Source organism: Bradyrhizobium sp. SRS-191 (assembly GCF_024586915.1).
Taxonomy (GTDB): Bacteria; Pseudomonadota; Alphaproteobacteria; order Rhizobiales; family Xanthobacteraceae; genus Bradyrhizobium.
The window spans coordinates 55,927-113,597 of the sequence record NZ_JANBVS010000013.1; the positions used below are offsets into that span (position 1 = coordinate 55,927).

Sequence of the window (57,671 nt, forward strand, 5' to 3'; positions counted from 1 at the left end):
GACACGCTGGCTCTCTTCCAGCAGCACCCGCTGCTCGCCGGCATTCTCGACAATGCCAGCCCCGGCCGCCGGCAGGACGGCGTCTACATTTCCGAGCACGCGGACGAGTTAGTCAGCGTCGAGGACGATTTCGGCGGCCGCGCCAGCCCGGCCGATTACATCGAGAGCTTTGAGGCCTTCGTGAAGGCCAACATGAATGCCGCACCGGCCTTGATCGCTGCGACCCAGAAGCCGCGCGAGCTGACCCGCAAGGAGCTGAAGGCGCTGGCGGTGCTGCTCGACGCCAACGGCTTCTCCGAGGCGAGCCTGCGCCAGGCCTATGGCCGCGTGCGCAACGCCGACATCGCCGCCCACATCATCGGCTTCGTTCGTCAGGCTGCCCTTGGCGATCCCCTGGTGCCCTACGAGACCCGGGTCGAGAACGGCGTCAAGCGCATTCTCGCCAGCCGGCCCTGGACGGCGACGCAAAGGCGCTGGCTGGAGCGAATCGGCCGGGCGCTGAAGGCACAGCCGGTCGGCGATCCCGACATCCTCGCCGATCCCCTGTTTGCACAGGCGGGCGGCTTCGAGGTCATTGATCAGGCCTTCGATCACGGGCTAGGTGACATCCTGAAGGACCTCAATAGCGCGATCTGGGACCACCTCGTCGCCTAACCGGGAACGCACATGAATCCAGCGACTGATCTCGTCAACAAGCTGTGGCGTCTGTGCGCCATGCTGCGCAAGGACGGCGTGACGTACCAGCAATACGTCACCGAGCTGACGTACCTCCTGTTCCTGAAGATGGCCTCGGAGCAGAAGGACGAGAGCCGCATCCCGGAAAAATATCGCTGGGGCGCGCTGAAGTCGGCACCGGAGACCGAGGTGCTGCAGCGCTACCGCCAGGCGCTGATCGACCTCGGTGACGGCACCAAGATCGCCGACCGCTCAGTGGTCGCGATTTTTCAGAACGCGGCGACCATCGTGCGCGAGCCGGTCAACCTGCGCCGGCTGATCGACGCTATCGACGGCCTGCACTGGTTCAGCGCGGAGCGCGACGCCTTTGGAGACACCTATGAAGGCCTGCTGCAGAAGATGGCTGAGGAAACCAAGCGCGGCGCCGGGCAGTATTTCACCCCGCGCGTGCTGATCGAGGTCATGGTCCAGCTGATGCAGCCGAAGCCTGGCGAGGTGATCCAGGACCCCGCGGCAGGCACCGGCGGCTTCCTGATCGCGGCGGACCACTTCATGCGAGCGAAGACCGATGATTATTTCGAGCTGGCGCCGAAGCAGCAGACCTTCCAGCTCCAGTCGGCGCTGCGCGGCATCGAGAACGTGCAGGATACGTTCCGCCTACTGCTGATGAACCTGCATCTGCACAAGATTGATCCGGACCATTTCGATCTTGCCGATACGCTGTCACCGAGCGGTATGAATCCGACATTCAAGAACGCAGACTTGATCCTGACTAATCCGCCGTTCGGCCCGGCGGGTGGGCCGCCGACCCGTGACGATCTTACCATCACCGATCGCGTCTCGTCCTACCAGCTCCCCTTCGTCGAGCATTGCATTCGCGCGCTCAAACTTGGCGGCCGCGCCGCGATTGTCGTGCCGGACAACGTGCTGTTCGACGACGGCAAGGGCCGTCAGCTCCGACAGCGGCTGATGAACTGGTGCGATCTGCACACCATCCTGCGGTTGCCAACCGGAATCTTCTATGCCCAGGGTGTAAAAACCAATGTATTGTTTTTCACGCGAAGCAAGGAGGAAGCGCCAGCGCAGGATGCGACGGAAGCTGTCTGGATCTACGATATGCGCTCTGGTGCACCGGCCTACGGCAAGACCAACCCGCTAAAGCTGTCCGACTTCGACAACTTCGTAGCCGCATTCGGCGACGATCCGCACGGCCGTGCTGCGCGTACGGACCTGGGTGAGCAGGGCCGTTTCCGCCGCTTCGCCCGTGCTGAGATCGCTACGCGTGGAGACAATCTCGATATCAATTGGCTGAAGAGTGAAAGCGAAGCCGAGGAAGGACTCGAAGTGCCGGAGGAGATCGCCGCTGCGATCGAGGCGCATCTCTCTATAGCCCTAGAGGAGACTAGGGCGCTGGTGGATGAACTAAGTGAAGAGGTAGCAGCCGATGCAATCGAGGGGGCTGCGAAGTGATTCTTCCATCCGGCTGGTGTGAAGCCACAATCCACGACGTAGCAAACTATGTTTCCCGCGGAAAATCTCCGAAATATGCGGATAGGAGTTCTTTGCCGGTCATCAACCAGCGCTCCGTTCGTTGGCAAGGTATCGACGAGCGCTACCTGAAGTTTATTGATCCTAGCACCGCACATGAGTGGAGCGAGGAACGCTATCTAGTCGACGGCGACATACTATGGAATTCGACGGGAACCGGAACCATCGGCCGAGCCGCATTATTCAGATCGCTCCCATATTTCCCGCGCATCGTTTCTGACAGTCATGTCACCGTCGTGCGCGCCAATAGCGCAATTGAGCCGAAATACCTTTTTGAATTCATTAGAAGCCCCGCAGTCCAAAACAGGATTGAGGATATGCAGAGCGGATCTACCAATCAAGTCGAGCTAAGCCGCAAGGCAGTGCTCGCGACAGCTCTGCCGCTGCCACCGCTCGCCGAACAGCGCCGCATCGTTGCCAAGCTGGATGCTCTGTTCGCACGCTTGGCCCGCGCGCGAGCCGAGCTGGATCGGGTACCAATGCTTGGAAGGCTCTTAAGAGGTCAAGCGTTGGCAGCATGCTTTGGAAATCTAGATTGGGACAAAAGGGAGCTTGGGACTCTGCTTCACGGTATCGAAGCGGGAAAGAATATGCGTTGCGCGGAGCGTCCGCCGACCCAGGGCGAACGCGGCGTGGTAAAGGTCAGCGCCGTAACTTGGGGGCAGTTCGATCCGACGGAATCCAAGACGTTGCCGTCCGACTACAGTCCTCCCGAAAAGGCTCGCATCCGCTCCGGTGATCTATTGATCTCTCGGGCCAACACTCTGGAACTCGTCGGCGCGGCAGTCCTGGTAGAAGAAGAGCCGAGAGGCCTCTACCTCAGTGATAAGATTCTCCGCCTCGTCGTCGATCAAGATGCGAAGAAGTGGGTTCTATGGTTTCTCAGATCTGCGGCAGGACGATATCAAATCGAGAGCCTTGCCACCGGAAATCAGCTTTCGATGCGAAACATCAGTCAAGATGCTCTCCGTCGCATCAAGCTTCCGTTTCCGGAAAAGGACGTTCGGCAGAGATTGATTTGCCGGCTGGAAGCCGGATTCGCCCGCGTTGCCCGCGTCGAGGCAGAAGCGGCACGTGCACGTACGCTGCTGGACCGACTGGAGTCGGCGATCCTGACAAAGGCGTTCAAGGGCGAGTTGGTGCCACAGGACCCAAATGACGAACCGGCGAGCGTGCTGCTGTCGCGAATCAAGGCCGGTCGTGCAGAAGAGCCGCAGTCCCCACCTAAGCGCGGCCGCACTGCAGCCGCACCAAGAGTCCCGCGGGAGAGGGCCGTTATGACGAAAAGCCGCCAGGACGACGACGTTAAGAACCAACCCTATCTAGCCGACAAAATCCGTGCGGCCGGAGGTTCCTCCACTGTCGAGCAGTTATTCAAGTTGGCTGATCTCTCGTTGCCCGATTTTTATAAGCAGCTCGCGTGGGAAGTTGATCATGGGCATATCATCGATCATGACAACCAAGAGCTGAAGGCGGCCTGATGCGGCTCGATCGCGTCTACATTGACGGCTTCAAGAACCTTATGGAAGTCGAGGTGGACTTTGACGAAACTCGGCTGACGACGGTCATCATTGGCCAGAACGGGGCGGGTAAGTCGAACCTGATCGAAGCGATCATTGACGTGTTCAGGTTCGTCGATCTCAATCGAGGCCCACCTAGGTATCTCTACGAGATCGATTACCGGATCGGAAACCACAAGGTTCGCCTAAGCAATCGTACGGGGCAGGCGAATATTGATGTTGACGGAAGAGTCTTAGCTCGCTCGGCGTTTGAGCGCGAAAAAGCGGAAGTATTTCCGGATCTGATATTTGGATATTACTCTGGCGGCAGTCGCCGTCTTGAGAAGCTTTTCGACAGCCATCAACGTCGGTACTACGATGCAATAAAGACCAACGATGATTCGGAGGAGTGTCAGCGCGCTCTCATAGAGCGTCGGCTATTTTATTGCCGACCCATTCATGGCATCTTTTCATTATTCTCCTTCTTCGCTTTTCGAGACGGGAGAGTCCTTCGGCTGTTGCAGGACAAGCTGGGAATTACTGGTTTCCACTCGGCGCTAGCGCATTTCAAGGAGCCGTGGTTCGCAAAAGGAGGCCAGCCGAACAAATTGCGAGCTGCAACCGATCTGTGGGACGCCAAGGGGCCGGCAGGAAAATGTGCTCGTGATTTCCGCGACCAAGCTTTCTATCCGATGCGCCTGATCGGAAACGCGATCGATGATTATCGCGACAAGCAGCAGAGCGAAGCGCAGCTGGCGTGCTTTGTCAAAGATAACCGAGCGTTGGAGCGCTTGAAGTCCAGCTACGAAGATGATCAGGAACTGTTTGCCGCGCTTGAGGCAGTGGACATTTCAGATCTATTCCGCGATCTGCATCTCTGGGTTCGCCGAGCAAACGATGATTCCGGGGACGTGAGCTTTGCTGATCTTTCAGACGGCGAGCGACAGCTGTTGATGGTTCTCGGGCTGATCCGTGTGTCCCGCGGAAAGCGAGCGCTATTTCTGCTGGACGAACCTGATACGCATCTCAATCCTCTCTGGCAGCATAGCTATCTGGATCTGATCCGCGAATGGACCGGGCAGGCTTCCGACGCCAGCAACTGTCATATCGTCATGAGTTCTCATAATCCGCTGACCATCGCGGCGCTGGACCGTCGCGAAGTACGGGTGATGTTTACGGACGAGCATGGAAAGGTGAGCGTCACGGCGCCCTACACTGATCCGAAGGGGATGGGGTTCACGGCGACGCTAACGGAGATCTTTGGCCTGCCGTCGAGCCTCGACCCCGATACACAGCGGCAGGTCGACGAGCGCAATACTCTCGCGCGCCTTGATCAACGCAGCGAAGCACAAGAGAAGCACCTCATCGAGATCAATGACAGGCTGGCGCGCCTTGGCTTCATGTTCGAAGATCGCGAGCCGCTGTACCAGGATTTTCTCCGCGCCTGGCAAGATGTGAAATATGCAGATCGTCCGCCAATGTCTCCAGAGCAGATCGAAAGGCGCCACAAGGCAATGAAGGCGTTGGTGAAAGAGCTTCTGACAAAGCGGGAGGGCGCTGCGTGATCTATGTCAAGCGGAGCGCAGGATTGATTCCGCCCGAGTTGCTAGCTAAGGCCATCGCAGCCCAGCAGCAGCTCGAGCAACTGCCGGCGGGAGAGCGTGCAGATTACATTCGAGCCAATTCTCACATTTGGAGAGCCTTTAAGGGTTTTCTCTCCGAGATGTCGCACGGGAAGTGCTGGTATTCGGAGAGCCCAGAAGCGCAATCCCACTTAGATGTCGATCACTTTCGCCCAAAATTGGAGGCGCGCCGAGCCGAAAATATCTGTGACCGACCAGGCTATGATTGGCTGGCGTTCTCGTGGGACAATTTTCGCCTGTCGGCCCAGCTCTGTAATCGGCCTGTCCGCAATGAAGAAACGGATGCGACTGACGGAAAGGGTAGCTGGTTTCCCCTCGTTGATGGCAGTCCAAAAGCCAGTTGGGACGATCGCTGCGTTGATCAAGAGCGGCCAATGTTGCTCGATCCAACAAATCTTGATGACGTGCAATTGATCGAAGTGCAGGCCGACGGCCGTATGGGGCCCAGTAAATTCTGTCTGGGTACCGATAAGAAGCGCGTGCAGGTGTCGATTGTCCGGCTCGGGCTGGATCTCCCGAGGCTTAAGGAGGCGCGCCTCCGAGTCATGAGGCAAGTCGGCGAGTTATGCGAAGCTTTGGCGGAAATGATCGAGGTTGGCAGTGATGATGGAGAGTTTGCCGACAAAGCACCTACGAAGAAGTTAGAGAGGGCCATACGTGCTAAAACTCATCCTCATGAACCTTACGCGGCTGCAGCTCGTGCGCAACTGCGAGCTATGGCCCTTGGAGAGTTGTGTACTACGCCTGAGGAGGTCTGATATCGTGGAACGGACGGGTTCCAGCGCTCGAGGTTATTCGCGACGGGCAGGCAGTGGCGGTGGGGTTGATAAATCGATAGAAAGCCGGTACGCCATCAACCTCTGAGTAGCCGTCGAAACCGGTCATAGCGGCGTTTCAATGCGTCAGGACGCGGGGCATATTTGGAGTCTACTGGGGTGCACAGGCGCCGGCCACCCAGCTTTCGATATTCCTCTGCGAGCTTCGGCGAGACTTCGATCGTGAGCCGTGTCGGGTGAATCGCCCAGAGACCCAGATCGAACAATGTATGCCAGTCCGCCCGTAGCAGAAGACCGTTGGCGATCTCGTAACGGCCTCGATTTCTCATGCCGACGATGTGGGCTGCTTCGAGGACGTTAGTCTCGGCGCAGCCGGTGACGGCACATTGTCCGCTATAAGCTGCCATCAGGTCTCGTCGAAATGGCGTTTGACCTCTACGCTCGATGATCGAGCGGTTGATGCGTTTGGTCTCCGCCGGCGCAGTGAAGCCGGCCGGAACCTTTTCGACCTCGACGTCATCAAGCAGCTTGTAGGCGCTAGACGGCGCTGGTCGGGTACGGCTGATCACCTTCATCACCTGAAGGACTTTCACCGTTTCTGGCCGAAGTTCGAAAACGGTCCAGCGGGTTCGCCGAAAGTCTTCGACGACATCAAGATTGACCAGGAGGCCGGAATAGAATGGCTTTCTGCCGGGTCGTTGAAACTCGGATTTGATCCGGCGGGGCATCCGACTCCAGACCTTCTTTTTCGCAAGCAGGCCGATCCGCAGCCAAACGGACCCGCCGGGCCCATTGCCAATTATCGTCGGTAGGATCTTGACCGGGATATTTGGGTGGCGCCAGATCAAAACCAAGGCTCGTCTCTCGGCTTCCGTTAGTTCCTCAAGCCCAGCTTTTAGACATCTGAAAAGCTCTTCATCAAAATCTTCGGTCATGTCTGCGCGCTTCAGCGATAGGAATCAACGGGCGAGGTCGTGTCCATCCAATTCGAAGTCATCGTCGGGTGAGCGATTGCGTTCAATCCTCGGGTGTAAGAAAGTAAATCGGCGAGAGCGGCAGGCGTTGCCGCGACTTCTGATCAAGCTTGTCGTAAGCCTCGATCCAAAGCTTCACCAAACGCTCGTCGTCGATCAGCGTGATCTTTCGGCTCGTTTGCTTGCGAGCTGCATCTTCTGCATCTCGCGTGAAACCTCCCACGGAAACGTAGAGGCCGACATCGCCGCTATCGACGACCGCGAGAAACGAATTCAAGGTCTGCAGGTCGATTCTCTGAGAACCACCCTTAACCTGAACCTTGATCCGCGGTGTCTGCGTTCCCAGTGGGTCAGTGTGCGCGATAATGTCGATCCCGCCGTCCTTGCCCGGTGGAGAGACCCACGCAATGTGATATCCGAGCGCCTTCAGAAGGCCGGCAACTAGATCCTGCAAGTCATAGGGCGGCAGCGCGCGCAAGTGGGCCTCGATTTCGCTCCAGGCCTGCTCATCAGCTTTCTCATAGGTGATGCTGGCATCGACAGTCGCAGACTCTGCTGGCGTGAGCTCTTCCAGGCTCTTGGCTTGGGGCGCGGTCGGTGCGCTGGCCTTCCACTCACGATACAATTGAAGGGCCTTGCGATAGAAGGCCTCTGGATCAGGAAAGTCCTTGAACGCCTTCTTTCCCGCTTCCGTAACAGACCAGATGCCTCGGTTCTTTACGAGCCAGCCGGCCTTGACGCAATCGATCGTGGCAAAGCGGACGATTTTCTCAAACCGGGGCGTTCCGGTGGTCTCATACAATCCGGCCTCATATGGGGTCAGATTGACGGATGCTGCGAGCTGCTTGAGGGCGGCTCCGGCTTGGAGGCCTTCGGGATGAGCCTGAAGTATTTCGAACAATTTGCGCAGATGCGACCCAGTGCGTGGGATTGTAATCTCAGGCATTTCTCTTCCCTTTAGCACAGCACGCGCGATGGCATTCAATAGCGACCGATTCTGCTCTTCTGGCAAGTGGCTCATGGAGCGCTGCTGCAGTGCGACACGGCACTCCCGGCGCCTTGCGTCCGAAATAGCTCGGGCAGACAGACGCCCCTGTGCGTCGTTTTGCGGAAGGTCTATTCGCCTGTTCTGGTTGAGCCAGGTGCTTCGCTTGCGGTAACGGTCGAAGCGTGGAGAGCTCCCCGCGGTGCGACGATGTTCACCGCTGTAAAGGTCGGAGCTTGCTAGATAGCCAGCATCTCTTGGTTGTAGAACGGGCGTCATAAGCCTTTTTGTAATTGACGATTACGAGGATTTCTGTTCCGATTTCCATGGGCTGGGAGGCAAAATTGTTAATTGAAGTACCCGGTTGGGAGGAGCCGGTTAGGGCTCTCGAATTTGGAACCACGCTCGGAGGTGTGGAAGAAGCACCATTCTACAAGCTCGACTTTGCAAGGGTTGGCTTTGCGACACCTGGATGGATGCTAATTATAGGAAATGCGCTTCGCCAGTTTAGGCAGGCGCGCCCGAATGCGAAGCGACAAGCCATAAATTTTAAGCACTTGGGCTACGCAGCACACGTTGGCTTCTTCCAGTATTTTGGCATGGAGTACGGTCAAGCGCCTGCCCAAGCTCCTGGCAGCAACACTTATGTACCGATTACGGAGGTTAGCGTAGCTGAACTGCGAAACGCAGCCGCTGAGAAATCTCTCCAAGTCGGAGAGCTAATCGAAGAGGATGCGCAGCGGTTAGCGCGCCTTTTGACCCAGCTCGATAATGGCGATACCGTCGAGACATTAACCTATTCGATCCGCGAGATCGTCAGAAATGTTGTCGAACACAGCGGTTCACAATCCTATTCGATAGCAGCGCAGTACTGGCCGGGGAAGAATTCCGCAGAGCTTGCGGTTTCTGATAGCGGCTGTGGGATCCTAGAATCTTTGAAGGAAAATCCGAAGCTCCAGGTCGGCAGCGATTTGGATGCTCTGAAGCTGTCGCTCCTGCCTGGCATTTCCTCGAAAGCGTGGCGTCGACGAAATTCAGCTGACGCGTGGGCTAATAGCGGCTACGGACTGTTTATGACGCAGCGCCTGTGCTCACTTGGTGGCGAGTTTGCATTGCTGAGCGGTTCAGCTGGTATGCGGATCGTCGGGACGGAAACCTCGACAGTCAAGTGTAAGATGGCGGGCACCACTGTGATTTTGAGGATCGACGCGGGCAAAGTCTCAAATCTTTCGAAGCGACTTGCCGAATTTCGTGACGATGGTGCCAGGCTTGCTAAGCTTGTCGGAGGCGCCAGCACGTTGGGGCCGTCTCTCGCTTCTCAAGTTCTAAAGCCAACGACAAAGCCGGGTCATTGACTATGAAGTCTCGATTTGAGGAAGTGATATCAGCCGGATTAGTTAGCGTCGTTGAGGCGATCCATATTGCGCCCCGAGCCGAACGCTTACTGCCGATCCCGCCCGAGTTTTCCGGAGGCGTAATCGGACAATGGCTGGATAAGCAAGTCGCAAAGAACGGCTCTCTTTGGCGTCACCAAAGCTTGGCGCTGGAATCGATTGGTGATGGCTTAAACGTCGTTGTGTCAACTGGAACAGCTTCGGGAAAGTCGCTTATTTTCCAGGCAGCAATTGCAAAGGAGCTGACTGAGGGAGACGGAAAAGCCATCGTGCTATATCCCCTGAAGGCGTTGCTGTCTGATCAGCTTGCGCGGTGGAAGAAGCTGGCTGCCGAACTTGGGTTACCAGAGAATGCCGTGGCGGAATTGCACGGGCAGGTTCTCGCTGATGAGCGCATCGATGCGGTGAAGTCGGCCCGAGTGCTGGTTGCCACACCCGACGTGTTGCAGGCCTGGTTTATGCGCCAGGTGTCTGCACCAGCGTTTAGAAGTCTGCTGTGTTTGACAAAGTATATCGTGTTGGATGAAGCCCACGTCTACGAATCGGTTTTCGGCAGCAATGTCGCTTATCTCCTCAGGAGGTTTCTTGCGGCGCGAAGGCGAGCTTCCAGAGAAATGGGCGTAAGCCGGCACCTCCAAATTATTGCAGCAACGGCTACGATCGCTGATCCGTGCGAACACCTTGAAAAGCTGACCGGCTGGCCTTTCGCTGGAATTGGGGAAGATGAGGATGGCGCACCGACATTTGGGCGGACGCTATACCACATAGAAGGGCCTGATACGTCTGGTCCCGCAGAATCGTTTTTATCAGATCTCATTTCGCGGGTGATCAGCGGGACAAGCACTGACGGATCTTTCATAGCCTTCCACAATTCTCGCCAGGGTGTGGAGCGGATAGCACGATCTATAGACCAAGATGACGTATTGCCCTATCGCAGTGGGTACGAATTGGACGATCGGGCGAAAATTGAGCGAGCGCTTCGTAGCGGTGCCCTGCGAGGTGTAATCTCGACTTCTGCGCTAGAACTGGGGATCGACGTTGCGCAGTTCAGGCTCGGGCTTAACCTTGGAGTTCCGCAATCAAAGAAAGCCTTTCGGCAGCGGCTCGGCCGGGTCGGGCGAGCTGCTCACGGCTGTTTTGCAGTTATCGCCCCTCGGCTTGCTTTTGCACGCTACGGAACCTCATTTCAGGATTATTATGATGGCTCGGTCGAACCGTCGCATCTATATCTCAGCAACCGATTTATTCAGTTCGCTCACGCCCGGTGTTTGGTTGACGAGTCGGAGTCTTTGGGAAATGACACAAAGGGCTTACCGCCCGGCGTTTCGTGGCCTGAGAGCTTCGAGAAAGTCTATGAGGTTGCTCGACCGGGAGCCCGACGTCCGCGAGAATTCGATTATATAGCTCAGCTCGGAGCGGACTCGCCCCACTACAATTACCCCCTGCGGCAGGTCGGAGAGGCTAGCTATAAGATCAGGGAGGGCAGCAAGGATTTCAGCGAGTCAATCGGTGATATTGCCCTCAATCAAGCAATACGCGAAGCGTACCCTGGAGCCTTATATTTGCATCTTCGTCGGCCGACGAAAGTCGTCGAGTGGCGGTCATCTTCGTTCGATCGCACGATTCGGATTGAGTCAGCACGGAGTATGGCTCCTACGAGACCGATTCTGAAGAAGACCGTGAACGTCAGTCTGAATCCAGAGGAAATTGTTGCCGGCCGGCTGCTCACCGGGACGTCGGGTGCAATCGCTGAAATCAATGTTCAGGTGAACGAATCGGTGGAGGGGTTTTCTATCGGAGGAAAGAGCTTTCTGTATCGAGACCTACGGTCGCAAGATCCTCGTATGACGCGCAAGCAGAGAGAATTTCGCTCAACCGGTGTGCTGATCAAGATATCCGAACCGTGGTTTGCTGGTACGGGGCCGCAAGCTAATACGCGCTCGAGTATAGCAGAAGGTCTGAAGCAGCTATTGCTCAGAGAGAAGAGTATCTCGCCAAACGATATTGACTGTGCTCACACGAATATCGCCTTCTACGTTGATGGAGCGCCCAGGAGGGCGACGGACACAATCGTGATTTACGACAGCATCTATGGTGGTCTGAGGCTTACTGAGCCTCTTTACGCAGAATTCCGGGATTATCTCGCGATGCTTGAGAAGGGAGCCCAGCTTGCCGGCCAAAACGCGTTCATCGATACAGATACCGTCTCAAGGCTGCGAGACTGGTTTAATGCGCTTGCGCCGGGAGTTGCTGCGATCACAGGGGCGCCTGTAGCGGCTGACGGAGAGTATCTAATCTACGCTCCGGGCAGTGAGGTTGCCTTGCTACACCAGGGTGTTCTAGTCGATCGCGTTTTGCGAAGGCCGAAGCTCATGCCCATGGGGGAGTCGATCATGCTTATGTATAGCTATGAAAACGGAAACAGAGGAGGTGCATGGATTCCACACGACCAGATACAAGCAATTGGACAAAATTGGCATTATGCGTTTTGGAACCCCGTGACTGATGAGATCAGGGACGCTGACGCCGCCGACGGCGCGTTCTAAGTCGGCTTATCTGGAAACGTGAACCATGCACCGTAGTACAGAGATCGCGGTGTTAAAGCAAAACGTGCCGGTCGAGTAGCGCCGGCAACTGTCTGATTTCGGGTTTAATTGCGGTGTTACTCGGAAGGTTGGGGGAGACAGCAGAATTCTCGCCACAGCCGATTGTGTCACCGCGCACCGTTCTAGTAGATTCGAATAATTCTCGCATAAGGCAGCGAGCAAACAGATGCGAGAGTTGCGCATTGAATGCAGGTAACTGCCAATCGAATAAATGCGGTGACGTCTGGTAGACGAGATTGATAGCTTGTTTATATCGCTCGCAAATGGTCTCGGCCGATTAGCGCGTCATCCTTAAATCGTTGAATGAGGTGAAGGCGGGCTTTGGTATGGGGAATGTAATAAGGCGATGGGGATATGATGGCCGTGGAGCGGGCGGACGTTGGCGGGCAGGCCATGGCGCGGCTTGAGGCGGCTGCCGTAGATTTCGCCCGCGCCGAGATCGAGCGGATCGTAGAGTCTGTCATCGACGATCTACGCTCTCGACCGGCCTTTGGAACTTTCGGTGACGTCGCGGCTCGGCAGCTGTGGGACGAATATTGCTGGTTTCTGCAGAAAGGCCCATTCGATGATGATTTGAGCTGGGATAGCGTCCGTCTCGGTTCGCTCTCGACCGCCTACGAAGACGCGGTGCGTGCTGCGATCCAGGCCGAGGTCGAGAAATTGCCCAGGTACGCTCTCCTGTTTCTAAACCTCGAGGCGATTGAAGGAGCAGCTTACGGCGAGGAGGATATCGGCCGCGCCTGGGACAGTATCGTCGTATCCCGGATCCTCAATGACGTAAATGCCCGTGCATCCAACCGCATCCTAGACCTGATCGGACCGGATCGTGAGGATGTGCTGTGCTATCAGATCGAAGGGGCGGGCGAGGTCTGGTCCATTTTGTCGGACAGGGGCGAAGTGATGGATATCATTGCCAGACATAGTGACGCGCTGCTCGATCCCAAGGGCGACGTTTCAGAGCTGGCCCAGGAGATGGTTGAAGCCTTCATGGCGGCTGCTGCTGACGATGATGAGGGGGCGCTGGCTCGCAAGCTACTTGAGCGCTTCGGAGATGAGGTTCGGTCGCTTGTCCGCGATAAGGATGTGGTGCCATCTTTAATGAGCATGAGGGCTGTACTCCTTGACCGGCTGGATAGGTAGTCCCGATGATTGTCGAGATACGCTATCCTTTCTTGTCAGCGGATAGCGCGAAAGCGGTAAGCCCCCGATGACAGCAATCTTGCAGCGGCCGCAGATGGCAGCCGAGCAGGCCAAGGCTATCAAGATCAACGTGCGCCTGTTCGGACGCCAACATTCCGCCCGCCGAGACCGCTGCCTGAGCACCTGTCGCGCGAGCGCAGCGTGTATCCGGCGCCGACCAGTTGCTCGTGCTGCGGCGGCGACAGGCTGCGAAGATCGGTGAGGATGTGACGGAGATCCTGGAGCTCGTGCCGCGAGAGTGCAAGGTGATCCAGCATGCGCGCGAGAAGTTCTCCTGCCGGGCCTGCGAGGTGATCAGCCGGCCGCCCGGGGCCATTCCATCCGATCTCATGTGGACGTGCCAGGCGCGTCTGTGGCGCACATCCTGTTCGCCAAGTACGGGCTTCACCTGCCGTTCAATCGGCAGAGCGGAACTTACGTGGATGAGGGCGTGACGCTGGAGGCTCGACGCTGGCCGATTAGGTCGGCGCGCCGGCTGCGATGTTGATGCCTCTGGTCGAGGCGACCAGGCGCATGTCCTGGCAGGCGAGCGCTAAAGCACTTTCGCGCGCTCAGTGCAGCTCGATGCCTGCGAGCGCGGCCCCGCTAGAGCGAAGAACAAGCCACCAAGAATTCGAACCTTTCCCGCGGGGGACCAGCGGTCTACCCAGTGGTACGTGTCGTTACGCCAGCCTTCGATCAACCATTGCGCACCGTCAAGTCCAGTTCTCTCGTCGGTGGGATTAAGCGACCAAAAGCACGAGATCGTCAGGGCTTGCTGCAGCTTCTCCCAGTCCTCCGGCGAGTGCGTGGATAAGACAGCCGGCCCCTTTCGGTATAGGCGTGAGCGGCCTAGCACGCGGGAGCGCAGTTCAACTAAGTCGTCTCGCCGCGCAATATCGACAAGCGCAGCTCCATTGAAGCTGCTCGCCCAGAGAAATCGATAACCCTCGGATTCCGTTTCTCGAAACCGACACATCGGCGGTTCGTCCCTGAGGAGATCCGATTGCACCCGGCAACAGTCGAAGCGGTGTGGTTCTATCCCAGAGCCTTGTTTTGGTGAGGTCTTTTGAAAAGGGCAGGCGTTTGGAAGTTTCATTCACAATGCTCTTGCTTGGCGCGGCCGAGGCTTATTGTCTGGTTACGCGTAACCACCGTTTGAATGGGGGTACAAATAGGCATCTCGTCCGAGCATCTGCCGGAGTGCGAACCGGGCTCAGGCGGCAAAGCTGCCATGCCGAGCGAGCCTTCGCTCAAGGACAGCGGCCAAGAACGGTGAAAGCTCCACGCGTCTTCCGCGAGAGACGCCCCTGACCGGGTGTTAATGCTTACCGGGGCCAATTCCCGCGCCATCCGTCCTTACGGAGCGGAACTGCCCGGCCAAGGTGAGAGGATGAGATATTTGATAGGGGCGCCGTGGTCAAGAAACCGAAGCCCGCCTAGAACTGTCTCGTCGCTCCGCAGATTGGCTGCCGTCGGCGTCGGCAACTTCACCTCCTGCAGCGATCACGATCGCATTGGACGCCGATGCGCCAGGGTCGCGTGTCGCTGGTGGAGCTCAGGCGGCGATCGCGATCTTCCTGGTTACGCGTAACCACTCTTGCGCACGAACCGATATGCCGCCGCGCCACTGCCAGTGCCTCCACGTGGCTGAAGCGGGAAGGTTGATCTCGCGATCCTGAGCACGTCTTTGGCCGTTCGAGACCAGCGGCCAGGAACAGTGAACGATAGCGCTTGTTTCGAGAAACGCCCTTGACCGGACCTTAATGCTTACCGGGGACAATTCCCGCGCCATCCGTCCTTACGAAGCGGAACTACCCGGCCAAGGGCGTGTAGGCACGATATTCCGCCGTGACGACGTGATCAAGGCCTTGCCGCGTCGTCAGCGATCCTTTGAAGCGACTATTAGGCGAGAACGCCACTCCGTGCTCCTGCATCTGCAGGACACAGCGTAAACATGGCTGCGCAGGTTGGTTAGGTGCTGCCGCGCGATCGTGGTTGTGAGGCGCGACGGTCACGCTGCGCTCCCCGACCCACTCCTACGCCATTCCGCGGGCGCAGCGTTCACCAGGGCAAAACGGCGAGCATGGACGATGTGGGCTTCACCTGCGCCAAGCATATCGGTTTCGAGCTTGTAGACGCGGGCGGCTTGGCCCCTCTCTACAGAGTCCAATAATTCCGGGTAGCGCTTCATCCAGTTGTGAACGGTCGCGCGGGCAATACCCATTGCGCCTGCGGCCGCCGTGAGGGAGAGCCCTTCAGACATCAGGCGATACACGACATGCCCCATTTCGGGAGTGTAATTGGTTGGCCGGCCACGCCTCCCAGTCTTGGTCCTCATCGGATGCACCGCCCCGCATAGCTGCGAACCATGACGCATTACGCTCGGCCGGTCCTATGGAGGGGCCGAGCTTAATGCCACGTGCACCGCGTCAGGTATGATCAACGCGCCGCTGGCCGCCACTCTCGCGAACCAGTCGATTTTGCGCAATGCCTTTCGAAGGTCCAGCAAGTCGATCCTGCGCCTTTCGCCCGATCCCGCCTGCCGCCCGCGTGTGGAAAGAGTGGATCATAGAGGCGAGCGAGCGCTGCTAAGCGGACCGATTTGGCGGCCGTGGTTACGCGTGGGCAATGCTGGTTACGCCCAGACCGCGATGCGACTGCTGCACTGTTCCCTGGGCTGCCGTCAAAAAGCTCCATCGCGCTCCGTCATCGCCTTTCGCCAACCGAAATCATTCATCCGCTTATAGCGTTGAAGGCGGGTTCACTGTCGGCCTCTAGCAATCCTGACGGGACCAAACACCCGGGCTGACCCGGCGCCGGTCCCCAATGCCGCTCAGGCCAGGGCCGGCCTTGCCGATGCAACTCAAGTCGTTCCATCCAGTCAGACTCGGTGAACGTGCATGGATCGATTGAAGGGAGCACGATCGTGGGCTCCGCCGTGTCCGTCCTCATATCGAGCTGTTCGAAGAACCGGCCGCTATTTAACCATCTGGCTGGATAGGGGCAATACTTCAGATCTTCACGTGGGCGACTGCTCCAATCAGCAGCATACTGCTGGGTACGCTTTATCAGTGTCTCGGCTGAGATTTGAGCCGGGACGACCTTCTGAAAGGCGCGCAACGCGTCCTGGCGAGCCACTTTCCGCGGATATACGTCGTACCATTCAGAAAAGCCTTGAGGCTCTTTCGCCAAGGACCGAGATCTTTCTTTTCTCCCTTTTTTATCTTGTTCTTCTTCCGGCCCGATGCCGGCCTGTTGCCGGCCCTCTTGGCGGTCCGTTTGCCGGCCCGGCTCACCGCTCGGAGCCTGATAACGATCGTAGTTGCAGAGGGTTATGACTGTTTGAAGCCGGCCCGTTTGCCGTTCTATTTGCCCGTCCTTTTCCAGCCGAACCAAGTAAGTTCGCACCCGCTTTTCGGACCAGCCCCATGCCTCAGCCATGTAGGAGCGGGAATAGGTCAGTTGGCCGCGCTCAAGCGCAACAACCTCCCGTGCTTGGCCGTTTTTCACGGCAACGCGGTGCGGTCTCCAGGCCGCCTCAAAGAGTAGCCAAAGCCACGCCTCGAGGTCACTGTAGGGTTTGGCGGCGCCGACGAGCGGGTGCTTCAGCAGACCGCGAGCAACGGCGATGTATCCCCGTTCAGCCATGGCCGCGCTCGGTCAAATCGTATGGGGGCTCGCTTCGGAGTGCATTGCTCGCCACGTCGAAGAACAGGTCGATGCGTCCGGTGGGCCCCCCTCGCTGCTTCGCGATGTGGACCTCAACTTTCCGTCGCACCTGCGCCAGCCGCTCAGAAGCGTCATCGCCGGCTGTCTGTTGGAGATAGTAGCCTTCTCGATAAACGAACAGGATCGCGTCCGCGTCCTGCTCCAATGACCCCGAATCGCGGAGGTCTGCCATGGTCGGGCGCTTGTCATCGCGATTTTCGACCTGGCGTGACAGCTGCGCCAGCGCGAAAACGGGGGCGTTCAGCTCCTTCGCCAGCGCCTTGAGAGCGGAGGATATCTCGGTCACTTCGGCAACCCTGTTGCCAGCATAGCGGTTCGACGCACGCATGATGTGGAGGTGATCGACAATGACGAGGTCGAGTGTGCGCCCCTGGCGCTCCAAGAGGTGCTTGTGCTTGCGAGCCCTAGCCGCGATCTGAGCTGCGCTTAACCCTCCCTGCGGATCGATCTTGATCGACAACCGCCGAAAGTCCTTTTGAGCTACGCGGACGCGATCTGCCTGCACATCGGTAAGTCGGCCGCGGCCAATATCGCAGTAGGGGATCGGCGCGCGAGATCGGTAGACTGCGTCCGCAAGCATCCGGTCGGTGACATCCTCTGCGGTCATTTCCAGCGAGAACAAGAGGACGTTCGTCCCTCGCTCCGCGGATTGGCGCGCGCTAGAGATAATCAAGCCCGATTTTCCCATGCCGGGTCGGCCGGCAAGAATGATGAAGTTGCCCCGCTGCCAGCCGTTCAGTTGCTCGTCCAGCAGCCGAACTCCAGTGGTCACGCCGGTGACTTTGCCCGTATTGGCCATCGCCGATTGCATCCGCTCGACGGAGCGCTCCGATGCCACGGCGGCGCTGACAGGAGCGACGTGGCCGGCGCTGTACCGAGCCGCTATCGCGTCGAGCTGTTCAATGCAGTCCGTGGCCAGCATCGCTGGACCAGAGTCCGACGATTTCGTTGCTGCCGTCAGGCTGCTCGCGACGTCGGCCAACCTGCGTCGATCAGCGTACTCGGCAATCAGGCGCGCAAAATCGGGCGCATTGATTATGGTGGTCGCCTCTGCGGCCAAACGAGCGAGATACTGTGAAACCGTCAGGCCACCAATATCAGCGTCTCTCACCTCCTCGGCCAATAGCGCCTGAGCGAGTCCCAGCGTAATCCGTCTGCCTTCAGTCTTCCCTCGGATAAACTGCGCAAAAAGGAAGCGATGAAGGGGCTCGTAGAAGTCGTCGGCGGTGACGAGATCCTCCACGCAGTCCAGCGCATCAGCGGACAACAGAACGGCGCCGAGCAGTTGCTGCTCGGCGTCGATGCTGTGCGGGAGAACAGGGGGGAGCTGATCGATCATGGGTTGCAACCCCAACGATCAGCGCGCTCGACCTTTCGGGGGTCTTCGCCGATGCTGATTGCATATGCCCAGAAGAATGCCCGGGCAGCTAACCCGTATTGCGGAAGACGGGTCTTGTCCCAGAGCACCGCGTACTTGTGGGAGGCGAGGATGAGCTCCTGCTGTCTTTCAGGGCTGATCATCATGGTTACGCCTCTTCCGGCGTCGAGCCGAGTGCGCGTTCCATGAATGCGAGCAAATCCGAGCGCCGGATCAGCCGCCTACGCCCCACCTTGAACGACGGGATCGCGTTGCTCGCCAAGAGCAAATAGAAGCCGCTGCGCGAGTGCCCAATGAGCCGGGCAGCCTCTGCCGGCGCATACGCAAGTCGTTCGTCGTCTTTGATATCTAAAGCCATTGAGGCCTCCGATGTGGAAGCCCAGGCACCAACGCAAAACGCGCAGGCGTAGGCTCCCTGGTTGGGGAAGCCGCACGTCCTGCGCGGGTCAAGAATCACTTTATTAAAGATTCTCTCGGTGAATACAAGTGAGTCCTCGTATCTCCAGCTGTAGGTAGCGATGCAAGCTACGGTCGCCCGACGCCGTGCCTTATTTCGGGTGCGCAGGGACCTGACGGTGAACCCCGATCTTTGCGCGCCGCGATATCCCAATGGTGATTTTCTGCGCCTGACGACAGAACGATGGCATCGGCTAACGCACGCGCATCTTCGACGTGGTTTGGATCGGTCGTCGTAATCAGGGATGAAAAGTTCAGCGACGAAGTCGCACCCGTTCCAGCCTCGTTCCAAGGATCAAGAAGAAACACATCTGGATTTGGGGCGAACGCGCGCTGGAGCAGCGGCCCGGCTCAACCTCACCTTTGGGATCGGCGATCATAGCTGCGCTGTCGTCCAGACCACTTCAAGTAAGCGAGCGTCGTGGTGAATTGTCCGCCACCGTGCCCGCTACCATCAATTGGTGGAGATCGCCGTTTTAACAGATTGGCTCAAAATCATCGTGGCTTTTCGAACCACGGCTGGTCCCATGCGCCCACATTGCCAGCCAGACTGGCCAAATGGCGTCCCCTCCCACCGCGCCAATTGGCAGCAAAGACGGGCAACTAGCCACCGAAGCCTGCAGCTAATGGTTGCGCGTCCGATAGACCTATGAAACACTCCCAAGCATATTTGGATGATATTTTCTGGGGCGCCGCGGTGGCGATCTTCAGCCTGAATCATAGTCTCATCGGCCACGGCACCCATCCTTCAGGCGCCCCCAGCCTTTACGCTCGGTATGCGACCGGCCAAAACCGCTGCACGGAAATCATCAACGAGCGAATGCCCGATGACTGGCCGGGCATGATGAAATGGCTGGATCACCAAGAACAAGAAGGCCGCAAGAACACCCGCGTCATCGACAAGGTCGTGGTCGCCCTCCCGCTCGAACTCACCCATGAGCAAAACCTCAGCCTGCTCTTGAATTTCTGCGAGCGGATGACCGAACGACGGGCATCCTGCGCCGCTGCGGTTCATGACGGCCCCAAGGGCTTCGACTATCCCCATGCCAATATCATTTTTAGGGACCGCGGTCCCGAAACTAGCAAGCGGGTGATGCTAACCACCGAGCGGGGCAGCACCGAGCAGTTTCGTGAAGGCTGGGAGCAGGAAGCCAATATCTCCCTTGAGAAGGCTGGGCACGAGGTGCGGATCGACCGGCGCAGCCTTGCCGACCAGGGCATTGACCGCGAACCACAGCTTCACGTTGCTCCGGCCTCCGAAGCGCGCGTCCGAAAAGAACCACGAATTTAACAGCCACCAGTATGGAACAAGCCCAGCGCGGAAAGCCGAAATGGACGCCTATTTTGCAGCAACGCGCCGAAGCGCGAGGGACGGACCAGGGTCCGTGGCGGGTAGGCGTCTCTTTCGCAAACACCGATCAACGAAGCAAGGAGCCTCACAAAGTGACGACCCCAGGCGACCACGACAGAGGCGGACCAGACCATAAGGTTGAACGATACGTCGCCCTTGGCTTGACCATTTTCATCGTCATTTTCTGCGCCGCCGTCATTTGGCGAGACAAGCCGATTGAAAACGCCAACACGGTCGTATTCATGCGCATCCTGCTTGCCGCTGCCTGCGGAGTTCTCGGCGGCACGATGCCCGGCTTTTTGAATGTTCGATACGACATCGGGGGGCTCGCGATCCGGGCCGCGGGCGGTATCGCATTTGCAGTTCTCGTTTATGTATTCACGCCAACCGTTTTGCCGAACATGGAAACGCCCACCGAACGTGCTTTGGACCGTTCACGCAGCGGGGATATCGGGCAGCATTTCAAGCTGGCTAACGATTATTGGGACCGTCCCGTTAATAGAAAGCGCTATCAGGCGACACCCATGGAAGGCCGCGGCCAACTCCTGGCTGATTGGGTAGGTAGCGACATCGAGAAGAATAAAGCTTTACATGAGGTCACGGCTTTCCTCGCCGATCTTCATGCGTGCGTGCAAAGCCGCAATTGCAAGCGCGAACAACTTTGTCAATCATCACTGTTTGACGATTCGGACAACTTTCTTATCTTCTTCCAACCGCTTCTCAAAGATTGGGCCGATTCCGGTTATAATCAGACATTGCAGGCTGCGATAGATTTTGTGAATTGTGATTGCTCGCGCGAGCTTACCGCGAAACGCTGTCCCGACCATCCGAGCATGTGTGGCGCGCCCCCGAAATGCGGAGCAGGCAAGACATGAACCGAACGGCCATGATCCTAGTGGGTATGCTGTCATGTTCTTTAGCTGCTGCGGACACGCTCGCCTCGGAGCCACTCCGCATTGGCGTCGTGGGTGACATGAGCGACCGAAACCCCACGGCAATGGCCACCGTGAAGGCGGTATCCTTCGCAGTCGAGGATATCAGAAAGGCCGGCCTGCTTACCGGCGATGTTTCTATTATTTCGCGCGATGACCAATGCAAGAGCGATGTTGCGACCTATATTGCCCGGAGTTTTTCCGACCAGGACCGGGTAAACCTCGTAGTTGGACATACTTGCACGATTACCAGCATCCCCGCATCAAACATCTATCGTGAAAAGAACATTTTGCAGATTGATCCGGCGACGACGCACCCCGGTCTCACCGAAGGCATGCGCGGCAAGAAATCACGATTGTTTCGGCTTGCTGAGCGGCAGGACCGAGCCGCGGCGGTAGCCGTTGTGGTTCTTAAGGATCAGATTGCGAACAAGAATGTCTGTTTAGTGGGTGGCGCTTTCAGTAAATCGTGGCTGGACCGATTTCAAGCTCTGGCAACCGGCACGTCGAGACAGTTTTCCGTAGCAGCATCATTACCAGAGAGGGGTTCGGGTGCTGATCTCTGTATCGTCTATGACCCCGACGACCGCACCGGCCTTCGAGGCCTTGGCAACCGCGATGATGTTATTGGTGCCATAGGTCTGGATGACAGGTTGCCCAACCCGTCGACCAACATTGATCAGGTCAGGGATTTGACCAAACGCCTAAGAGCCGCCGGCTACTCCGGCCCGATCAGCATTGCCGTAAATGCTTACGCTGCGGTCCAAGTGTGGGCGGTAGCAATGAAGGAGGCCGGCAGCGCTGAGCCGGATAAGGTCGCTGAACAAATGCACAGGCTCAAATTCGAGACGATTAGAGGACTGGTTGCCTTCGATGAAATCGGCGATGTTCGGCAGCCTCTGATTACCCTCGTTCGCTACTCCAATCCCATCATTGAGGTGCCCAACAAATGTAACGAGGCTCCCTGTAAGGACTGCAAATGCAGTGAATGTTGTCCGAAATAAGATTTCAACTTTAGCGGACTGACGCGTTTTCCTAAGAAGTATTTTGAGGCAGTATCCCGCCATCCTTCGGCAAGTTGCGCTTCAGGCCGTCGCTTTCGAGCTATGTGCGCGCCGCTGCGCTCGCAGCCAAACGATTGCGATTGGCACACCGGCCAACCCATGAGACAACGCTGGTTGTCCAGGTCCTCGACCGCTTAGGCTTAATCGCTTGGACCTTGCGTGGTCCATGATCTTCTCGGCGCAATCGGGATTCGCCCTGCCTGTTGTTGAGCGAGATTTGGCGCGCAGTTTGGTGCCCTGCTGTCATCGCGGCCGCAGCTCCTTCGCGCCCTGGGACGGCGGCCTCCCGCATGATTATCAAAGGTCAGGCCCGCGATCGAGCGGCATAACTCGCCGCCCATCGTCTCGCAAAGAACGGAACGAGCGAATACGAGTGTATGAGGTACCAGGAACGTTGGCCCAGGACTTTCGAGACGCTTTCATCGAGATAAAAGCAAGATGGCTCGCTGCCCGATCGAAGCGCCCTCTCGACCACACATCCATCAGCCCCGAACCGCTCCGAATCCATGGCTCAGCCTCCTAACCATCGGTCGGCAGCTCTGGCGGCGGTGTGTGACAGACCTCGCTAAGCAACGTTCAGCTCCGCTCGAGGTGCAAGAGTGTTCATCGCTGGCGCCCCGCGATCGTAACCACATTTCTGGCCTGCTGCGGCACCAGCGGCACGACTGCCGCGCGGGCGAGAGCTTCCAGGGCTGTGGAGATGTATTTCGCGTAATGCCGCTCGATCATCGTCACCGACGTATTGTGCAGCTTCGCGACTTGCTGGATGGGCAGGCCGTTTCGCAGGCCGCGGACAATGCTGGTGTGGCGCAGACTGTAGGGGATGACCTCCGGCAATCCAGCGCGCTGGCGGATCGCGCGCCAAGGGCGCGTCAGTTCCGCGGTCTTCCACGGACCGCGTTCTGATTTCTTCCAGGCGATGCTGTGGGGCTCCTGCTCATAGCTCCAGCGCTCGAATAGGGCTGCCTCCTTGGGGCGGCCGACGATCGCAGGCAGCAGGACCTCGATCACGTCGTCGCCCACCGGAATCGGAACGGAGCCGCCGTTGCCGCCGCGTCCCTTGTAGGAGCCTGGCATCATCAAGCGCCGCTCCTTGAGTTGGGCATCGCTAACGCGCATCCGCCGCACCTGTGCAAACCGGGCGCCGGTGGCAGCAAGGCAGACCACGAGCCGGTAGAGGTCCCCCTCGCTTTCCTGCTCGGTGTCGATTTCGCCAGCCGCGCGAAGCAGGTTGCCGACCTGCGCGTCGGTTAGGATCTGGTTATCCCGCGCGATGGATGCGTCGTCATCATCATCGATGCGTTCGGCCTTGAAGCCGTCCTTCACGATTGCGAGGAAGGTTGGGTTGAGTTTCTTCTGTTCCGCGGACAGCCGCGGCCATGCTGCATTCAGCGCAGCCTTGACGTCGTTCGAGAGCCGGTGCTTCGTCGTGGCTTTCAGTTCTTCGGGCAGATCGTCCCGCCAGGTCAAAAGGTCATCTTCCTTCAGCGCGTGCAGGTGGATGTCAGCAAGAGGGGCTGCCTCGATGGCTTCCTGATTGCCGCGCTTCTCCTGGCCGAGAACATAGCGTCGTAACCGGTGGCCGGCATCGGATCGAACCTCGCGGCCGGACCTTCGGCTGTCGCGAGCGTTGCGCTCGTTGACATAGGCTTCGACAGCCGTCCGCACGGTCGGTGCGGGCCCGCTGGCATGTGCCGCGGCTTCTGTTCGGGAATGGATGACGAAATCCCGCGCCTCTTTCGCGGCCTGCTCGAAAGTCAGCGTTCCTTCGGTAGGCTTGTCGTTGACGTCGTTCGCGATGCCGATCTGCGCCTGCTTGTAGTTGGCTCCCTCGTAGTGATTGCGCCAACGCACCAGCCAAACGCCACCGCGCTTTCCCCTGCGATAGCCAAGGTGCGCCTCGGCATCGAGGCGGCGCCAATGCACGCCAGCACCCAGTTTAGATCGCGCCTTGGCCGTCGTGATCTGAGCCTCTGTGAGTGTCTTCGTCATCGCCCCAACCCCAAAAGTCGTCGAATATCCGTCGAATATAAATCCCTGTACGGTGGTAGACGACAGTGGGCGGCGTTTCAATAAGTGTTTGATTTCATTGGAATGTGCTGGACGTCGGTGGACGGTCGATGAAAAAAATCCCAGCCCTCTCAAGGCTGAAACAGGGGTTCGATTCCCCTAGGGAGCGCCATTTTCCGGCGCTCAACCCTTCATCTCTGACCTGTAAGCGTGGCTCCGCAGCCTCGCGGCGCGTTTGCGCGTCCGAGCTTTGCTCTCAGGCACGCCCTTGAAACAGAAGGGCGCAGGGAAGGCCGGGTGCAGGCCGCACCCATGGCCCGCCTGCAGAAAAGAAAGCAGGCGGCAGTCACCACAGGATTGGCCGGTACACGCCGGCCTTCCCTGCGCGATGGGTTGAACGGCTGCTCCGTGCTCTCCCAGGGGACCGGGCTTGCTTGCCCCCGTCATCGGGATGTCGCCGACCAAGACACCAGCGTCGGGGTGTCGGGACCACACGGCTTGACCGTCCGCGAGGGGTTCGTTCGTCCGCACGCAAAACGCGCACTGCGACCCCAGGCGGCCACCGCATCTCCCGCTCCACGGTCCGTGACGATCGCGAAACGCCCCTTCAGTGAGCAGGAGACGGCGAGGAGGATCGTTCTGATTTGCCCGACGACACAAGGCCGGAGTTGCCCGACGGAATGCGGCAAACTGGCACGACGGGCAGATCGTGGCGCGGAGACCGGCGACGAAGTGAGCCGACGAGTGACGAAGGATGACGTCTTAGCGTCCGGTTCACCTCTGACTAGAGCACGTCCGGCAGGCTCACACCCGCACTTATGCAGGTCAGCGCTCATCCGATGAATCGACAGATCGCATGTATCGCCTTGCTGGACGTCTTGTTGGACGGCGCGCGCCAAAGTAGAGTGTCGCCGCATCCATTTTGATTCCAATATGAAATTTCTCTCTAGTAGTGCTGATATTCCGAATGATCTAATTCGTTCCGTTAGCGACGGCGACGTCACCTTCCTTTGCGGAGCAGGCGTATCGTTCGGTGTTGGGCTTCCGACCTTTAAGAGGTTAACGGACGATGTATATGCGAGTATCGGTGAGGATCGCGGTCATGAGGCCGCGGAAATGGTCGCGTATGAAAATGAGGAGTATGACCGGGTACTTCGATCCCTTGAGAGACGCACATTGTTGTATGGGACCGAATCGCGTGTTCGCGTGGCAGTATCGCATATCCTGAAGCCACCCGCAGGCGCCGATCTCAGTCATCACAAATCGCTCATTCAGCTGTCGCGAGACCGCGCCGGGCAAGTACGCCTGCTGACCACGAATTTTGACACGCTCTTCGAGCGCGCGGCTAAGGAAGAGGGGATTAGTTGCGAGAGCCATGCGGGCAAAGCAATACCTCGCCCTGGCGGCGCTGATGATTTTGGTATTCTCCATCTTCACGGGCGTCTTGAGGACGCTGATCTTGATCTGAAGAAGTCAGACCTAATCCTCACAAGTGCAGACTTCGGGGACGCGTATCTCCGCGACGGATGGGCATCACGGTATATCGAAGACCGAATGCGTCTCAACGCGCTCATCCTGGTGGGATATCGGGCCGAGGATGCAGCACTCCGTCTCTTGCTAGAAACCTTGGATGCTGATCGAGAGCGGTTCCGGGACCTAAAGGACATTTACGCGATTGAGAAAGCCTCATCCGGCTCCGCATCGCTTTGGAAGGCCAAGGGCATAAAGCCGATCGAATTCGCCGACTACCCAGACATTTATGCTACGTTGGCCGAGTGGGCTCGCTACGCTAAAGATCCGGCGGGGTACAGCAGACGAGGTCTTGAAGCGATCCTTAAATCGCCAGCCTGAGCTTTCCGCCCTATGTTAGAAACAACAAAAAAAGTAACCCCAGCCGACGTTTCAGAGTTTGACCGGGATCGGTTGCGCTTTTTCTTCGCCGAGACCGACGCTCTAGCGACGCTAACGGAGATCAATCCGTCACTGGCTTGGTTGCCATTGCTGGCCGAGATGCAGGTATTCCAAAACGATGCCGTGCTGCCCGCCTGGATCGAACGGAATTTTGGAGATGTCGAAGCGGTACGTGAAGTTGTCGAGAACCTCCGCTTTTTCAAGGCTGAAACGGCTCAAATTCTCAGATATCGCCTTGATGCACAGCGCAAGAAGCTTGATCCGCTTCTGGTCCAATCCTGGCAACTGATAATCAGGCACATCGAAAACGACCATAAGGGACGAAGTCAAAACCGTTGGTTCGGACTATTGCCTCGATTGCATCAAGGCGATCTCTCGCCGGATGTCCTCTCGCAGATCGTGGATATTCTCACGCCGAAGCTTTACGTTGGAAAGCGGTACGGTTGGTACGATGAGCCCGATCGCAAGCTTGAGAAGCCAACCGACCTTATGTCCGTCAAGTATGGTGTCGATGATGGAGTTACCGAGCAGGATTTCCTTTCAGCTTGGCCTAAAAGCGCCAGCGCCAATGCTGAGAGATTTCTCGTTGGGGGCCTAACGACCGCTTTGAGCGCGACGCTGGCCGACGCCGTCGAGGTCGGCGTCGAGGGGGAGATCGGTCTCAGTCTTACCGACATCGATGTGCCTTCGGTAGCTGCGCACGAGCAGAATTCGTATCAGAAAGGATTTCTCCCACTCGTTCGAATTCTCGCCGAACTGTGGTCAAAGCTTATTCAGAAGGAGCCCGACAAAGCCCTTCACATCTTGACCGAGTGGAAGCGAAGTCCGTTTCGGCTTCTTCACCGGCTCGCGCTGTATGGAGCCGCAGATCCGCTCGTCTCCGCCGAACTTGCGGCCGACGTCTTATTAGAAATTCCAGAAGGTGAATTGTTCGTCACAAACTCCCAAGTCGAAGTGCATCGGCTCATTCGCTCGAGATGGCCGGAGTTCCCGCTGGAAAAGCGAGCTCTGATTGAGCGTCGTATCGTCGCTGGTCCTCCAGCGAGTTGGTTCAAGGACGGTATTGACTTGGCTGAGCCAATGGACCGGCATCGCTTTGCCCTCTTGATCGATCTCGAGCGCGCAAAGGTGCGGATGGGAGCGGAAGCTGCCCATTTGTTGGCCGAGATCAGGAAGCGGCACCCCCGATGGAAGGATGCCGAGCCGGAAAAGGCTGGTTTTGCAATCTGGCATGGCGGGGACATCCCAATCGATAAAGGAAAGGATAGGCTCGAACAGCTACCAGCTAGCCAGCTGATATCCGCCGCTAAGAAGGCGCAGGTCGAGGCGGATTCCACGGATCGTGATGCGTGGGAGGGCTTTTGCCAAAGTCATCCTCAGGAAGCGTTCTTCGGTATAGAGGCCGCGCAGGGGCTGGATCGCTGGCACGAGTGGGCTTGGCGTCCGTTTCTCTGGTCTGCCACCAAAATCGCCGATGTAGATTTGTTGAACCGAGTGGCCAGATTGCTAGTGCAGTGGCCTGCTGATGCGACATTCGACGAGACCGCGAATGCGGCTGCCTCTTGGATGGACCAAGTTTCGGAAAAGCTTCGATCTTTGGTTCTTTGGAAACTTTGGGACTTTATCGAGCGCCGGGCGCCGCGACGAACAGACATCTCTGATGGCGACATTTTTACTACGGCGCTCAATGATGTAGCCGGTAGTCTTGCGTCCGTTCTCTTGAAGAGGACGCCAAAGCCTAGGGGACAAATTGAACTTGGGAGAGCCTTGCGTGATCGCTATGTCCAATTGTTAGGTAAGAATGACATTTCTTCACGTCTGGCGCGTGTCAGAATTTCTGCCGCAGTTCCACTTCTATTCGAGCGTGCGCCGACCTGGACCAAAGCCCATATACTTCCATCTTACGACTGGACTTCGCCCGACGCGATTGCGATGTGGTCTGCCCGAAAGTATTCGAATTATATCGGCTCGGCAGAACTGTTTGCGCTGACGAAGAAGGCCTTTATAGAGATATTCTCGCGCAAGGACGTTTCAATTGAGGACGTTCGAGTATTTTCGGAATGGCTGGCGGTGATCCTGCTTTCCAAGCAAGCTGGCAGCACAGACTATCCTTTGACGACATCGGAAGCGCGCTCTGTATTGCGATCAAGCGGCAATGAGAGCCTGTGGTCATTCGCTCACCGACTGGCTGTCGAAATGGAGCGCGCTAAGCCCGCTGAGCAAAAGAGCGTCTGGCGGACCGTTGTGGGGCCTGTATTTGAAGGAGCTTGGCCGCTTGATGCAGAGCTGCAGACGCCGCGTGCAACCTTCAAGCTTGTTCAACTATTGTTGGCGACTGGCCAAGCCTTCGAAGAGGCTGCATCCGTCATCATCCCGTTCATTCGGCCCGAAGATCCACGTGGTCATTCGAGCGTATTTTCGATCTCGGAGGCCAATCTTGATATTTACGCCACCGCCCCCCGCCAAGTGCTCAACCTTCTGGCTGCGGTCGCGGGCGACGCACCAAACCGCAGCCTCTATGGGCTAAACAAAGCTCTATCTAAGCTGCAAGATGAGGCGCCTGAATTGGTCACGACCAGGGCCTTCCAAAAGTTGGAGATGCAGGCCATGCAACTTTGATTGCTTTGGCAGAGACTGAATTTGTAGAATACGTTTTGTGGAGGAAAAAATGGACCAAGCAAGCCTGACGTTGGCGCTGCCGGTGCCTACGCATTCTCGCTACACGACATTATTGAGCGATATTGAAAAGGGAGAGATCAAAATCCCTCAGTTTCAACGCGATTTCGTTTGGTCGATCCAGAAATCGGCTGCGCTGATCGATAGCGTCATCAAGGCGTATCCGATCGGCACGTTCATTTTTTGGGACACAAAAGAGAGACTGCGCAGCGTCAGGGACCTTGGCAACTTTCGCCTGCCGGAGCCGAAGGACGGTGACGTGGTGTCATTTGTGCTTGACGGACAACAGCGGTTGACCAGCTTGTTTGCTGTTTTGAAGGGCCTCAAGATCGAGCGTGACCCGGGTTCAGTCGAGGATTTCTCTGAAGTCTATGTCGATCTTAAAGCAACATCAGACGAGCAGATTGTTATAACTGACCTCGCCGACAAAGACAGGTCGTCTTGTATAAAGCTGTCCGATTTGCTGCAAGGTGGTTTAAAGAAGTTGTCAGCCTATCCAGAATTATTTCATCCGAAGCTCGATGAATACAGGGAACGTATTCAATCCTACGACTTCTCGATCATTCGCGTTCGCGACGTTCCCATCGAAGTTGCCACCGAGATCTTTACCCGCATCAATGTGGGTGGAAAGCCGTTGTCGTTGTTTGAAATTATGGTGGCCAAAACTTACGACGAAAAGAGAAGGTTCGACCTCTCTGAAGCCTTCGACGAGCTTGTCTCATCGCTTACTCCTGTGGATTACGAAACCATATCAGACGCTACGATTCTCCAGCTTATCGCGCTTATTTTGATCGGCGACTGCAAGAAGCAGGCAATTTTGAAGCTTGGGAAGAAGGAATTCATCGATCTATGGCCGAAAGCTATTGATGCCGCCGAGCGGGCGGTCGAGTATTTTCGCAGTACATACCGCATTCCAGTTTCCCAGCTTCTTCCGTACAACACTCTCCTCGTTCCTTTTGGATACTACTTTTTTCATCATCCGGATAAGCCCGACGCAACGCAAAGAGCGCTGCTTGAGGATTTCTTTTGGCGATGTTCGCTGGGCGGGCGCTATTCGTCTGCTGTAGAAAGCAAACTTGTTCAGGACGTGAAGCGGATTGATTCGATCTTGCATGATCAATCCCCCGAATATGATTGGCCAATCAACCCGTCGCCTGACTTCTTGATAGCCAACGGATGGTTCAATGCGGGCCGAAGTTTTGTAAAGGCGATACTGTGCCTTTATGCCTATCATGAACCAAAGTCGTTCAATGACAATGGCAAGGTAAACATTCAGAATAATTGGTTGAAGCAATCAAATAGCAAAAATTACCACCACTTCTTCCCGCGAGCGTATCTCTCCAAGGAGGGAGTCGATGAGGCCAGCATCAATAATGTATTGAACATAACGATTGTCGACGATTACTTGAATAAGCGCAAAATCCGCGCGCGACCTCCGTCGGATTACATGAGGGAGTTCGAGCGGGAGAATGCGACTTTGGCGGCAACAATGAAAACACATCTTATCAATGATCTCGACGCGTTCGGCGTTTGGAGTGACGATTATTCGGAGTTCATACGCCGGCGAGCCGAATTTGTGAGCGGAGAGCTTATGAAGCGCATTATCCCGAGGGAAGTAGACAGGCAGAACCAAACTGCTCGCACCGATGATCTCGAAGAGGACATGTCTACGTTCGAGTGAGCAGGGACGCACGACGGCAAAGCGCCGACGCATGCGGCCGTGGCCGCGCGCGTCGAGCCCATTCGCCGATTGGCTTCAGCGGCGGCTTTTCGTTTCCTCTTCTCCAGTCCGTTCGGGTCGATCAGGGTGGTGGGATTGTCGCCGACATAGTCGTAGAGATTGGGCCCGTCGGTCTCACCCAGCGGATCGGGGGTCAGCCATCGGCCCCAGCCCGGCTGATAGTAGCGGCCGCCGAAATACGACAGGCCGGTCTCGGCGTCGTGCTCCTTGCCCGAAAAGCCGAGATCGGGCCCGCGCGGCGCACGGCCGGCATCGAGCGCGATGCTGACGCTGCCGTAGGGATCGTAGTCGCGATAGCCGAGCAGCGCGCCCTGGCCGTCGAGTGCGACCGTGACCGAGCCGAGCCGGTCGGTGAGCAGATGGCGTTCGCGCGCCGCGGCTCCTGCTTCGCGGCTGACGATCAGCAGATCCTCGCCGTGCTCGCGCACCACCACATGGAATGTGCGCTGGTCCGGCTGGCCTGATCCCGCGACCGTCTCGATCCAGGTCGAGCCGACGCATTGCCAGGTCGCGGTCGTGCCGGCAGCGGATGTGTGCCGGGTGCGGCGGCAGCCGTCGACATCTTAGCGATAGGCGGCTGCCGTCGCCGCGGCCGTCGCCGTCACCAGCCGCCCGGCAAAGTCGTAGGCGAGCGTGCTGCCGCTCTCGAGCGCGGTGAGATTGCCGGCCGCGTCGAAGAAGCCGTCGACGGTTTTGCCTGCCGTCGTCATGGCCTGGGCGACGGCCCGGTTCGAGGCCGGCGCGACGGCAATTGCGAGGTCATCGCGGGAGCCGGCCGGACTGTGGCGGACGGAGATGAGATTGTCGCTGCGGTCGTAGCTCAGGGCCTGGCTGTACGGCGCGATCGTGTTGTCGGCCAGCCGGCTCCTGCCGGTCGCGCCGACCAGGCGATAGAGCGCATCGTAGCTGTACTCCTTGGCCACCGGCGTGACCGGCAGCTGAAGGCCCAAGCGGAGCCGGGCGGCGTCGCCCTTACGCTCAGCATTGCGCCGACGTCCGACACCGCCATCAACTCCGCCAACTACACGTTCAATCCGCCTGCCACCATCACGGCGGTCAAGATCGATCCGGTCAAGGACTTCATCATCCATCTGGTCGCGGACCTGAAGGCCGGCACCGCCTACACGGTGACGATTGCCAACCTGCTGACGCTGGCCGGCGACGGCGTCGATCCGGCCTGCGATTCTGCGCCCGTCGCGCCCTGAGCGGCGGTGACCAGCCGTGGCGGCTCGTGCCCGGCGCCACCGCTGCGCGGGGTGCGAGCGGTCATGGTTACGGCCTGCGCTCGCACCGCGTCCGGATCGCTGCCCGATCGGAGCAGGAACACGCCGTCCATCGGTGAGGTCAACTCGGCGTGGCGCTGGCCGCAGCGTCATGAGATGGCGATGGAGTCTCGGACGTTGCAGAACGCAAAGGTGAGACGGCGCGCGCCTGTTCTGTTCGCATTGTTGTCAGACCGAAAGTCGTTTGCGGCGAACATCGGGCCGGTGCTCAATCGGTTCTCAGCCGATTGGCGCTGATCTGTGCGATTGCCGAGAGCTGAAGCAGCCGAGATTTGACATTAGCCGCGCTTATATCCGCAATTTTTGCTTCCAATTTTACTTCGCCAAACCCCGCCGATAGCCTCGCGTCAAGATCGAGACGCAAGCGAGCCGACAGCCAACGAAGGATGTCGCGCCGCCTTGTAACCAGCGGGGGTTGCTATGCGCGACAATGAAAAACGCACGTCCAAGGCAGAGACGCAGAAGAAGGCGCCGAGAGACAAGCTGAGCCGGCGCTCATTGTTGAAAGGTGCGGCCGCCTTCGCCGGCGCCGTGGTGGGCTCGGAGATCCTGCCGGGGGCGCCGACGATCTGGGCGCAGGAGATCAAGGACATCGAGCTGCGCCATGTCGGCGTGTCCTATTCGGTGGTGAAGGCGATCGGCGACCAGGCCGCCAAGGATCTCGGCTTCAAGGTCACGATGCAGAACCTCGACACGTCGGCCGCGATCAACCGCTTCATCAGCCAGCCGAACAGCGTCGACATCGCCGACCTCGAGGGTTGGCAGGCCAAGCTTGCTGCCAAGCGCGGCGTGATCCAGGGCATCGAGGTCAAGAAGATCAAGGAGTTCGACAACATCCTGCCGATCTTCACCAAGGGCGAGATCAACGGCCACAAGATCCCGCGCCAGGGCATCTCGCCCTATGAGGCGATGTACATTTCCAAGCCGGACTCCACCGATCTGCATGACGGCGTCACGGAATGGGCGACCTTCCTGCCGCAGGTCTACAACGCCGACTCGATCGGCTACCGCCCCGACCTCGTCGGCCACGAAGTCACCGAGTGGAAGGACCTGATCGATCCCAAGTTCAAGGGCAAGGCTGCCATCCTCGACGTGCCCGCGATCGGCATCATGGACGCCGCGCTGTGCTTCGAGAGCGCCGGACTGATCAAGTACGGCAATAAGGGCAACATGACCAAGGAGGAGATCGACTTCACCTGCAACAAGCTGATCGAGCTGAAGAAGCAGGGGCAGTTCCGCGCCACCTGGACCACCTTCGATCAGTCGGTGCAGCTGATGGCGGCGGGCGAGGTGGTGATCCAGTCGATGTGGTCGCCGGCTGTTGCCGCGGTGCGCGTGAAGGAAATCCCCTGCGTCTATGCGCCGGTCAACATCAAGAACGGCAAGGAAGGCTATCGCGGCTGGTGCAACGGCATGGGCCTGATGAAGCACCTCACCGGCAAGAAGCTCGACGCGGCCTATGAGTATCTCAACTGGTACCTGTCTGGCTGGCAGGGCGGCTTCGTGGCGCGCTACGGCTATTACAGCCCGGTGCCGTCGACGGCGAAGAAATTCCTCACGGCCGCGGAATGGGAGTTCTGGTATGAGGGCAAGCCCGCGCCCGAGGTCGTCAACGATCCCTATGGCGTACCGATGGAGAAGGCCGGCACCAAGCGCGACGGCGGCTCCTTCCTCGATCGCGTCACCAACATCTCCTGCTGGAATACGCTGATGGACGAGGCCGCCTACATGAACAAGCGCTGGAACGACTTCAAGGTGGCCTAAGTCAGGGTGGCCTGAATCCTGCCTCTCCCATGTACGGCCGGCACGATCAAGTGCCGGCCAAGGCGACAGCGAAGCAATCTCAGAGATGATGCCGAGTCCTCCTTCAACCTCTCGTTCGGGCCTGACCGGCTGGCTCTATGTGTCGCCGCTGGTCGCCGTGCTCGTGCCGTTCTTCCTGGCGCCGATCCTGGTGGTGCTGGCGGCGAGCTTCTTCGGCTCCGACGGTTTCGGCGGACTCACGCCCGACTTCACGCTCGCTAATTATGTCGAGGTGCTGCACTCGGCGCTCACTCTGAAACTGTATCTGGCGACGATCAAGTTCACGGTGCTGACCTGGATCTTCACCTTGCTGATCGGCTTCTTCGTTGCCTATTTCCTGGTCTTTCACGTCCGCAACCAGCTGCTGGCGATCGGGCTGTTCCTGCTGTGCACCGTGCCGTTCTGGACCTCGAACATCATCCGCATGATCTCGTGGATCCCGCTGCTCGGCAAGGAAGGGCTGATCAACGCCGCGCTGCTGTCGACCGGCGTGATCCGTCAGCCGCTCGAAGTACTGCTGTTCTCCGATCTCGCCGTCGTCATCGCCTATGTGCACCAGCTGACGATCTTCATGATCGTGCCGATCTTCAACGCGATGGCGCGCATCGACAAGCGGCTGATCGAGGCGGCGGTGGACGCCGGCGCCAGCCGCTTCGACATCCTGCGCCTGATCGTGGTGCCGATGGCCAAGAGCGGCATCGCGCTCGGCTCGATCTTCGTGGTCTCGATCGTGATGGGCGACTTCTTCGTGGTCAAGGTGATGTCCGGCGGCGGCTCGGCCTCGGTGGTCAGCGCCTTCTATGAGGATGTCGGCGTGCTGCAATATCCGACGGCGGCCGCGAGCGCCGTGCTGCTGACCCTGGTGCTGCTCGCGATGGTCACGCTGATCCTGCGCACGGTCGACATCCGCCGGGAGATCGCCCGATGAGCGCCATGGTCGTCGACACACCTGAAAAGGACACGGTCTCGCGCAAGGCGATCGCGCCGAGCCGCGGCCGGCGGCCCTGGACGTTCTATGTCCTGGCGTCGCTGTTCACGGCCTATGTAATCGCGCTGTATGGCCCGATGTTCTGCATCTACGTCCTGTCGTTCCAGGACATCCGTGGCGGCCTGGTGTTTCCGATGAAGGGGCGCTCGCTGCACTGGTTCGTCGACCTGTTCACCCAGGTGCGCACCGGCGACGTCAAGGGCTCGTTCGATCGCTCGATCAAGCTCGCGGTCATGGTCACGATCATCACGGTGGTGATCTCGTTCCTGGCCGGCCTCGGCTTCCGCCGCCGCTTCAAGGGCGACAGCGTCGTATTCTACATGATGATCGGCAGCCTGGTGGCGCCCGGCCTCGTGCTCGGACTGGGAACGGGCCTGCTGTTCCAGGCGCTGGGGCTTAGCCCGGCCTGGTACTCCTCGGCGCTCGGCGCGCAGCTGTCGTGGACATTGCCATTCGGCGTGCTCGTGATGTTCGCGGTGATGTCGCGCTTCAACAATGCCTGGGACGAGGCGGCGCGCGATCTCGGCGCCAGCCGCTGGCAGGCGATCCGGCTGGTGATGATCCCGGTACTGGCGCCAGGTCTCGTGGCGGTCGCGCTGTTCGGCTTCACGCTGTCCTATGACGAATTCGCCCGCACCTTGCAGACGGCGGGCTCGCTCAACACGCTGCCGCTGGAAATCTGGAGCATGACGTTGAACGTCACCTCGCCCTCGCTCTATGCGCTCGGCACGGTGACCACGATCGTGTCCTTCATCGTGATCGGCGTCAGCCTGGGGAGCATCGTGCTGATCCAGAAGCGGCGCGGTGCGCAGAAGATCAAGGGATAAGGCTGTCACGGATGCGGATCGAACGAGGCGATATCGAGCTGGCGGGTGTCTGCAAGAGCTATGACGGCGTCGTCAGCGCTGTCGACGGTGTCAATCTGCGGATTGCCGACGGCGCCTATTGCTGCTTCATCGGCCCGTCCGGCTGCGGCAAGACAACCATCCTGCGCATGATCGCTGGCCACGAGGACCCGACCGCCGGCGAGATCGTGATCGGCGGCCACAACGTGGTCGGCCTGCCGCCGGTGCAGCGGCGCACGGCGATGATGTTCCAGTCCTACGCGCTGTTTCCGCATCTGACGGTGCGCGAGAACATCGCCTTCGCGCTGCAGGTGCGCGGCCAGTCCAAGGCGGAGCGGCTGCGGGCGGCGGATGCGATGATCGAGAAGGTGCGGCTGACGCAGTTCGCCGACCGGCTGCCGGCGCAGCTCTCCGGCGGCCAGCAGCAGCGCGTGGCGCTGGCGCGCGCCGCGATCACTGAGCCGCGCGTGCTGCTGCTGGACGAGCCCTTGTCGGCGCTCGACGAGCAGCTGCGGGTGCAGATGCGGCAGGAGCTGCGGCGGATGCAGCGCGAGCTCGGCATCACCTTCATCCACGTCACCCACACCCAGCTCGAGGCGATCGCGCTCGCCGATCTCGTCGTGGTGATGGAGCAGGGCAAGATCAAGCAGGCCGGGCCGGCGCGCGAGGTCTATGCCAACCCGCGCGACCGCTACGTCGCGGAGTTCATGGGCGGCCAGAACGTGCTGTCCGGCCGGGTCGAGAAGGTCAATGGCGAGAGCCTCGTGCTCAAGCAGAGCACGCAGCAGGCGATCGAGCTGCCGCTGCCGCCGCAGCGCGCCGCGATCGGCGTCGGCGACACCATCGACATCGCCGTGCGGCGCGACGACGTGGCGCTGGTCCGTCCCGGCGCGACGCTGCCGCCGGGCTGTGGCACCGCGCTGCCGAGCCGCGTCACCGCGATCGAGTACCAGGGCTATTTTGTCAAGGTGATGCTCGACACCGTGACGGACGACGAGTTCGTCGCCTACGTGCCCGAGAAGACCTATTTCGCAGATCCCTTCAATGTCGGCGACGTCGTCCTGGCCACCTGGGTGGCGGACCGCGCCCGCCCGCTCGCCTGATTCCATTTCGACAACGGAGAGTACAGCGTGCAGATCTCCTTCACTCTCAACGGCCGTGCGACCACGGTCGACGTGGACCCGGCAACGCTGGTCAGCGATCTCCTGCGCGAGCAGCTGAACCTGACGGGCACGCATGTCGGCTGCGACACCAGCCAATGCGGCGCCTGCGTGGTGCATCTCGACGGCGTTCCCGTGAAGAGCTGCACCTTGCTCGCCCCTGCGCTGGACGGCGCGACCTTGCTGACCATCGAGGGGCTTGGCGCCACCGCGGGCTCGAACGGACTGCACCCGATGCAGGAAGCGTTTCGCGAGCACCACGGGCTGCAATGCGGCTTCTGCACCCCGGGCATGGTGATGACCGCGACGGCGCTTGCCGCCGCCAACCCGACGCCGACCGAGGCCGAGGTGCGCCACGGGCTCGAAGGCAACATCTGCCGGTGCACTGGGTACCAGAACATCGTCATCGCGGTCATGGCCGGCGCTGCCGCCATGCACGCCACGTCAGCGGGAGAGTGACCATGGGGCAAGTGATCGGGATCGGCGCCGCGCCGAAGCGCAAGGAAGACCAACGCTTCCTCACCGGACGCGGCAACTACGTGTCCGACATCAAGCGGCCGGGCATGACTTTCGGCGTGTTCGTGCGCTCGCCGCATGCGCATGCCGTGCTGCGCGGCATCGACAAGGCTGCGGCGCTGGCGGCGCCCGGCGTGGTCGCGGTGCTGACCGGTGAGGATGTCGCCGCCGACGGGCTCGGTTCGCTGCCCTGCGGCTGGGGCATCTCGGACGCCAAGGGCGTGCCGATGAAGGAGCCGCCATTCCCGATGCTGGCGCAGGGCAAGGTGCGCTTCGTTGGCGACATGGTGGCGTTCGTGATCGCCGAGACGCTTGAGCAGGCGAAGTCGGCTGCGGAGCTTCTCAGCGTCGATTACGAGGTACTGCCTTCGGTGGTCGGCGTGCTCGACGCCGTCCGCCCCGACGCGCCGCAGCTGTTCGACGACGTGCCGAACAATGTCTGCTGCGACTGGGAGCTCGGCGACAAGGCGGCCGTGGAGTCGGCGTTCCGCAAGGCAGCGCATGTCGCCAAGCTCAGCCTCGTCAACAACCGGCTGATCGGCAATCCGATGGAGCCGAGGGCTGCGATCGCCGAATATGATCCGGGCAAGAGCCACCACACGCTGTGGACGACGAGCCAGTTTCCGCATGTCGTGCGCTTCCTGATGAGCGCGCTGGTGCTGAAGCTGCCGGAGCACAAGGTGCGCGTGGTGGCGCCGGATGTCGGCGGCGGCTTCGGCGTCAAGCAGTTCCACTATGGCGAGGAAGCCGTCATCACCTGGGCGGCCAAGCGTGTGTTGCGCCCGGTAAAATGGGTGGCCGACCGCTCCGAAGGCTATCTGTCGGACCGTCATGGCCGCGACCACGTCACCGAGGCTGAGCTCGCGCTCGACGAAAACGGAAAATTCCTGGCGCTGCGGGTCAAGACGCTCGCCAACATGGGCGGCTATCTCTCGACCTTCGGGCCGAACATTCCGACCAATCTCTATGCTCCGCTGCTCGGCGGCGTCTACACGACGCCCGCGATCTACTGCAACGTCAAGGTCGTGTTCACCAACACCGTTCCCGTCGACGCCTATCGCGGTGCCGGCCGTCCCGAGGCGACCTTCGTGGTCGAGCGCATCGTCGATGTCGCCGCGGCCGAGATGGGGATCGACCGCGTCGAGCTGCGCCGGCGCAACATGATCCCGAAGGAGGCCTATCCGTATCAAACGCCGGTGCTGGTGCAGTACGATTCCGGCGATCCGATGGGCTGTCTCGACGGCGCGCTGGTCGCCGCCGACGTCAAGAATTTCGGCGTGCGCAAGGCGGAGTCGGCGCGCAACGGCAAGTTCCGCGGGCTCGGCTTCTCGACCTATGTCGAGGCCTGCGGCCTGGCGCCGTCGCGCTTCGCCGGCCGGCTCGGTGCCCGCGGCGGTCTCTATGAGAGCGCCACGGTGCGCGTGCATCCCGCGGGGCAGGTGACGGTGCTGATCGGCACGCACAACCACGGCCAGGGCCATGAGACGACGTTCGCGCAGATCGTCTCCGACAAGCTCGGCGTGCCCTTCGAGAACGTCGATATCGTGTTCGGCGACACCGACCGCGTGCAGTTCGGCATGGGCACCTATGGCTCGCGCTCCCTCGTGGTCGGCGGCGCGGCGCTGTCGAAGGCGGCCGACAAGGTGATCGTCAAGGGCAAGAAGATCGCCGCGCATCTGCTGGAGGCGAGCGAGCAGGACATCCACTACGAGTCCGGCAAGTTCTCGGTGGCCGGCACCGACCGCGTCAAGACCATCGAGGAGATCGCGGGCGCCGCCTATGTGCCGCACAATTATCCGCTCGAGATCCTCGAGCCCGGCCTGGAGGAGCAGGCCTATTACGACCCGGTCAACTTCACCTATCCCGGCGGCTGCCACATCGCCGAGGTCGAGATCGATCCGGAGACCGGCATCGTCACCTTGGTCAACTACACGGCGGTGGACGATGTCGGCACCGTCATCAATCCGATGATCGTCGAGGGCCAATTGCACGGCGGCATCGTGCAGGGCGTCGGCCAGGCGCTGTACGAGAACGCGGTGTACGACGACAGCTCCGGGCAGTTGGTCTCGGGCTCGCTGATGGACTATTGCGTGCCTCGTGCCGACCATCTGCCGATGATGAAGGTCGCGACGCATTCGACGCTGTGCACGCACACGCCGATGGGCGTGAAGGGTTGCGGCGAGGTCGGCACCATCGGCTCGCCGGCGGCCGTCATCAACGCGGTGGTCGATGCGCTGTCGCATCTCGGCGTCACCCATGTCGACATGCCGGCGACGCCGAACCGGATCTGGCGCCTGCTGCAGAACGCCTCGCTGCCGGTGGCGGCGGAGTAGGAGGGACACATGAGAGCATTTGCCTATCATCAGCCGAGCGAAATCTCGGACGCCGTGACGCTCCTGACCTCGGTCGAGGACAGCAAGGTGCTCGGCGGCGGCATGACGCTGATCCCGACCATCAAGCAGCGTCTCGCGGCGCCCACGGCGGTGGTCGATCTCGCCAAGGTGCCGGCGCTGAAGGGGATCAGCGACGATGGCGAGACCGTGACGATCGGCGCGATGACGCCGCATGCTGTCGTCGCGGCGTCGCCGATCGTGCAGGCGCGCATCCCCGCGCTCGCGCAGCTCGCCTCCGAGATCGGCGATCCCGCCGTCCGCAACCGCGGCACGCTCGGCGGCTCCGTCGCCAACAATGATCCCTCGGCAGATTATCCGGCCGCCGTGCTCGGCCTCGGCGCCACCATCATCACCAGCGCGCGCGAGATCGCGGCGGATCAGTTCTTCCTCGGCCTGTTCGAGACCGCCTTGCAGCCGGGCGAGATCATCACCGCGATCCGCTTTCCGGTGCCGCTCGCGGCCGGCTACGCCAAGTTCAAGGCGCCGGCGTCGCGCTACGCGCTGGTCGGCGTGTTCGTCGCCAAGCTCGCCGGCGGTGTTCGCGTGGCCGTGACCGGCGCGGGCCCCGGCGTGTTCCGCGTCGCCGCCATGGAGCAGGCCCTGAACGGCAGCTTCGAACCCACCAGCATCGCCTCGATCAAGATCGATGCCGCGGGCCTCGCATCCGACATCCATGCGGAAGCCGACTACCGGGCGCATCTCGTCACGGTGATGGCCAAGCGCGCCGTTGCGGCCGCATCGAGGTAGCCTCAGGACCCCATCATGACAGCCTTGTCTGCCCACGCGGCCGCCGCGGACGCGCCGTCCGATCTCGCTCGCCTGTCCGCCGTCGATCTCCTGGCGGGATACCGCCGCAAGCGCTTCACGCCGGTCGATGTGGTCGAGGACGTCATAGCCGCGCTCGAAGCCACCGATGCCCGCTGCAACGTCGTGGTGACCGCGATGTATGAGCAGGCGAGGGCGGACGCCGCGCGCATCACCGCGGCGATGCAGGCGGGCGAGCCGTGCGGTCCGCTGGCCGGCATCCCCGTCACCATCAAGGATCTGGTGTTCGTCGCCGGCGTGCCCGCTTATGCCGGCTCGCCGATGAACAGGAGCTTCGTGCCGGATGTCGATGCTGCGGTCGTCGCGGCGCTGAAGGCGGCCGGCGCGATCATCACCTGCAAAACCACGACCTGCGAGTCCGGCTACAAGCTGACGGCGGACAGCCCGGTGACGGGATTGACGCGCAACCCGTGGAATCCGGCGCACACCAGCGGCGGCTCGAGCGGCGGCGCGGCGGCGGCCGTCGCGGCCGGCTGCGGGCCGATCGCGATCGGCACCGATGGCGTCGGCTCGATCCGCGTGCCGTCCTCGCTGTGCGGCGTGTTCGGACTGAAGCCGACCTTCGGCCTGGTGCCGCGCTCGCCCGGTTTCGCGCCGCCATCCTGGGCATCGCTGGCGCATACCGGCCCGATCACGCGCACCGTGGCGGACGCCGCGCTGGCGCTGGAGACGATCGCGATTCACGACCTCCGCGATGCGGCGAGCCTCGCGGTGGCGCAGCGCCGCTTCGATGCGAGCCCGCGGTCGTTGACGGGCCTGCGCATCGCCGCCAGCGCCGATTTCGGCTACGCCGCGGTCAGCCCCGACGTCCGTGCCGCCTTCACCAAGGCGCTCACCGTGCTGGAAAGCTGCGGGGCGCGGATCGCGGCCGATCAGATCGCGCTCGATCGCGAGATCCTTGAGCGCACCTTGAAGCCGATCGCCTTCGTCGAGCAGGCCGCGGCCGTCGCGCACAAGACCGGCGATGAGCTGTCGAGCTGCGAGACCGACTATCGCGACGTGATCGCGGCCGGCCGGCGCTACAGCGGCGTCGACTACATCGAGGCCAGCTACCGCCGCACCCAGGCGCGCGCGGCCTTCGTCAATCTGTTCGAGCGTTTCGATGCGCTGGTGACGCCGACTGTCGCGGTGACGGCCTTCGGGGCCGGCGAACTCGGCGTGGCCATGGTCGACGGCAAGCCGGTCGATCCGCATCTCGGCTGGTCGCCGTTCTCCTGGCCGATGAACCTGGCGGGCCTGCCGGCGGCGTCCGTGCCGTGCGGTTTCGACAGCCAGGGCTTGCCGATCGGCCTGCAGATCGTCGCGCCCTGGCTCGACGAGCCGACCATCTTCAAGATCGCGGCGGCGTTCGAGGAGGCGCAGCCCTGGGCGGGGAGGTGGCCTGAGGCGAAGCTGTCGTAGGGTGGGCAAAGGCGCGGGGGTGCTATCCCGCCAAGCGAGGTCGCAAAGGCGCCGTGCCCACCATCTTGCTGATGAGTTCGTTGTGCGACGGTGGGCACACGGCCGCCTTGCGGCCGCTATGCCCACCCTACGGACGCCTGCGTGAGGTCCGGACTTTGTCCTCTTGCTCCGCGTCATTGCGAGCGCAGCGAAGCGATCCAGAGTCCCGCTCGCCACCCCTGGATTGCTTCGCTGCGCTCGCAATGACGTGGCGTGAAAGGGGAGCTCACAAGGACAGTGCGCGTTACGCACGCTCACCCCATCTCGATCGGCGCTCCGGTCGCGCCGTGCTGGTCGCCGAGCCGCAGATAATGCGCGAGGTAGTCGTGCAGCGCGGTGGCGGCCTTCGAGGTTGCGCCGCTCGATTTGTATAGCAGCAGCTCGACCTGCGGCAGCGCCGGCAGCCCGTCGGCGGGGCCGAGCTCGCGCATGCCGGCCACTAGCGCGCTGCGGCCGAGCACGGTCACTGCCATGCCGGCGAAGGCGGCCGCCTGCAGCCCGCCGACGCTCTCGCTCTGGCAGGCGACGCGCCAGCGCAAATTCGCAGCCTCCAGCGCGGCGATGGCGTGGTCGCGATAGATGTTGCCCTGGGGCAAGAGCGCCAGCGGGATCGGATGCTCCTGATGCGCCGATGACTGCTCGCCGGTCATCCACACCAGCTGCTCGCGGCGGACGACCTGGCCGCCGGTGAAATCGTTCATACGGGTGACCAGCGCGATGTCGACCTCGCTGCGCTTCACCAGTCCGACCAGCGGCGTCGACAGCGCGCAGTTCAGCTCGACCTGGATGCGCGGGAAGGATTTTCGGAACACGCTGAGGATCGAGGGCAGCATGAACGCCGCATAGAGATCGGGCGTGCCGAGCACGACCTGGCCCTCGATCTCCTGCGAGGCGAGCTGCGAGATCAGCTCGTCATGCAGCCGCAGGATCGAGCGCGCATAGGTCAGCACGATGCCGCCGTCCTCGGTCAGCGCCAGCCGCCGGCCGCCATGCACGAACAGCTGCTTGCCGGTGAGCTCCTCCAGCCGCTGTAGCTGCAAGGTGATCGCCGGCTGGGTGCGTCCCAGCCGCCGGGCGGTCTCGGTGATGCTGCCGGTCTCGACCACCGAGATCAGCGACCTGAGCATGCGGATGTCGAGGCTGATGAGGTTCATTCGTGATCCATACCGCCCGCGCGATGCAAATTTCATGCAATGCGGGCTGCGGCCAATTGACCTGCGTGACCCGACCTCACAAGAATTCCGCGCGCGGCTCCGCCGCCTCGCGGCGCGCTGTCGCGTCCGAGCTCTGCTGGCAGGTACGCCCTTGTCAGAAGAAGGGCGCAGGGAAGGCCGGGTGCAGGCCGCACCCATGGCCCGCCTGCAGAAAGAAAAGCAGGCGGCAGTCACCACAGGATTGGCCGAAACACTCCGGCCTTCCCTGCGCGATGGGCTTAACGGCTGCTCCGTGCTCTCCCAGGGGACCGGGCTTGCTTGCCCCCGTCATCGGCATCGTGACCGACCAAGACACCAGCATCGGGGTGTCGGGACCACACGGCTTGACCGTCCGCTTGGGGTTCGTTCGTCCGCACGCGAAACGCGCACGCCGACCCCAGGCGGCCACCGCACCTCCCGCTCCACGGTCCGTGACGATCGCGAAACGCCCCTTTAGTGAGCAGGAGACGGCGATGAGTGTCGATCTGATTTGCCCGACGGCGCAAGGCCGAAGTTGCCCGACGGAATGCGGCAGATTGGCACGACGGGCAGTTTGGGGGGGCATGGGCGGGATGCGAGCGGCCATAGCTTACCCTTGATTGCAACGATCTGCTCCATCGGCGTGGGTTCTCGTCGGCAACTAAATTGGTATTACGACGGCCAGAGGAGCTAACGACGATGAAGGACGGCGCGAGGTGGACCGGAGCTACGAAAGCTGTTTCACTTGGATAATCGACGGCGACAAACTCATGACACGCCTTTGATCGGCAGAGAGATCAGCTTTGCGCTTTGCCGCCGATCAAAGCGTCGAAGATGTTTGAGGTCCCGCCATCTAAGATAGGATGTTCTATCATAGTTGAATTCTTGATCGCACTGTGCTTGATTCCTCTGGCGTCATCATGAAGCGACATTTGGGTCGTCGTCTCGCTAAAACCCGAAATGCAACTAAGTGTCAGGTCATGGACCGCTGATAGGTTGCTGCGCATTGAACTCGCTGAATAAGTGCAGGAGAAAGTTCGATGTCTGGTCAGTATCACAAGGTTTCTGCGCAGGCACAGCAACAGTCGCAGCAGAAACACGAGCAACAGCAACAGCAACAGCAACATGGGGGGGCGCCGACCCCGCCCGATCATGTTGCCCTTATCGCGTTGACGATCGCGACACTGGGCAGGCAGCTAGAAGACTTAGCCCAGCTTGAAGGAGACGCTGCGAGGCAAGATGCGGTACGGAGCGCAAGCGCGGAGATCGTCAAGCATGCGATGGACATTGTGGCTCCAGACAGGCTCTACATAACGGTTCCTCCAGGATGGAAGCCGCCAAGTGCGCTTGAGCCTTGTCCGGACTGTTCGCATCTGAGGTCAAAAGGAAAAAAGCCGTGATGGAAGGAGGTCAGGAAGCAGCCGCGGAGACCGATGAAGAGAAAAGGCAGATGGCCGGCGGCTACTATTCAAGAGTTCTGATAGACGAACCTCCTACGGATCTCTTCTTTGAGCGAGTGTCGGGCGCCCCGGAGCCGCCGGAGGATTTGCGTCAGCTGAAGCTCGATCTCGAAGGGGCCGCTCAATCCGTCGTGACGTTTTTTCGCGATGACGCAGAAGCCTTGCTTAATTTCATGGAGCGGCTTCAATTAGCTGGTCAAGTCGGCTGCTGCGGGCCTGACTATCGCATTGGAGAAGGCAAGGACAGCTTAGAAAGTACGAAGCGGCAGGTTCTTCAAAAAGGATACGAAAGCCGTAACAGAATTTGGTTCGAGTATACGCGCTATACGCTCGCTATATTGTTGCCAACCGTTGTAGCCGGATTCGCCATCTTTGCAGCTTCCACCTATGGAATCTATTTACCAGGGCCCGACGCCAAAGGTAATTTTCCTCCGCTAGTTGTCGCTGTGCTTGCTGCCCTTTGGATACCGGCAGGCGCGGCTTTTGGCGTCTGGACGGAGTTTAATTTCAGAACAGGCAACCTCAAATTTGGGGACTTGCTCTCGTTTGACCCAGAGCGCTGGTCATCAGGTCAGCGTTTCTTCATCGCAGTTATGATCGGTTACTTGCTTGCCTTCGTCCTGGCGTTTGGGGTGATCCAAATTGGATTACTTGGCGTGCTCCTGAACGACTTCACAGGATCGCGTCCATGGTTGAGTGGTGTGGTCGGCTGGGTTAGCGGATTTTCCTATCCTGTTGTCCGAGATATCATCAAGACGCTCCGGCCGTCAGTTCGGCAGCAGAGCGAGCAATCAAGCTCTTAGCTTATTGTTGAGAGGATAAGGGCTCCGAAGTCCTAACGTCGTGACTCTGCAGCCCTTCTCCGCGACGAGATAAGCCTGGAGTGCGGTCAGTTCTGAAACAGCTTTAAAGATATTCTACGGCCTCCGCGAAGGTTCCTTATGATAGAAGCCCTTCGCGCCGGTGCGCCAAATACAAGCCCTTCGCGATCTTGAAAAGAGAAGGTGAACTACTCGGCGTAAAGATCGATCAGTCAGCCTGACTCCTTCTCGGACACATCCTTTAGGAACGCGACGTCTAGTCCTGGAGTTTCAGGCGTCGCCTTTCCGGCGATCGCTTGCAGGTCACCAACTATGCCGACCGTCGAGGCGATGACCGGGAGGATCTGGGTTTAACGCTTTGGCCCATTGACGGCCCATGAACTTGCGCTCCTTATCAAGATTTTCGCGCATGTCATTGAACTTATCGGTCGCGGCCGCCATTCGTTGACGGAACATCGGTGCCGGTTAGATACTGGTAAACTTGCTCAATCTTGAAAGCGTCGATCAGGGCTCCAAGGTGTTGAGCGGTGCAGGCCGTCGCTGCACATCTTCCAAATCGGGCCTCGCAATGTGAAGCGGTTTATCCAAAAGCTTGATTTCGGCAATCTGATCGAATTCGAGCCTTGAGAGGCAGCCATGCCGTCTAGTCCGTAAGAACGCCTTCTATGATTAGCTCCATCTCCGCGCATTGGCGAAGCATGTCGATTGGATTGACGATCGACGCGCCGCAGTTCTATCCCAGCCTCACCGCCAAACCCAGCGGCCCCCGAAACCCGAACCCGTGCCACCGCACGCTCCCCGCATCCACCAGCTCCATCCGCGGAAACCGCTCGAACAGCATCGGCAGCAGGATCGCGCCGACGGTGCGGCGGGAGAGGTGGGCGCCGGCGCAGTGGTGGGGGCCGTTGCCGAAGGCCTGGTGGGGGTTGGGGTCGCGCAGGGCGTTGTAGCGCTCGCCGTCAGTGAACAGGTCTTCGTCGCGGTTGGCGGAGGCCTGGATGGTCATCACGGTGTCGCCCTTCGAGATCAGGCAGCCGCGGATCTCGGTGTCCTCCATGACAAGGCGTGAGCTCGCCTGGATCGGCGCCACCCAGCGCACGCCTTCCTCGAAGGCGGCGCGCCATTTGTTGTCCGCGCGCACGACTTCGAGCTGCTCCGGATTGGTGAGGAGGCCGTAGAGGATCGTCAGCAGGGCGTCGCGCGGCTCGTTGATGCCGCCGCCGATCGCGATCTTGATGTTGGCGATGATCTGGCTTTCGGCGATCGGGGTCTTGGCGTTGACCATGAAGGAGAGCGCGGAGGAATCCGGGATCGCGCGCACGCGCTCCATATTGGCGCGGATGCAGCGGTCCATCTCCGCATTGGCGATGTCGGACGCGTCGAACGGGCCCGGCGTCCAGCCGAAATTGCCGGCGCCGTCGATCAGGGTCTGCGACCAGCGCTGCATCTCGTCGTCGCTGGCGTCCGGGACGCCCATCACCTCAGCCAGGATGCGCGCGGCCAGCGGGCCGGCCAGCGCGGGGAACAGGTCGACGATCTCGCCGCGCGGCAGCCGGTCGAGATAGTCCGTGGCGAATTTGGTGTAGAGCGGCTCCCAGACGGCTTCGATCGTCTTCGGCATCAAAGCCGGCATCATCGCCATGCGCTCGGCGCGGTGCTCGTCGTGGTCCTTGCGCATCAAGGTGTGCGCGAGGAAGGCGCGCTTCATCGGCGTGTTCGGATCGTCGGACGAGAACAGCGCCGCATTGTCCTTCACATATTTGGTGTCGGCCGCCTTGGTGAGGAACGTCCGGCCCACCGACTTGACCCGCAGCACCGGCGCCTCGCGCCGCAGCCGCTGATAGATCGGATAGGGATCGCGCGTGAGCTCCGCGATGGTGATGGTCTCGTCCAGAGGGGCCAGAGTCCGAGCCAAGCCTGCGGTCAGCATGGAGCGCTCCTGTGGATGCGGGGACGGCGTGTATCCTGGCCCTGACGATAGCGGCGGGGGTGACGCCGTCAATGCTGGTGCGCTGTCCCGGGGAGGGCGATGATGCGGTGTGAACGGGTTGTAACGTCGTCCGTTCCGTGGTGTGCCTGGGCGGGCATGCTGCACCGCACTTGCTGAGATGATGGGGTGGATGGAGTTGGGGGCGAGGCGGCGGATCTCGGGCGGTCCGTCCCGCACGGCCTGCGCTGAGGCATATGCGGGACGGATGCGCTGGCGGCTACGGGCAGAACCAGGCGGGGCCGATCTGCGTGCAGCCGCGGCGGTGATAATCGTGCGGCCGGAAGCGGTAGCGCTGCCAGCCGGCGGGCGGGCCGTGGCGCCGACCGTAGCTGCGATGATCGTAGCGGCGCTGCTCGTGCTGCCAGCGGCCGTCGCGGTCGCGGTGATCGCGCTGCGCCAGGCGCATCGGAGAGGTCGTCGCTTCGCGGCTCTCGAAGCGTGCGGCGCTCGGCGCCGCGGAGACTCCGACCGTGCTTGCGAGAAGAATGGCGGAGAGGGCAGCGATGGTTGCTCGCATCGGGGACTCCAATCATGTTGGTGGGGATGTGGCGGTCGCCAGGGGATGATGCGGACCACGTTCGGCGGTAGCGCCGGGCATGCGCTGTCGAGGCGTCCGCATCGTGCGTGTCGGCAACGGCTCGCCACATGGCCCGTTCCCGCTGCGGGGCCGACGGCGGCGCGGCAAACTGTCCTGCGCGGGAGCGCGCAGTTCGGGATCTCGGGAGATGGGCATGGAGTGCGGCGCGTGGCGGCGGATCACGCTGCGCTGATCCGCCCTACGGGCGTGTTGGTGGTGGCCTCGTCTGCTTCCACATCGTCATGGCCGGGCCTTCGCCGCGCCGAAGCGGCTTCGGCCGCGCAAGCGGGACAAGCCCGGGCATGACGGAGTAACTCATTGGCAGGTGGTTGTGCCGTGATGGCGGAGGTGGTGTCTGACGCGATCGCTGAGCGCTCTCACACCCAGCCGCCGTCGACGATGTAGTTCTGGTTGGTGCAGGCGCCGGCATCATCCGATGCGAAGAACAGCACCACGCGGGCGATGTCGTCGGGCATGATCTTGCGCTTGAGGCATTGGCGTTGCATCAGCTCGGCTTCGCCTTCGGGGGTGAGCCAGAGTTTGAGCTGGCGCTCGGTCATGGTCCAGCCGGGGAGGATCGAGTTGACGCGGATGTTGGCGGGGCCGAGGTCGCGGGCCAGTGCGCGGGTGAGGCCCTGGATGGCGGATTTCGCGGTCGTGTAGCAGGGCATTCCGCCCTGGCCGAGCACCCAGCTCACCGAGCCCAGATTGACGATCGCGCCGCCGCCGGCGCTGCGCATGTCGGGCGCGACCGCCTGGGCGGCAAAGAACTGATGCTTGAGGTTGACGGCCATGCGCTCGTCCCAATACTCCGGCGTCACCTCCTCGATGCTGTGGCGGTCGTCGCGGGCGGCGTTGTTGACGAGAACCGTGATCGGGCCGAAGGCGCGGCGCACGCCGTCGATCGCGGCGCGAAGCGCGGCGATGTCCCTGACGTCAGCGTGCTCGAAGTGGACGCGCGCCTGCGCCGGCAGGCTGGCCAGCAGCGTCTCCGAGGCCTCGCGGTCGATGTCGATGAAGGCCGTGCGCGCGCCCTGGCCGAGGAAGTTGCGGACGATGGCTTCGCCGATCCCGGAGCCGCCGCCGGTCACGAGCACCGTGCGGTCCTTGAGGCTGGGATAGATGGCGGTCGGCATGGGGCGTCCTCTCGATCTCGGTGGCTGACGGGGATGGGTGATGACGTGCAATGCAACGGCGTAGCGCCGCAGCGGGAGAGGATCGCACAGGGGCGCTCGAGTTGGTAGTCGGGCGTCGCTCGACGCCGTCATGCCCAGACCTGCGCGGCCGAAGCCGCTGCGGTGCGGCGACGCAGGCGGGCGCAGGCCGCTTCTCGTCGTCACTCACATGGCCTGCACATGGCTTGCACATGGCCTGGCGGCGCGTGAACGTCAGTAGCGGCCGCCGCTGCGCTCCTGCTGCTTGATCCAGTCGGACAGCGTCTTGGGGGCGGCGACAGTGGCGCCGGAGCGCGCCGGCTTGGACGCGCCGCTGCGGCCGCTCCGGGGTGTCGTCTCACCGGGTGTGCGCGGACGTGTCGCAGCGTGAGCGCCCGCGCTGCTACGCGACGCCGCGGCAAGCTTGTCCGCTTCCTCCTTCTCCAGCCGCAGCTTGCGCAGCCGCTCCATCTTCTCGCGCTCCGGATCGGGCGGCGGCGGCGGGAGCTCGCGCTGGCGGGCTTCCTCGGCCGAGACCAGCAGCGCCTTGATGGCGCCTTCGCCGAGCGCCTTGCAGGCTTCCAGGCGGTGCAGGCCTTCGACCAGCACGAAATGGTCCTTGTCGCGGCGGACGAGGATGGGTTCGCGCTGGCCGACTTCCAAAATGCTCTCGGCCAGCGCGTCGACCACGTCCGGCTTGAGCGCTTTACGCTTCTTGTCGGGAATGTGGATCTTGTCGATGGGCAAGCTTTCCGGAGCGGACACAGTCGGGACTCCCTTGTCGTTACGCCCGCGGCTTCCTCTCGATCACGCCAGATCCAGCGGGCCGGTCGGACGATCGCGGGGCGCGGATTCCAACTGCGGCGCGCCGCATCGCGAGAGGAGACGCGGGCGGCTACCATAGGGACATTGCGCCGCCATCCGCAAGCACGGTGATGCGGAGCCGTGGCGCATGCCGCCTGGCCGCTCCGCTCCGGGCGTCCCTTAGTGTCCCGCAGCGTGCGAGGTCGCAAGATCCGGCGTCGCGGCGAGCGCCGCGCGCAGGTCGTGCTGCAAGGCCGCGGCGAGCGTGGCGGCGTGGTCGCGGAGATAGAAGTGATCGCCGGGAAACATCCTGTTGACGCACGGACCCGTCGTCTCCCTGCGCCAGGCGCGCAACTCGGCCGCGCCGACCTCGGCGTCGTGGAGGCCGCCATAGGCTGCGATCGGAACGGACAGCATGCGGCCCGTCATGGGCGCGTAGCTCTCGCAGGCGCGGAAGTCGGCGCGCAGAATCGGAAGCAGCATCGCCATGAGATCATTCTCTGCGATCACCTCGGGCGGCGTCGCGCCGAGCTCGCGCAGATGCGCGATGAACTCCGCATCCGGCGCATCGTGCATCGCGGGCGTTTGTCGTGGCGCGCCCGGAGCGCGATGTCCGGAGACGGCGAGAAGCGCGGGCGGCGAGCCGTGACGCCGAACGAGTCGATGACATACTTCGAACGCGACGAGGCTGCCCATGCTGTGCCCGAACAACGCGTAGCGCGCATGATCGTGTGATGCCATCGTCTCGGCCAATTCGTCCGCGATGCGCGCGATCGAATCAAGCAGCGGCTCGCGCATGCGGGTTCCGCGTCCGGGATAGTCGACGGAAACAATCTTGATGTCGGGAGGGAAGAAGCGTTGCCACGTGCTGAACACGCGGCCGCTGCCACCGGCATAGGGCATACAATAAAGAAGAGTCGTCGCGGTCATCTGTTGCTCATCGTGATGAGATCGTTCGGAACGTCTGAGATCGGCAGGAGTTGCTGCCCCTCTCCCGCGATGTGTTCGTGTGACGTCGGCGTTGTTTGTAAAAGTTTTGTGGTGATCGGGCTCAACGCGGTGTCCTCGGATGTTCAAATAAACGTTAGAGAGAGTTTACAACCTAAAGTGGGTTCCCGCTTTACATTGGTATTGCGGTAGGGAGGGGTCTCCTATATTAGGAGAGATATAGGACGAGCTAACAAGTGCGATCGTCGTCTTTGAGGATCGATCGTCGTTGCTCGGCCTGTGGCCGCTGTGTTGCGTTGCCCGAGGCGTCGGGAGCGCGTGTCGCAGTGGTGTGTCCAACGAGGAGGTCGAACGTCATGCATGCCAGTGTCAAGCCGAGCGCGCCGACCGAGGAGGAGTTCATCGTCGTCCTCAACGACGAGGAGCAGTATTCGATCTGGCCGGCCGGGCGTGCCATTCCCGACGGCTGGCGCGCCGAGGGTGTGCGTGGAGCGAAGGCCGATTGCCTGAAGCATATCGATGAGGTCTGGACCGACATGCGGCCGCTCAGTCTGCGTCGCCGCATGGCGGAGGCGTCCTGACGGCGCGGGAGATCGTTGCTGTCGCAGCCTGCGTCGTGCGATGCAGGTCGGTGGTTTCTGGAGTTGCACATCAACTGAGCGTGGCTGTTGAGCGTCAGGCATAGGCGAAGCTGATCCTGGTGGGTGGGTCGGTGGTCCGTGTGGTGACTCGCGAGACGGCCGATTGAGTTGCGAGCAAGTGGATGCGGTCGCGACGTGGCGATGTGTTGCCGACAAATAACCCATGTCCGCCGAGGTGCCGGCGGACGTCGCTGTGATGCGTTCGGCTGGGGACTGAGGCCGATGATGAGATCCGAGAGTGCAGTAACGAGCAGCGCCGTCAGCGCTGGTGCCGCAACGATGGTGGAGGCATTGCGGACGAACGCGCTGATGATGCCGGAGCGGGTCGCATTCCGCTTTCTGCCCGCCGCGTCGGTGACGGCCGACATCAGCTATGCCGGGCTTGATCGCGTCGCGACGCGATTGGCGGCGCGGCTGCGCGAAGCAGGGCTTGGGCGTGGCGATCGCGTCCTGATGTTCTACCCGCCGGGGCTGGAGTTCGTGAGCGCGTTCTTCGCCGTGCTCTATGCGGGTGCGGTGGCGGTGCCGCTCGCGCTGCCGCGTCGCGCGGGCGGCGGCGGCGCCATCGCGGCGCTGATCGAGAATTCCGAGCCGGCGATGGTTCTGACGTCCGCGTCGCTGCAGGCGCGGCTCGATGGTCTGGTGTCGGCATCGGGTCATCCGCTGCCAACGATCGCGACGGACACGCTTCCGCTCGATGGCACAGACCTCGACGACGCAGGCCTCGACGACGCTGAGGGCAAGTTGATCATGCCGTCGCCGGACGAGCTCTGCGTGCTGCAATATACGTCGGGCTCGACCGGATTGCCCCGCGGCGTCGCCGTGACCCATGGCAATGCGGCACGCAACGCGCTTCTGCTCGGCCGTCAGGCCGAGCTCGACACCAGCTCGGTGTGGGTCAGCTGGGTGCCGCACTTCCATGATCTCGGCCTGTTCGGCAGCATCTGCACCTCGCTCTATCACGGTGCGACCGCCATCCTGATGCCGCCGGCCGCCTTCGTCAGCCGTCCCGTCCGCTGGCTCGAGGCGATCTCCCGCTTCGGCGGCACGATCACGATCGCGCCGAACTTCGCCTATGATCTCTGCCTTCGGCAGGTGGCCGAGGAAGATTGCGTCGGCCTCGATCTGCGGCACTGGCGCGTCGCCGGCTCCGGCGCCGAGCCGATCAATCAGCAGACGATGGAGCGCTTCGCCGAACGCTTCGCGCCTTATGGACTCGACCGCCGCGCAATGTGCCCGTTCTACGGGCTGGCCGAAGCGACGCTGCTCGTCTCCGGCGGGCCGGTATGGCGCGGGCAGTCGGCCTTGACCGTCTCGCATGCAGCCATGAAGCAACGCGCGATCGGTAGCGCCGTGACGGCTGAGGATGCCTACAGCCTGCCGTCATGTGGTGTGCCGAGCCCGGAGCATCGCATCCTCATCGTCGATCCCGACACGCGGCAGCCTTGTGTGGCGGATGCGATCGGCGAGATCTGGATCGACGGCTCGACCACGGGCCCGGGCTATTGGCGCAATCCCGACGAGACCGAACGCGTGTTCGGCGCACGCCTTGCCGATGGCGAGGGCCCGTATCTGCGGACAGGTGACCTCGGCGTGATGCGGGACGGCATGCTCTATGTCTGCGGGCGGATCAAGGACGTGATGATCGTTCACGGCCAGAACGTCTATCCGCAGGACGTCGAGCTGACGGCGCGCGAAGCCGTTCCCGAGATCACCGAGGCGGCCGCGTTCACGATGTCGGATCGCGCAACGGAGCAGCCGGTCCTGCTGATCGAGCAACCGAGGCGCGGCTGGCGCGATACTGCCGCTGTGCTGGAGGCCGTGCGGTCCGCGGTATCCGCGCGACATGGCATCGAGCTCACGCGCGTCGTGGTCACGCAACACCGCCTGCTGCCGAAGACCTCAAGCGGCAAGATCCAGCGCTCCCGGGCCCGCGCGATGCTGGCCGAAGGCTCGCTGCCGATCCATGCCGAGTGGAGTTCGGAGCTGGACGAGGCCGCGGTGGAGGAGCAGCGGCTCGACGCGGTCGAGCTCGTCATCGCCTTGAAGGGGCAGACGCGATCTCAGCAGGAGCGATCGGTCGATGATTATCTGCGCGACATCCTGCGCGAACTGGCCGGCATCGATGCCGACCAGCTCGACCCGGATGATCCGCTGATGGCCTTCGGTGTCACATCGCTCGGGCTGATGCGGATCAGGAGCAGGATCGAGAGCGACTTCATGGTGCGGATCGATTCGGCACGGCTTTGGCAGGACTGCTGCCTCGCCGAGCTCGGACGCGAGCTGCATGCGCGTCTGCTGGTCTCGCCGCTGTGGGCCGAGGCCGACATGCTGCGGGGTCTCGCCATGGAGGTCGCCAGAATGGACGACGTCGAAGTAGTCCGCGCATTGGGTGCAGGCCAAACCTGACCCGTTGCCTGACCCGTTCTCGATAGTCGCGCCGGACTATCCAACAAGATCAGCAATCGATCGCCGTTCCTGTCATCAGCCCAGGCAGGTGCGTCATCCAAAAATACAACCTTAAATTGAGTTGTAGTGCCAGCGTCCTGTCGAGATTGTCGACATCGGACGTTGGACGAGAGCGTGACACCCAACAGAAGCAGGCGACCGCCGATGCAGAAGTTCGAGAGCCAGGCCCCGTCGACGACAGCGATGCGAGACAGCCGCCGCGCTTTGCTCCGGCGCAAGGTCCGCGATCTGTTCGAGCAGCAGGCGGCGCGGATTCCGAGCGTGTCGCGCGGCGGTGATCTGCCGCTGTCCTTCGCGCAGGAGCGGCTGTGGTTCTTCGACCGGCTCGGCCGCCTCGGGCCCGCCTACCAGATCGGTTTCGCCGCGCGGCTCAAGGGGGCACTCGACGTCGCAGCGCTCTCGGCGGCGCTGACCGAGATCGTCCGCCGCCACGAAAGCCTTCGCACCCGCTTCTGCCTGCGCGACGGCGGGCCGGCGCAGCAGATCGATCCGCCCTGGCCGGTCGAACTCGTGGCCGAGGAGAGCGCCGAGACATCGCCGCAAGCATGGGCGCACGGGGTGATGGAGGCGCCGTTCGAGATCGACCGCGATCGGCTGCTTCGATGCGCCCTGCTGAGAGTGGCGCCGCAGGAGCACGTCCTGGCGCTTTCGATGCATCACATCATTTCGGACGGCTGGTCGGTGGGCCTGTTGTTCCGCGAGCTGGCTGCGCTGTACGGTGCCTATGCGGAGCAGCGGCCATCACCGCTTGCGGAGCTGCCGATCCAGTACGCGGACTATGCGAGCTGGCACCGTCGCTGGGTGGATGATGAGGTGCAGCGGCCGCAGCTCGCTTATTGGGAGAAGCGCCTCGCCAACGCGCCGGCCGGCCTCGAGCTGCCCTCCGACCGCGTTCGCCCCGCGGCGCAGAGCTTCCGCGGCGCGGCGCATCGCTTCGCGCTCGATTGTGATATTTCGGCAGCGCTCGCCGCCTTCAGTCGCCGCGAGGGTGCCTCGCTCTTCATGGTGCTGCTGGCGGCCTTCAAGGCGCTGCTGTCGCGCTGGACGGGGCAGGACGATGTCATCGTCGGATCGCCGATCGCCGGACGCGTGCGCGCGGAGACTGAGCAGCTGATCGGCTTCTTCGTCAACATGCTCGCGCTGCGCACCGATCTCGGCGGCGATCCGTCGTTTCGCGAACTGGTGCACAGAGTCAAATCGTCGGCGCTCGGCGCCTATCAGCACCAGGATCTGCCGTTCGAGAAGCTCGTCGACGCGTTGCAGCCGACGCGCGATTTGAGCCGGCAGCCGATCTTTCAGACCGTCTTCGTGCTGCAGGACGTCTCCGTCGAGCAGATGACGTTGCCCGGTCTCGAGGTCGAGCGCTTCGACGAAGGCGCCGCCTCCGTCCGCTTCGACATCGAGATGTCGATGACCGAGGTCGACGGGCGGCTGACCGGCTGTCTGCTCTATGCGACGGATCTGTTCGAGGCTGCGACCGCCGAACGGCTGGTGTCGCATTTCGTCGCGCTGCTTCGTGGCGTGATCGCCGATCCCGGCGCGCGGCTGTCGCAATTGCAGCTGCTGTCGGAGGCGGAGCGGGAGCGCGTCCTCGGCCATTGGAGCGCCGGGCCGGCGCTGCCAACTCCCCACCGCACGCTGCATGAGCTGTTCACCGCGCAGGCGGTGCGCACGCCGGACGCTCCGGCGCTGGTGAAGGGCGGTGATCAGCTGACCTATGCCGAGCTGGACCGCCGCGCCAATCAGCTCGCGCATCATCTCAGCACGATCGGTGTCGGTCGCGACGCGATCGTCGGCATCTGCGTCGAGCGATCGTTCGAGATGGTGATCGGAATTCTCGGCGTCCTCAAGGCCGGCGGCGCCTATCTGCCGCTGGATCCGAACTATCCGGCCGAGCGGCTCGCCTACATGATCTCAGACTCCGCCGCACGCATCGTGCTGACACACAGCACGGTGGCCGATCGGCTCGCCGCCGGCGACACCAGGATGGTCTGTCTCGATTCTATCAGCGTCGAGGTCGCGCGGCTTGAAGCTGTGGCTCCGGCCGTTGCCGTCGATCCAGACAATCTCGCTTACGTGATCTACACCTCCGGCTCGACCGGACGGCCCAAGGCCGTCATGGTCCCGCATCGCGGCGCGACCAACCTGGCTGAGGCGCAGGTCGCGCCGCTGCAGATCGCTCCGCAGGGCCGCGTGCTGCAGTTCGCCTCGTTCAGCTTCGATGCGGCGGTCTGGGAACTGCTGATGAGCTGGCGCAGCGGCGCTGCGCTCGTGCTTGCCGATCGGCACGACATGATGCCGGGCGAGCCGCTGCAGGATCTGCTGCGGCGGGAGAGGATCGGCGCCGTCCTGCTGCCGCCGTCCGCACTCGGTACGCTCGACGCCGGCTCGTTGCCCGAGCTGAAGACGCTGCTCGTCGGCGGCGAAGCCTGCGCCGCCGAGCTCGTCGCGCCGTGGACCGGTCCGCGCGTCGTTCTCAATGCCTACGGCCCGACGGAGGCGAGCGTCTGTACGACGGTCTATCCCTGCGCGGCCGAAAAGCGCGCGCCCGCGATCGGACGCCCGCTGGCCAACACCTGTGTCTACGTTCTCGATCAGCATCTGGAGCCCGTGCCGATCGGCGTGCCGGGCGAGCTCCACATCGGCGGTGCCGGATTGGCGCGCGGCTATCTGTCACGTCCGGGCCTGACCGCCGAACGCTTCATCCCGAATCCGTTCGGATGCGGCGACCGTCTCTACCGCACCGGCGATCTGGTGCGCTGGCGGTCGGACGGTACGTTGGAGTTTCTCGGGCGTCTCGATCAGCAGGTGAAGGTCCGCGGCTTCAGGATCGAGCTCGGCGAGATCGAAGCCGCGCTGCTCACAGACTCCAAGGTCAGCCAGGCGATCGCGCTGGCGCGGGAGGACAGGCCCGGGCACAAGCGGATCGTCGCCTATGTCGCAGCCGACCTGAATCGACTGAAGCAGGAGCGCCGTGCGACCGGGGCGAATGAGGACGCCGACGGCGTCGCCGGCTGGCAGGCGCTGTTCGACGAGACCTATGGCGGCTCGGGCGAGGCGAAGGCGCCGAGCTTCGTCGGCTGGAACAACAGCTACACCGGCGAGCCGATCCCGGAAGCGGACATGCGCGAATGGCAGATGGCCACTGTGCAGCGCATCGCCGGATTCGGCCCGCGGCGGATCCTCGAGATCGGCTGTGGTGTCGGCCTGCTGTTGGAGCATCTCGCGCCGCTCAGCAGCGTCTATCGCGGCACTGATATCTCGGCGGCGGCCATCGACGGCCTGCGGCGATGGGCCAAGAGCCGGCCGGATCTGGCGCATGTCGAGTTGGCCCAGCGCGAGGCCATCGCGATGGCCGACCTCGCGCCGGCATCTGTCGACACCGTCATCATCAATTCGGTGGTGCAGTATTTTCCCGACACCGACTATCTGGCTCAGGTGATATCGGGAACGTTGGATGCCGTTGCCGACGGCGGCCGCATCTTCGTTGGCGACGTCCGCCACTTCGGCCTGCTGCTGATGTTCCGCACGGCGATCGAAATCGAGCGTGCCAGCCCGGCGGCGCGTGCCGATGATGTCAGGACCCGTGCGGTCGCAGCCGCCAAGCGCGAGACCGAACTCGCCGTCGATCCGAGCTTCTTCCTGGCGCTCCAGAGCCGCCTGCCTCGGATCACGCATGTGGAGATCCTGCTCAAGAGGGCCGAGGCGCACAACGAGCTCAGCCGATACCGCTACGACGTGGTGCTTCACGTCGGTGGTAGCGTGCCGGGGGAGCCGGAGCGCACGATCGATGGGTCGACCGGCGCGCTGGTCGAGCTATCCGGCATTCTGGCTGAGGAGCGGCCGGCCAGT

The 57,671-nt window shown here is 61.3% G+C and carries 45 protein-coding genes, 1 tRNA gene and 1 pseudogene (2 of these 47 only partly in view); 30 read left to right on the forward strand and 17 right to left on the reverse strand.

Annotated features, from left to right (window positions below):
• The 5 genes in view from hsdR to NLR35_RS22595 are tightly spaced (at most 12 nt apart) and all read left to right on the forward strand, a layout consistent with a single transcriptional unit that may run on beyond the window.
• A protein-coding gene (gene hsdR, locus NLR35_RS22575; protein ID WP_257168730.1) for a type I restriction-modification system endonuclease crosses the window boundary here: on the forward strand, positions 1 to 654 show its final stretch. The gene continues 2,727 nt to the left of window position 1, outside the view; the window shows 654 of its 3,381 coding nt (coding positions 2,728-3,381); its start codon lies off the left edge, out of view; the stop codon is at positions 652 to 654.
• 12 nt (positions 655 to 666) lie between these two features.
• Positions 667 to 2,145: a type I restriction-modification system subunit M gene (locus NLR35_RS22580; RefSeq protein WP_257168731.1), complete on the forward strand. Its 1,479-nt coding sequence runs from the start codon at positions 667 to 669 to the stop codon at positions 2,143 to 2,145.
• Entirely contained in the window at positions 2,142 to 3,704 is a 1,563-nt protein-coding gene (locus NLR35_RS22585; RefSeq protein WP_257168732.1) for a restriction endonuclease subunit S, read from the forward strand. Before NLR35_RS22580 ends, NLR35_RS22585 begins: the two co-directional genes overlap by 4 nt.
• The gene (locus tag NLR35_RS22590) at positions 3,704 to 5,287 is read left to right on the forward strand and encodes an AAA family ATPase (RefSeq protein WP_257168733.1); all 1,584 of its coding nucleotides are present in this window, start codon (positions 3,704 to 3,706) and stop codon (positions 5,285 to 5,287) included. Before NLR35_RS22585 ends, NLR35_RS22590 begins: the two co-directional genes overlap by 1 nt.
• Positions 5,284 to 6,123, forward strand: coding sequence for a hypothetical protein (locus NLR35_RS22595; protein ID WP_257168734.1), 840 nt, complete (start codon positions 5,284 to 5,286; stop codon positions 6,121 to 6,123). Before NLR35_RS22590 ends, NLR35_RS22595 begins: the two co-directional genes overlap by 4 nt.
• Positions 6,124 to 6,218: 95 nt before the next feature.
• Here the strand turns inward: NLR35_RS22595 and NLR35_RS22600 are convergent, their stop codons facing one another.
• Together NLR35_RS22600 and NLR35_RS22605 are read right to left on the reverse strand one after the other, a co-directional pair.
• The gene (locus NLR35_RS22600) at positions 6,219 to 7,076 is read right to left on the reverse strand and encodes an HNH endonuclease (RefSeq protein ID WP_257168735.1); all 858 of its coding nucleotides are present in this window, start codon (positions 7,074 to 7,076) and stop codon (positions 6,219 to 6,221) included.
• An 82-nt stretch (positions 7,077 to 7,158) separates the two neighbouring features.
• Positions 7,159 to 8,136: a restriction endonuclease gene (locus NLR35_RS22605; RefSeq protein WP_257168736.1), complete on the reverse strand. Its 978-nt coding sequence runs from the start codon at positions 8,134 to 8,136 to the stop codon at positions 7,159 to 7,161.
• A 257-nt stretch (positions 8,137 to 8,393) separates the two neighbouring features.
• Between NLR35_RS22605 and NLR35_RS22610 the strand changes: the two genes are divergently transcribed.
• The 5 genes from NLR35_RS22610 (at position 8,394) to NLR35_RS34355 (ending at position 13,787) form a co-directional block, all read left to right on the forward strand.
• Entirely contained in the window at positions 8,394 to 9,455 is a 1,062-nt protein-coding gene (locus tag NLR35_RS22610) for an ATP-binding protein (RefSeq protein ID WP_257168737.1), read from the forward strand.
• A 2-nt stretch (positions 9,456 to 9,457) separates the two neighbouring features.
• Positions 9,458 to 12,040 carry a DEAD/DEAH box helicase gene (locus NLR35_RS22615; RefSeq protein ID WP_257168738.1) on the forward strand — a complete coding sequence of 861 codons (2,583 nt, stop codon included), beginning with the start codon at positions 9,458 to 9,460 and terminating at the stop codon, positions 12,038 to 12,040.
• 414 nt (positions 12,041 to 12,454) lie between these two features.
• Positions 12,455 to 13,240 (forward strand): hypothetical protein, encoded by a 786-nt coding sequence (locus tag NLR35_RS22620; RefSeq protein WP_257168739.1) that lies wholly within the window; start codon positions 12,455 to 12,457, stop codon positions 13,238 to 13,240.
• A 287-nt stretch (positions 13,241 to 13,527) separates the two neighbouring features.
• Positions 13,528 to 13,734: a hypothetical protein gene (locus NLR35_RS22625; RefSeq protein WP_257168830.1), complete on the forward strand. Its 207-nt coding sequence runs from the start codon at positions 13,528 to 13,530 to the stop codon at positions 13,732 to 13,734.
• Complete coding sequence (locus NLR35_RS34355; protein ID WP_374940845.1) at positions 13,689 to 13,787, forward strand: hypothetical protein; 99 nt, start codon at positions 13,689 to 13,691, stop codon at positions 13,785 to 13,787. Before NLR35_RS22625 ends, NLR35_RS34355 begins: the two co-directional genes overlap by 46 nt.
• Before the next feature lie 1,506 nt (positions 13,788 to 15,293).
• On the opposite strand, the gene NLR35_RS34360 is transcribed toward NLR35_RS34355, so the two are convergent.
• The 5 genes from NLR35_RS34360 to NLR35_RS22645 form a co-directional block, all read right to left on the reverse strand.
• A complete protein-coding gene (locus NLR35_RS34360; protein WP_374940843.1) occupies positions 15,294 to 15,659 on the reverse strand; it encodes a helix-turn-helix domain-containing protein in 366 nt (121 codons plus the stop codon).
• A 356-nt stretch (positions 15,660 to 16,015) separates the two neighbouring features.
• Positions 16,016 to 16,930 carry a hypothetical protein gene (locus tag NLR35_RS22630; protein ID WP_257168740.1) on the reverse strand — a complete coding sequence of 305 codons (915 nt, stop codon included), beginning with the start codon at positions 16,928 to 16,930 and terminating at the stop codon, positions 16,016 to 16,018.
• Positions 16,923 to 18,350, reverse strand: a complete 1,428-nt coding sequence (locus NLR35_RS22635) for a DnaB-like helicase C-terminal domain-containing protein (RefSeq protein WP_257168741.1) — start codon at positions 18,348 to 18,350, stop codon at positions 16,923 to 16,925. The genes NLR35_RS22630 and NLR35_RS22635 overlap by 8 nt, the downstream gene beginning before the upstream one ends.
• Complete coding sequence (locus NLR35_RS22640) at positions 18,347 to 18,535, reverse strand: hypothetical protein (RefSeq protein WP_257168742.1); 189 nt, start codon at positions 18,533 to 18,535, stop codon at positions 18,347 to 18,349. The genes NLR35_RS22635 and NLR35_RS22640 overlap by 4 nt, the downstream gene beginning before the upstream one ends.
• Before the next feature lie 2 nt (positions 18,536 to 18,537).
• Positions 18,538 to 18,747: a helix-turn-helix domain-containing protein gene (locus NLR35_RS22645; protein WP_257168743.1), complete on the reverse strand. Its 210-nt coding sequence runs from the start codon at positions 18,745 to 18,747 to the stop codon at positions 18,538 to 18,540.
• Between the two features lie 747 nt (positions 18,748 to 19,494).
• On the opposite strand from NLR35_RS22645, the gene NLR35_RS22650 reads away from it, so the two are divergent.
• The 3 genes from NLR35_RS22650 to NLR35_RS22660 all read left to right on the forward strand — a co-directional run bounded on the left by NLR35_RS22650 (position 19,495) and on the right by NLR35_RS22660 (position 22,132).
• Positions 19,495 to 20,136 (forward strand): MobA/MobL family protein, encoded by a 642-nt coding sequence (locus NLR35_RS22650; RefSeq protein ID WP_257168744.1) that lies wholly within the window; start codon positions 19,495 to 19,497, stop codon positions 20,134 to 20,136.
• Positions 20,137 to 20,357: 221 nt separating this feature from the next.
• Positions 20,358 to 21,071, forward strand: coding sequence for a hypothetical protein (locus NLR35_RS22655; protein WP_257168745.1), 714 nt, complete (start codon positions 20,358 to 20,360; stop codon positions 21,069 to 21,071).
• Between the two features lie 26 nt (positions 21,072 to 21,097).
• Entirely contained in the window at positions 21,098 to 22,132 is a 1,035-nt protein-coding gene (locus NLR35_RS22660) for a branched-chain amino acid ABC transporter substrate-binding protein (protein ID WP_257168831.1), read from the forward strand.
• Between the two features lie 663 nt (positions 22,133 to 22,795).
• Here the strand turns inward: NLR35_RS22660 and NLR35_RS22665 are convergent.
• Positions 22,796 to 24,184 carry a tyrosine-type recombinase/integrase gene (locus NLR35_RS22665; protein WP_257168746.1) on the reverse strand — a complete coding sequence of 463 codons (1,389 nt, stop codon included), beginning with the start codon at positions 24,182 to 24,184 and terminating at the stop codon, positions 22,796 to 22,798.
• 126 nt (positions 24,185 to 24,310) lie between these two features.
• Here NLR35_RS22665 and NLR35_RS22670 point away from each other — a divergent pair.
• The 4 genes from NLR35_RS22670 to NLR35_RS22685 all read left to right on the forward strand — a co-directional run bounded on the left by NLR35_RS22670 (position 24,311) and on the right by NLR35_RS22685 (position 30,470).
• Positions 24,311 to 24,374: transfer RNA gene (locus tag NLR35_RS22670), tRNA-Glu, on the forward strand.
• A 761-nt stretch (positions 24,375 to 25,135) separates the two neighbouring features.
• Positions 25,136 to 26,053: an SIR2 family protein gene (locus tag NLR35_RS22675; RefSeq protein WP_257168747.1), complete on the forward strand. Its 918-nt coding sequence runs from the start codon at positions 25,136 to 25,138 to the stop codon at positions 26,051 to 26,053.
• Between the two features lie 12 nt (positions 26,054 to 26,065).
• Entirely contained in the window at positions 26,066 to 28,732 is a 2,667-nt protein-coding gene (locus NLR35_RS22680) for a hypothetical protein (protein ID WP_257168748.1), read from the forward strand.
• 49 nt (positions 28,733 to 28,781) lie between these two features.
• Positions 28,782 to 30,470 (forward strand): DUF262 domain-containing protein, encoded by a 1,689-nt coding sequence (locus tag NLR35_RS22685; RefSeq protein WP_257168749.1) that lies wholly within the window; start codon positions 28,782 to 28,784, stop codon positions 30,468 to 30,470.
• Between the two features lie 116 nt (positions 30,471 to 30,586).
• On the opposite strand, the pseudogene NLR35_RS22690 reads toward NLR35_RS22685, so the two are convergent.
• From NLR35_RS22690 to NLR35_RS22700, 3 genes and pseudogenes are all read right to left on the reverse strand, one after another.
• Positions 30,587 to 30,964: pseudogene (locus tag NLR35_RS22690) on the reverse strand (RHS repeat-associated core domain-containing protein); the annotation flags it as partial.
• A 129-nt stretch (positions 30,965 to 31,093) separates the two neighbouring features.
• On the reverse strand, positions 31,094 to 31,621 hold the full coding sequence (locus NLR35_RS22695; RefSeq protein ID WP_257168750.1) for a hypothetical protein: 528 nt from the start codon (positions 31,619 to 31,621) through the stop codon (positions 31,094 to 31,096).
• A gap of 29 nt (positions 31,622 to 31,650) precedes the next feature.
• Entirely contained in the window at positions 31,651 to 31,866 is a 216-nt protein-coding gene (locus NLR35_RS22700) for a hypothetical protein (protein ID WP_257168751.1), read from the reverse strand.
• Positions 31,867 to 32,233: 367 nt separating this feature from the next.
• Between NLR35_RS22700 and NLR35_RS22705 the strand changes: the two genes are divergently transcribed.
• The 8 genes from NLR35_RS22705 to NLR35_RS22740 all read left to right on the forward strand — a co-directional run bounded on the left by NLR35_RS22705 (position 32,234) and on the right by NLR35_RS22740 (position 41,744).
• A complete protein-coding gene (locus NLR35_RS22705) occupies positions 32,234 to 33,577 on the forward strand; it encodes a PotD/PotF family extracellular solute-binding protein (protein ID WP_257168752.1) in 1,344 nt (447 codons plus the stop codon).
• A gap of 85 nt (positions 33,578 to 33,662) precedes the next feature.
• A complete protein-coding gene (locus tag NLR35_RS22710) occupies positions 33,663 to 34,544 on the forward strand; it encodes an ABC transporter permease (protein WP_257168753.1) in 882 nt (293 codons plus the stop codon).
• Entirely contained in the window at positions 34,541 to 35,431 is an 891-nt protein-coding gene (locus tag NLR35_RS22715) for an ABC transporter permease (protein ID WP_257168754.1), read from the forward strand. The genes NLR35_RS22710 and NLR35_RS22715 overlap by 4 nt, the downstream gene beginning before the upstream one ends.
• An 11-nt stretch (positions 35,432 to 35,442) precedes the next feature.
• The gene (locus tag NLR35_RS22720; RefSeq protein WP_257168755.1) at positions 35,443 to 36,552 is read left to right on the forward strand and encodes an ABC transporter ATP-binding protein; all 1,110 of its coding nucleotides are present in this window, start codon (positions 35,443 to 35,445) and stop codon (positions 36,550 to 36,552) included.
• Between the two features lie 27 nt (positions 36,553 to 36,579).
• A complete protein-coding gene (locus NLR35_RS22725; RefSeq protein ID WP_257168756.1) occupies positions 36,580 to 37,068 on the forward strand; it encodes a (2Fe-2S)-binding protein in 489 nt (162 codons plus the stop codon).
• 2 nt (positions 37,069 to 37,070) lie between these two features.
• The gene (locus NLR35_RS22730; protein WP_257168757.1) at positions 37,071 to 39,458 is read left to right on the forward strand and encodes a xanthine dehydrogenase family protein molybdopterin-binding subunit; all 2,388 of its coding nucleotides are present in this window, start codon (positions 37,071 to 37,073) and stop codon (positions 39,456 to 39,458) included.
• A 9-nt stretch (positions 39,459 to 39,467) separates the two neighbouring features.
• Positions 39,468 to 40,265, forward strand: coding sequence for a xanthine dehydrogenase family protein subunit M (locus NLR35_RS22735; protein WP_257168758.1), 798 nt, complete (start codon positions 39,468 to 39,470; stop codon positions 40,263 to 40,265).
• A gap of 15 nt (positions 40,266 to 40,280) precedes the next feature.
• A complete protein-coding gene (locus tag NLR35_RS22740) occupies positions 40,281 to 41,744 on the forward strand; it encodes an amidase (protein ID WP_257168759.1) in 1,464 nt (487 codons plus the stop codon).
• A 293-nt stretch (positions 41,745 to 42,037) separates the two neighbouring features.
• On the opposite strand, the gene NLR35_RS22745 is transcribed toward NLR35_RS22740, so the two are convergent.
• Positions 42,038 to 42,937 (reverse strand): LysR substrate-binding domain-containing protein, encoded by a 900-nt coding sequence (locus tag NLR35_RS22745; RefSeq protein ID WP_257168760.1) that lies wholly within the window; start codon positions 42,935 to 42,937, stop codon positions 42,038 to 42,040.
• A gap of 1,058 nt (positions 42,938 to 43,995) precedes the next feature.
• Between NLR35_RS22745 and NLR35_RS22750 the strand changes: the two genes are divergently transcribed.
• Entirely contained in the window at positions 43,996 to 44,355 is a 360-nt protein-coding gene (locus NLR35_RS22750) for a hypothetical protein (protein WP_257168761.1), read from the forward strand.
• Positions 44,352 to 45,218, forward strand: a complete 867-nt coding sequence (locus NLR35_RS22755) for a hypothetical protein (RefSeq protein WP_257168762.1) — start codon at positions 44,352 to 44,354, stop codon at positions 45,216 to 45,218. The genes NLR35_RS22750 and NLR35_RS22755 overlap by 4 nt, the downstream gene beginning before the upstream one ends.
• A gap of 751 nt (positions 45,219 to 45,969) precedes the next feature.
• On the opposite strand, the gene NLR35_RS22760 is transcribed toward NLR35_RS22755, so the two are convergent.
• The 5 genes from NLR35_RS22760 to NLR35_RS22780 form a co-directional block, all read right to left on the reverse strand.
• The gene (locus tag NLR35_RS22760; RefSeq protein ID WP_257168763.1) at positions 45,970 to 47,166 is read right to left on the reverse strand and encodes a cytochrome P450; all 1,197 of its coding nucleotides are present in this window, start codon (positions 47,164 to 47,166) and stop codon (positions 45,970 to 45,972) included.
• A 277-nt stretch (positions 47,167 to 47,443) separates the two neighbouring features.
• On the reverse strand, positions 47,444 to 47,743 hold the full coding sequence (locus NLR35_RS22765) for a hypothetical protein (RefSeq protein ID WP_257168764.1): 300 nt from the start codon (positions 47,741 to 47,743) through the stop codon (positions 47,444 to 47,446).
• A 437-nt stretch (positions 47,744 to 48,180) separates the two neighbouring features.
• The gene (locus tag NLR35_RS22770; RefSeq protein WP_257168765.1) at positions 48,181 to 48,939 is read right to left on the reverse strand and encodes an SDR family NAD(P)-dependent oxidoreductase; all 759 of its coding nucleotides are present in this window, start codon (positions 48,937 to 48,939) and stop codon (positions 48,181 to 48,183) included.
• A 252-nt stretch (positions 48,940 to 49,191) separates the two neighbouring features.
• The gene (locus NLR35_RS22775; protein WP_257168766.1) at positions 49,192 to 49,722 is read right to left on the reverse strand and encodes a ParB N-terminal domain-containing protein; all 531 of its coding nucleotides are present in this window, start codon (positions 49,720 to 49,722) and stop codon (positions 49,192 to 49,194) included.
• A 219-nt stretch (positions 49,723 to 49,941) separates the two neighbouring features.
• Positions 49,942 to 50,691 carry a thioesterase II family protein gene (locus NLR35_RS22780; RefSeq protein WP_257168767.1) on the reverse strand — a complete coding sequence of 250 codons (750 nt, stop codon included), beginning with the start codon at positions 50,689 to 50,691 and terminating at the stop codon, positions 49,942 to 49,944.
• A 374-nt stretch (positions 50,692 to 51,065) separates the two neighbouring features.
• Here NLR35_RS22780 and NLR35_RS22785 point away from each other — a divergent pair, with 374 nt between their 5' ends.
• The 3 genes from NLR35_RS22785 to NLR35_RS22795 all read left to right on the forward strand — a co-directional run.
• Positions 51,066 to 51,290 carry an MbtH family NRPS accessory protein gene (locus NLR35_RS22785; RefSeq protein WP_257168768.1) on the forward strand — a complete coding sequence of 75 codons (225 nt, stop codon included), beginning with the start codon at positions 51,066 to 51,068 and terminating at the stop codon, positions 51,288 to 51,290.
• 339 nt (positions 51,291 to 51,629) lie between these two features.
• Positions 51,630 to 53,759 carry an AMP-binding protein gene (locus tag NLR35_RS22790; protein ID WP_257168769.1) on the forward strand — a complete coding sequence of 710 codons (2,130 nt, stop codon included), beginning with the start codon at positions 51,630 to 51,632 and terminating at the stop codon, positions 53,757 to 53,759.
• 204 nt (positions 53,760 to 53,963) lie between these two features.
• Positions 53,964 to 57,671 carry the 5' portion of a non-ribosomal peptide synthetase gene (locus tag NLR35_RS22795; protein WP_257168770.1) on the forward strand. 8,556 nt of this gene lie beyond the right edge of the window, so 3,708 of the gene's 12,264 nt are visible here — the first part of the coding sequence; the start codon lies at positions 53,964 to 53,966; the stop codon falls past the right edge of the window.

What these genes read in the sequence shown, in the direction of transcription:
- NLR35_RS22580 (WP_257168731.1), top strand. Translation starts at nt 667, where the DNA reads ATGAATCCAGCGACTGATCTCGTCAACAAGCTGTGGCGTCTGTGCGCC.
- NLR35_RS22590 (WP_257168733.1), top strand. Translation starts at nt 3,704, where the DNA reads ATGCGGCTCGATCGCGTCTACATTGACGGCTTCAAGAACCTTATGGAA.
- NLR35_RS22600 (WP_257168735.1), bottom strand. Translation starts at nt 7,076, where the DNA reads ATGACCGAAGATTTTGATGAAGAGCTTTTCAGATGTCTAAAAGCTGGG.
- NLR35_RS22605 (WP_257168736.1), bottom strand. Translation starts at nt 8,136, where the DNA reads ATGAGCCACTTGCCAGAAGAGCAGAATCGGTCGCTATTGAATGCCATC.
- NLR35_RS22615 (WP_257168738.1), top strand. Translation starts at nt 9,458, where the DNA reads ATGAAGTCTCGATTTGAGGAAGTGATATCAGCCGGATTAGTTAGCGTC.
- NLR35_RS22620 (WP_257168739.1), top strand. Translation starts at nt 12,455, where the DNA reads ATGATGGCCGTGGAGCGGGCGGACGTTGGCGGGCAGGCCATGGCGCGG.
- NLR35_RS34360 (WP_374940843.1), bottom strand. Translation starts at nt 15,659, where the DNA reads ATGCGTCATGGTTCGCAGCTATGCGGGGCGGTGCATCCGATGAGGACC.
- NLR35_RS22630 (WP_257168740.1), bottom strand. Translation starts at nt 16,930, where the DNA reads ATGGCTGAACGGGGATACATCGCCGTTGCTCGCGGTCTGCTGAAGCAC.
- NLR35_RS22635 (WP_257168741.1), bottom strand. Translation starts at nt 18,350, where the DNA reads ATGATCGATCAGCTCCCCCCTGTTCTCCCGCACAGCATCGACGCCGAG.
- NLR35_RS22640 (WP_257168742.1), bottom strand. Translation starts at nt 18,535, where the DNA reads ATGATGATCAGCCCTGAAAGACAGCAGGAGCTCATCCTCGCCTCCCAC.
- NLR35_RS22645 (WP_257168743.1), bottom strand. Translation starts at nt 18,747, where the DNA reads ATGGCTTTAGATATCAAAGACGACGAACGACTTGCGTATGCGCCGGCA.
- NLR35_RS22650 (WP_257168744.1), top strand. Translation starts at nt 19,495, where the DNA reads ATGAAACACTCCCAAGCATATTTGGATGATATTTTCTGGGGCGCCGCG.
- NLR35_RS22660 (WP_257168831.1), top strand. Translation starts at nt 21,098, where the DNA reads ATGCTGTCATGTTCTTTAGCTGCTGCGGACACGCTCGCCTCGGAGCCA.
- NLR35_RS22665 (WP_257168746.1), bottom strand. Translation starts at nt 24,184, where the DNA reads ATGACGAAGACACTCACAGAGGCTCAGATCACGACGGCCAAGGCGCGA.
- NLR35_RS22675 (WP_257168747.1), top strand. Translation starts at nt 25,136, where the DNA reads ATGAAATTTCTCTCTAGTAGTGCTGATATTCCGAATGATCTAATTCGT.
- NLR35_RS22680 (WP_257168748.1), top strand. Translation starts at nt 26,066, where the DNA reads ATGTTAGAAACAACAAAAAAAGTAACCCCAGCCGACGTTTCAGAGTTT.
- NLR35_RS22685 (WP_257168749.1), top strand. Translation starts at nt 28,782, where the DNA reads ATGGACCAAGCAAGCCTGACGTTGGCGCTGCCGGTGCCTACGCATTCT.
- NLR35_RS22695 (WP_257168750.1), bottom strand. Translation starts at nt 31,621, where the DNA reads ATGGATGATGAAGTCCTTGACCGGATCGATCTTGACCGCCGTGATGGT.
- NLR35_RS22700 (WP_257168751.1), bottom strand. Translation starts at nt 31,866, where the DNA reads ATGGACGGCGTGTTCCTGCTCCGATCGGGCAGCGATCCGGACGCGGTG.
- NLR35_RS22705 (WP_257168752.1), top strand. Translation starts at nt 32,234, where the DNA reads ATGCGCGACAATGAAAAACGCACGTCCAAGGCAGAGACGCAGAAGAAG.
- NLR35_RS22710 (WP_257168753.1), top strand. Translation starts at nt 33,663, where the DNA reads ATGATGCCGAGTCCTCCTTCAACCTCTCGTTCGGGCCTGACCGGCTGG.
- NLR35_RS22715 (WP_257168754.1), top strand. Translation starts at nt 34,541, where the DNA reads ATGAGCGCCATGGTCGTCGACACACCTGAAAAGGACACGGTCTCGCGC.
- NLR35_RS22720 (WP_257168755.1), top strand. Translation starts at nt 35,443, where the DNA reads ATGCGGATCGAACGAGGCGATATCGAGCTGGCGGGTGTCTGCAAGAGC.
- NLR35_RS22730 (WP_257168757.1), top strand. Translation starts at nt 37,071, where the DNA reads ATGGGGCAAGTGATCGGGATCGGCGCCGCGCCGAAGCGCAAGGAAGAC.
- NLR35_RS22735 (WP_257168758.1), top strand. Translation starts at nt 39,468, where the DNA reads ATGAGAGCATTTGCCTATCATCAGCCGAGCGAAATCTCGGACGCCGTG.
- NLR35_RS22740 (WP_257168759.1), top strand. Translation starts at nt 40,281, where the DNA reads ATGACAGCCTTGTCTGCCCACGCGGCCGCCGCGGACGCGCCGTCCGAT.
- NLR35_RS22745 (WP_257168760.1), bottom strand. Translation starts at nt 42,937, where the DNA reads ATGAACCTCATCAGCCTCGACATCCGCATGCTCAGGTCGCTGATCTCG.
- NLR35_RS22750 (WP_257168761.1), top strand. Translation starts at nt 43,996, where the DNA reads ATGTCTGGTCAGTATCACAAGGTTTCTGCGCAGGCACAGCAACAGTCG.
- NLR35_RS22760 (WP_257168763.1), bottom strand. Translation starts at nt 47,166, where the DNA reads ATGCTGACCGCAGGCTTGGCTCGGACTCTGGCCCCTCTGGACGAGACC.
- NLR35_RS22765 (WP_257168764.1), bottom strand. Translation starts at nt 47,743, where the DNA reads ATGCGAGCAACCATCGCTGCCCTCTCCGCCATTCTTCTCGCAAGCACG.
- NLR35_RS22770 (WP_257168765.1), bottom strand. Translation starts at nt 48,939, where the DNA reads ATGCCGACCGCCATCTATCCCAGCCTCAAGGACCGCACGGTGCTCGTG.
- NLR35_RS22780 (WP_257168767.1), bottom strand. Translation starts at nt 50,691, where the DNA reads ATGACCGCGACGACTCTTCTTTATTGTATGCCCTATGCCGGTGGCAGC.
- NLR35_RS22785 (WP_257168768.1), top strand. Translation starts at nt 51,066, where the DNA reads ATGCATGCCAGTGTCAAGCCGAGCGCGCCGACCGAGGAGGAGTTCATC.
- NLR35_RS22790 (WP_257168769.1), top strand. Translation starts at nt 51,630, where the DNA reads ATGGTGGAGGCATTGCGGACGAACGCGCTGATGATGCCGGAGCGGGTC.